42 protein-coding genes and 1 other annotated feature (1 of these 43 cut by a window edge) are annotated in these 57671 nt (G+C 41.9%); of the genes, 4 read left to right on the top strand and 38 right to left on the bottom strand.

From position 1 onward, the window contains the following. The 6 genes from BM210_RS17950 to BM210_RS17925 form a co-directional block, all read right to left on the bottom strand. On the bottom strand, window positions 1–163 hold the 5' end (the start) of the coding sequence (locus tag BM210_RS17950; RefSeq protein WP_091171073.1) for an ABC transporter permease. It extends 773 nt beyond the left edge of the window; only the first 163 of its 936 coding nucleotides appear in the window; the start codon lies at window positions 161–163; its stop codon lies beyond the left edge, outside the window. A 74-nt stretch (window positions 164–237) separates the two neighbouring features. Continuing rightward, window positions 238–1869 (bottom strand): type 2 periplasmic-binding domain-containing protein, encoded by a 1632-nt coding sequence (locus tag BM210_RS17945; RefSeq protein ID WP_091170884.1) that lies wholly within the window; start codon window positions 1867–1869, stop codon window positions 238–240. A 240-nt stretch (window positions 1870–2109) separates the two neighbouring features. Continuing rightward, window positions 2110–4422, bottom strand: coding sequence for an AraC family transcriptional regulator (locus BM210_RS17940; RefSeq protein WP_091170882.1), 2313 nt, complete (start codon window positions 4420–4422; stop codon window positions 2110–2112). Window positions 4423–4909: 487 nt separating this feature from the next. Beyond that, complete coding sequence (locus tag BM210_RS17935; RefSeq protein ID WP_091170880.1) at window positions 4910–5296, bottom strand: MerR family transcriptional regulator; 387 nt, start codon at window positions 5294–5296, stop codon at window positions 4910–4912. A 71-nt stretch (window positions 5297–5367) separates the two neighbouring features. After that, window positions 5368–6348, bottom strand: a complete 981-nt coding sequence (locus BM210_RS17930; protein WP_091170877.1) for an aldo/keto reductase — start codon at window positions 6346–6348, stop codon at window positions 5368–5370. Between the two features lie 103 nt (window positions 6349–6451). After that, on the bottom strand, window positions 6452–7057 hold the full coding sequence (locus BM210_RS17925; RefSeq protein WP_091170875.1) for a pentapeptide repeat-containing protein: 606 nt from the start codon (window positions 7055–7057) through the stop codon (window positions 6452–6454). 249 nt (window positions 7058–7306) lie between these two features. On the opposite strand from BM210_RS17925, the gene BM210_RS17920 reads away from it, so the two are divergent. After that, window positions 7307–8224, top strand: coding sequence for an aldo/keto reductase (locus tag BM210_RS17920; protein WP_091170872.1), 918 nt, complete (start codon window positions 7307–7309; stop codon window positions 8222–8224). A gap of 171 nt (window positions 8225–8395) precedes the next feature. Here the strand turns inward: BM210_RS17920 and BM210_RS17915 are convergent, their stop codons facing one another. The 5 genes from BM210_RS17915 to BM210_RS17895 all read right to left on the bottom strand — a co-directional run bounded on the left by BM210_RS17915 (window position 8396) and on the right by BM210_RS17895 (window position 13449). Then, window positions 8396–9544: an amidohydrolase family protein gene (locus tag BM210_RS17915; protein WP_177237879.1), complete on the bottom strand. Its 1149-nt coding sequence runs from the start codon at window positions 9542–9544 to the stop codon at window positions 8396–8398. 67 nt (window positions 9545–9611) lie between these two features. Next, on the bottom strand, window positions 9612–10730 hold the full coding sequence (locus BM210_RS17910; RefSeq protein ID WP_177237878.1) for a hypothetical protein: 1119 nt from the start codon (window positions 10728–10730) through the stop codon (window positions 9612–9614). A gap of 121 nt (window positions 10731–10851) precedes the next feature. Further along, window positions 10852–11115 carry a hypothetical protein gene (locus tag BM210_RS17905; RefSeq protein WP_091170868.1) on the bottom strand — a complete coding sequence of 88 codons (264 nt, stop codon included), beginning with the start codon at window positions 11113–11115 and terminating at the stop codon, window positions 10852–10854. Window positions 11116–11270: 155 nt separating this feature from the next. Beyond that, on the bottom strand, window positions 11271–11642 hold the full coding sequence (locus BM210_RS17900) for a Na-translocating system protein MpsC family protein (protein WP_091170865.1): 372 nt from the start codon (window positions 11640–11642) through the stop codon (window positions 11271–11273). Window positions 11643–12084: 442 nt separating this feature from the next. Continuing rightward, complete coding sequence (locus BM210_RS17895; RefSeq protein WP_091170863.1) at window positions 12085–13449, bottom strand: TrkH family potassium uptake protein; 1365 nt, start codon at window positions 13447–13449, stop codon at window positions 12085–12087. A gap of 314 nt (window positions 13450–13763) precedes the next feature. On the opposite strand from BM210_RS17895, the gene BM210_RS17890 reads away from it, so the two are divergent. Continuing rightward, complete coding sequence (locus BM210_RS17890; protein ID WP_091170861.1) at window positions 13764–14240, top strand: heme-degrading domain-containing protein; 477 nt, start codon at window positions 13764–13766, stop codon at window positions 14238–14240. Between the two features lie 125 nt (window positions 14241–14365). Here the strand turns inward: BM210_RS17890 and BM210_RS17885 are convergent, their stop codons facing one another. Further along, window positions 14366–14734: a DUF4180 domain-containing protein gene (locus tag BM210_RS17885; protein WP_091170859.1), complete on the bottom strand. Its 369-nt coding sequence runs from the start codon at window positions 14732–14734 to the stop codon at window positions 14366–14368. 54 nt (window positions 14735–14788) lie between these two features. Further along, the gene (locus BM210_RS17880) at window positions 14789–15334 is read right to left on the bottom strand and encodes a QcrA and Rieske domain-containing protein (protein ID WP_091170857.1); all 546 of its coding nucleotides are present in this window, start codon (window positions 15332–15334) and stop codon (window positions 14789–14791) included. Window positions 15335–15613: 279 nt separating this feature from the next. Between BM210_RS17880 and BM210_RS17875 the strand changes: the two genes are divergently transcribed. Together BM210_RS17875 and BM210_RS17870 are read left to right on the top strand one after the other, a co-directional pair. Continuing rightward, window positions 15614–16207 (top strand): YdeI/OmpD-associated family protein, encoded by a 594-nt coding sequence (locus tag BM210_RS17875; protein WP_091170855.1) that lies wholly within the window; start codon window positions 15614–15616, stop codon window positions 16205–16207. Window positions 16208–16414: 207 nt separating this feature from the next. Next, window positions 16415–17023, top strand: a complete 609-nt coding sequence (locus tag BM210_RS17870) for a DedA family protein (RefSeq protein WP_091170852.1) — start codon at window positions 16415–16417, stop codon at window positions 17021–17023. A 68-nt stretch (window positions 17024–17091) separates the two neighbouring features. Here the strand turns inward: BM210_RS17870 and BM210_RS17865 are convergent, their stop codons facing one another. From BM210_RS17865 to BM210_RS35380, 25 genes are all read right to left on the bottom strand, one after another. Beyond that, window positions 17092–18570 carry an Lsa family ABC-F type ribosomal protection protein gene (locus BM210_RS17865; RefSeq protein WP_091170851.1) on the bottom strand — a complete coding sequence of 493 codons (1479 nt, stop codon included), beginning with the start codon at window positions 18568–18570 and terminating at the stop codon, window positions 17092–17094. Between the two features lie 139 nt (window positions 18571–18709). After that, window positions 18710–20185 (bottom strand): protein adenylyltransferase SelO, encoded by a 1476-nt coding sequence (locus tag BM210_RS17860; protein ID WP_091170848.1) that lies wholly within the window; start codon window positions 20183–20185, stop codon window positions 18710–18712. A 196-nt stretch (window positions 20186–20381) separates the two neighbouring features. Then, complete coding sequence (locus BM210_RS17855) at window positions 20382–22124, bottom strand: ABC transporter ATP-binding protein (RefSeq protein ID WP_091170847.1); 1743 nt, start codon at window positions 22122–22124, stop codon at window positions 20382–20384. Between the two features lie 451 nt (window positions 22125–22575). Beyond that, on the bottom strand, window positions 22576–25110 hold the full coding sequence (locus BM210_RS17850) for a bifunctional diguanylate cyclase/phosphodiesterase (protein WP_177237877.1): 2535 nt from the start codon (window positions 25108–25110) through the stop codon (window positions 22576–22578). Between the two features lie 25 nt (window positions 25111–25135). Further along, complete coding sequence (locus tag BM210_RS17845; RefSeq protein ID WP_091170841.1) at window positions 25136–25945, bottom strand: 6-carboxytetrahydropterin synthase; 810 nt, start codon at window positions 25943–25945, stop codon at window positions 25136–25138. A gap of 19 nt (window positions 25946–25964) precedes the next feature. Further along, a complete protein-coding gene (locus BM210_RS17840; protein WP_256223719.1) occupies window positions 25965–26648 on the bottom strand; it encodes an SDR family oxidoreductase in 684 nt (227 codons plus the stop codon). A gap of 369 nt (window positions 26649–27017) precedes the next feature. Next, a complete protein-coding gene (locus tag BM210_RS17835; protein ID WP_091170837.1) occupies window positions 27018–27896 on the bottom strand; it encodes an arylamine N-acetyltransferase family protein in 879 nt (292 codons plus the stop codon). Window positions 27897–28033: 137 nt separating this feature from the next. After that, on the bottom strand, window positions 28034–28627 hold the full coding sequence (locus tag BM210_RS17830; protein WP_371263496.1) for a DinB family protein: 594 nt from the start codon (window positions 28625–28627) through the stop codon (window positions 28034–28036). After that, window positions 28609–30201, bottom strand: a complete 1593-nt coding sequence (locus tag BM210_RS17825) for a WD40/YVTN/BNR-like repeat-containing protein (RefSeq protein WP_091170834.1) — start codon at window positions 30199–30201, stop codon at window positions 28609–28611. Before BM210_RS17825 ends, BM210_RS17830 begins: the two co-directional genes overlap by 19 nt. 264 nt (window positions 30202–30465) lie before the next feature. Then, on the bottom strand, window positions 30466–30900 hold the full coding sequence (locus BM210_RS17820) for a GNAT family N-acetyltransferase (RefSeq protein ID WP_091170832.1): 435 nt from the start codon (window positions 30898–30900) through the stop codon (window positions 30466–30468). 157 nt (window positions 30901–31057) lie between these two features. Continuing rightward, window positions 31058–32788 carry a biosynthetic-type acetolactate synthase large subunit gene (gene ilvB / locus BM210_RS17815; RefSeq protein ID WP_091170829.1) on the bottom strand — a complete coding sequence of 577 codons (1731 nt, stop codon included), beginning with the start codon at window positions 32786–32788 and terminating at the stop codon, window positions 31058–31060. Between the two features lie 65 nt (window positions 32789–32853). Further along, window positions 32854–33124, bottom strand: a binding site (T-box leader). Window positions 33125–33601: 477 nt separating this feature from the next. After that, window positions 33602–34777 (bottom strand): FAD-dependent oxidoreductase, encoded by a 1176-nt coding sequence (locus BM210_RS17810; RefSeq protein WP_091170826.1) that lies wholly within the window; start codon window positions 34775–34777, stop codon window positions 33602–33604. Between the two features lie 196 nt (window positions 34778–34973). Further along, on the bottom strand, window positions 34974–36689 hold the full coding sequence (locus BM210_RS17805) for an ABC transporter ATP-binding protein (protein WP_091170823.1): 1716 nt from the start codon (window positions 36687–36689) through the stop codon (window positions 34974–34976). Continuing rightward, the gene (locus BM210_RS17800) at window positions 36686–38455 is read right to left on the bottom strand and encodes an ABC transporter ATP-binding protein (RefSeq protein WP_177237876.1); all 1770 of its coding nucleotides are present in this window, start codon (window positions 38453–38455) and stop codon (window positions 36686–36688) included. The genes BM210_RS17805 and BM210_RS17800 overlap by 4 nt, the downstream gene beginning before the upstream one ends. Window positions 38456–38794: 339 nt before the next feature. Then, window positions 38795–39304 carry a cupin domain-containing protein gene (locus BM210_RS17795; RefSeq protein ID WP_091170818.1) on the bottom strand — a complete coding sequence of 170 codons (510 nt, stop codon included), beginning with the start codon at window positions 39302–39304 and terminating at the stop codon, window positions 38795–38797. A gap of 277 nt (window positions 39305–39581) precedes the next feature. After that, entirely contained in the window at window positions 39582–41036 is a 1455-nt protein-coding gene (locus tag BM210_RS17790; RefSeq protein ID WP_091170815.1) for a serine hydrolase domain-containing protein, read from the bottom strand. 293 nt (window positions 41037–41329) lie between these two features. Further along, window positions 41330–42700 carry a dipeptidase gene (locus BM210_RS17785; RefSeq protein ID WP_091170814.1) on the bottom strand — a complete coding sequence of 457 codons (1371 nt, stop codon included), beginning with the start codon at window positions 42698–42700 and terminating at the stop codon, window positions 41330–41332. Window positions 42701–42760: 60 nt separating this feature from the next. Continuing rightward, entirely contained in the window at window positions 42761–46180 is a 3420-nt protein-coding gene (locus tag BM210_RS17780; protein ID WP_371263499.1) for a BACON domain-containing protein, read from the bottom strand. Between the two features lie 846 nt (window positions 46181–47026). Beyond that, window positions 47027–49573: a hypothetical protein gene (locus BM210_RS17775; protein ID WP_091170809.1), complete on the bottom strand. Its 2547-nt coding sequence runs from the start codon at window positions 49571–49573 to the stop codon at window positions 47027–47029. A gap of 57 nt (window positions 49574–49630) precedes the next feature. After that, window positions 49631–50788: an oligogalacturonate lyase family protein gene (locus tag BM210_RS17770; RefSeq protein WP_091170806.1), complete on the bottom strand. Its 1158-nt coding sequence runs from the start codon at window positions 50786–50788 to the stop codon at window positions 49631–49633. A 78-nt stretch (window positions 50789–50866) separates the two neighbouring features. Beyond that, complete coding sequence (locus BM210_RS17765; RefSeq protein ID WP_091170805.1) at window positions 50867–53164, bottom strand: helix-turn-helix domain-containing protein; 2298 nt, start codon at window positions 53162–53164, stop codon at window positions 50867–50869. 120 nt (window positions 53165–53284) lie between these two features. Continuing rightward, window positions 53285–54805, bottom strand: coding sequence for an extracellular solute-binding protein (locus BM210_RS17760; RefSeq protein WP_091170802.1), 1521 nt, complete (start codon window positions 54803–54805; stop codon window positions 53285–53287). Between the two features lie 69 nt (window positions 54806–54874). Beyond that, window positions 54875–55753 (bottom strand): carbohydrate ABC transporter permease, encoded by an 879-nt coding sequence (locus BM210_RS17755; RefSeq protein WP_091170801.1) that lies wholly within the window; start codon window positions 55751–55753, stop codon window positions 54875–54877. Between the two features lie 17 nt (window positions 55754–55770). Then, the gene (locus BM210_RS17750) at window positions 55771–56745 is read right to left on the bottom strand and encodes an ABC transporter permease (protein ID WP_091170797.1); all 975 of its coding nucleotides are present in this window, start codon (window positions 56743–56745) and stop codon (window positions 55771–55773) included. A 251-nt stretch (window positions 56746–56996) separates the two neighbouring features. Beyond that, on the bottom strand, window positions 56997–57671 hold a 675-nt coding region (locus tag BM210_RS35380; protein WP_218184939.1), incomplete at its 5' end, for a hypothetical protein.

The raw sequence follows: 57671 nt of genomic DNA, 5'->3' as shown, positions 1-57671 counted from the left end.
AGTAATCCTTAAAGGCAATCAATGCCCCATACATCGGTAAGTAATGAAATAATACATAGTAAAGTAAGACCGGAGTAAGCATCATATATAAATATTTATTTTTACGGATATCCCATAAGAGATTTATTCTTCGGTTGGAAGCAAGCGTTAGAGGGGTCTCCATCTTCGCTGTTTGCACTATAGTATCCCCTTTCAGTTAGGGACATTCCTTGGAATGTCCCTCTAGTCTATCTTAGTTTAACGTTTATTATATCGATCCAGCGCCGCTTGATAAATTTCTATGACCCTTGGCAAACCGAGCTGATTCATCTGATCTACGAATTTATCGTAGTTTTCAATCGGCTCCTTGCCCATAATAAACTTGAGCTGCATCTCTTCCTTGTAGCTCTTGATGGCGGTAGTAAGCTTGGCTAGCTCTTTGCTCTCACTATCGGTTGGTGTTATAAACGGAGGCAGGGTATGCTTCTTCGCATCCGTTGCTGACCACAGCTTCACTGCTTCTTCCTGCTGCGGATATTTCAAGATCATCTTGCTATACCTCTCATCAATCATGAACGGTCCATTCTGTCTTGTATATTGCGACAGTATTTGTACCGTGGTATATTTCGGGTCCTTATTCACCTTATCCGTGAATGTAATATTACCATTGTTCGAATCATAGCTTTCATTCAGAATACCAAAGTTGAACAATTCGTTGCCTTCTTTGCCATATGCATAATCCAGCCACTGAGCGGCAAGCTCCGGTTTTTTCATGTTAGCAGTGATGGCCACCCCCCGGTTCGGCTCTACCTTGAAGTCATATTGTCCTATAAATGGCGTCTCTCCTTTGGTTAATGTCGGATAAGGAGTGCCTACCATATTAAATTTAGGTTCCTTTGCTTTCATAGCGTCTGTGTAAGACTGAAGTCCACCGCTCAGCAGGTATACCGTAGACCCAGACTGTCCACTTAAAATCTTATTATTGTTTGCTTTCACATCAGTAACGGCAAAATCTTTATCTAGCAGTCCCTCATTGTACCACTTGCGGAATAATAGGGTAGCATCCTTATATTGCTTGTCGGAAGGTCCATATTTGACTTTACCTTCATCATTCACATAGAAACCTGCTGATGTCTTAAACGCTCCAATGAAAGCGTCCTTAATATCCATACCGCCTGTATTCGTATAAATGATGCTTAGAGGAGTTGCTGCCCCTTTCTTCTCTTTAAATGCCCGTAATGCGATTTCCCATTCATCGATTGTTGTCGGAACCGGCAGTCCGAGCTCGTCAAGCCAATCCTTGCGAATCATGGGTCCATTATAAACTTGACTGAAGCTGTTGCGGATCATTGGAAACACGAAATATTTACCGTCATCGGTTTGAAGCATTTTGGCTAAATCTTTATCTTCATTCAGTAATTTGTTTAAATTCGGTGCATTATTTTTGATCAAATCATTCAAAGGTGTAATCACTTTATCATTCAGTGCTTTCTGGGCGCCTCCCGGGTAAACGCCATTATTAAACCAGTTCGTTTCAATCATATCGGGAAGCTCGTTGGAAGCGACCATCAAATTGAATTGCTCTCGATCCTGACCTTGAGGAGGATGCTTAAAATTGACTTGAACCCCGGTTCTTTTGGCAAGCTCCTTACCAAATGGAGCCTCCCCGATGCTTGGGAAGAAGTTAGCCATATTGGAGTTGCCCATTAATCCCCAATACGATAGAGTTTGATCGGTGTTTAACGGATACGTCACAGCAGTTGGCTGACTGTTATTCGTTGCAGCTTTGTCCACGGTCGGACTCGACTGCTTACTGCATGCGATGGTCATTGTGGATATCAGCGTAACTGCTGAGATACATTGAAGCATCCTTTTACTTTTTTTGTTCATGGATAATCCCCCTTGTAGTGATTACACTCTCTTCATGTGCTCAGACCGATCATAACTCAATTTAAGTTGTGACTATAGAGGTAAAACGGTGAAATGAATAGTAAAACGGTTAATTAAACTGCAGCAAATGTGTAATTACCATGCAAAAAATAGAAAACTGAGGGGAAACATCCTGAGCTTCGGCTAAAATTGTTAGAATCGGAACTCGTAACAAAAAAAGAAAGCTGAGACAAAACATCCTCAGCTTTTCGATAAATCCCTGAATTTCCCTGCTGTAATTCCTTCAAACTTTTTAAAAATACGATTGAATGTAGATATTTCATTGAAACCTACCTGGTTTCCGATCTCCAGAACGCTTGAGGAGGTTTCCTTTAACAAGCGCTTGGCATGAGCAATCCGAATTTTTTGAAGATATTCCAATAACGATTCACCATTATAATTTTTGAAGAGCCGGGCTAGATAAGGAGGAGTCAAGTCAAATGCAGCTCCGATTACCGATACGTTTAGATTAGGGTCGCAATAGTACTGATTGACATAAGCTTGTACCTTCTCCATTAGTTCATTATTCACACCTGACTGCTTCTCTGAATGACATAGCAGCTTAATTATCTTGGCTAATTCCTCTTCCAATTCCTTAATGCTGCGACATTGAAGCAGTTGATTATGAACTTGCTCAAAGGAAAGGCTGTCCTGCTCGTTTCTTCCCGGCAGTTCAATCATGGCCTTCATGAAGGTACTGGCAAATTCGACCACAATGCAGCGAATGAACGGTATAGAAACCTGACTGCGAGTAATGTTCGTAGATATAATATCCTTGGTTACTGCCATAGCTTTCTCAGCATCACCTGTTTTAATGAAATTGATTAATTGTTGTTCTGCGGCTAACGGATAATAATAAGTCGGACGATGATCCTCTGAAACTCCTTGAACCATTTCGTCATAAACCAGAATCTCCCCTCCGCCCATGAGGAACTTGTATTCCATCGCCTCCATAGCTTCCTCGTAAGCTTCCTGCAGCCCGAACAGGCTCTGTTGAATCGAACTGATAGAGACGGTTACTGCGACTTGAACGTGAGTTAACAAAAACTCTTGTGTTTGCTTCGCTATAGATTTCCATTCGTCGAGCGTCGCAGAATGGTCGGAACCATTCAGAATACAGCATAAATATTCATCCATTTCAACCATATAGGCTACATTGTTCTTATTGGCCAATTCCTCTACTACATTCATTATCATAAAATGCAACAGTTTAACTCTTTCGTAATGTGACTCATCATCCGCAGGTGAATCTAGTTTCCCATAGTTATCAATATATATCATTAATACGCCGAAGCGCTCATGTGGAAAAGAAACATCATAGGCAGCAAACACATCACTTAGGGGAAGAGTCCGCTTCATTCTGCCTTTAAGTAACTGACCGAATAAATGATTGCGCATTGCAGGATGCTGCTCTTTAAGCTTATGCTTGAAATGATCCTTCTCTTGAATTAGGCTTTCGAGCGCGTTTTGAATATAGTGGTACTCATTGTAGGTGATGTTATGCGGATCAGCCTTCTGGTGATTCACTTTATTCAAAAGCAGTTGAATCGGACTGTAGTTCCGACGTAAAAAGAAATAAGCTGCCACACCACCTAATAGTAAACAAAAGGCCACACACAAATAGGTAATCCGCTTAATATAAATCAGTTTTTTTAAGAAAACATCTTGGGGAGTTATGAAAATATACTGCCAACCTGATTGACCGGAGGTAACGTAGGAAATCGCCAGTTCACGTCCCTCATCTGACTCTTGAATAACACCGCTAACACCCGTAAACTTAGGAAGCCATGATGCGTAATTCGGGATAACGGAGCTTGTTGATGTGATGACCTCATGTTTAGCATTGAGAATCAGAATGTGACCGTCTTTCATGAGGGGTACGTGCTTTATCGTATTCAATAGCTTAGATGTGTTAAACATAAACATAACGCTGGCACCGGGTCGATCAGGATAATTAGGTACTAACGTTCTTACATACATGACGGACTTTCCTTTATTATCCATTTCCTGTTCTAAGGCGAAATAGGTGTTGATATATCGTTCCTTCAGTAACGAAGCCCAGTCCATATGATTATCGGGTTTGAGAAGATCGAATAAAAAATGGCTTTGCTGCGCATTGGATTCTGAAACGATCATATCGATGCTATGGAAATAAACAAATACATAGTCGATAAAATCATTTCCAAACTTCGTCGTCTGTAAATCCCTCATCAGTTCAAACATCTTGTATCTTTCATCATTCGTAAGGGGATTTTGGGTTGTATACAGGTTCTCCAGCTTTTTATTTATTGCCAAGTCTACACTGAACTTGTCCATCTCGGCTAAACGACTATCCACTCCGCTCTGAATTTGGGTCAGTAAAGATTGGTTGGACCGATTAATCTCATTAGATAGGACCTTGGTTGATTCTAAGTAAATTAATAAACCAACAATAATAGGGATCAATAATATGGTTACGTATGAGAGCAGCCAGCCCTTCATAATTGTATTCTTTTTCAAGGCACTAAGGATCATCGCATCTCTCTCCCGAGTCTAATTATTACTTATTCCTGAGGTATCTCCTGGGATATCGTAGTGTATCTTCCCTGGTCGTGATCCATACTTACAATCAATAAAAGCGCCTTCATAATAATGATATCTAATTCATATGAAGCATTAAGTTGAACATGAATCCAATTATCGACAGTTCGGTGTACACAAATATGTTTGTTTATTATAGCGTTAGGTTGCTTCCTTTATCAAGCAATACCGACTCTTTCACAATGAGTTTGGAAAATATCTTATTTTCACCTAAAGTCCAAGTAAATTCAAGCTTTTTCACATTCATCATATCCATTCCTATGGCAGGACATCAAGTCTAAGTGCTCGGTTTTCACCAAAATGCATTTCGATTCACCAAAATAAACCTTCCATTGTTCATTAGGAAGGTTCTTTCGCGTGCTCATATTCAGTATATTGCCTTGACTAGTTGTGGATGGTTTCCCCGTTGTTATTTACAAAACTAATCTTGAGGTTTATTTAGTGTTTTTTCTTTTTTAACTATTGTCTGTTCATAGCTGGTAATTTTATAATCTAGGCGTTCCAACACCTTCTTCATATCTTCCATTCTTGTAAAGAGCTGCTTACGCTGCTCGATAAGGAGTTCTTTTCTAGCTTCCTTGGTTTCATCGCCCTGTTGAAATAAACCAACATATTCAATCAAAATTTCAACTGGAAGGCCTACGGCTCGCATGCACTTTATAAATTCAACCCACCTGCAGTCTTCTTCCGTATAATCCCTGATTCCGTTATTATTACGGTTCACCCGCGGAATAAGCCCGATTCGTTCATAATAACGAAGTGTATCGGGTGACAAATCAAATTTTTCACTTACTCCTGCTATCAACATGCAGATTTCACCTCCCAAATTGAGATCAAGAACGCCCACGAAAAGGTTGGGCGTTCTTGTCGTTTCTTATATCAAACTGCACCAATTACTGAATGGGGAACATACGGCTCTTCGAGCGACATAATTTCTTCTGGTGTTAACGCAATCGATAGAGCAGCTACTGGATCTTCGAGATGAGACATTTTCGTAGCACCGATAATGGGAGCTGTTACCGGTTCTTTCTGCAACAACCAGGCAAGAGCGATTTGAGCGCGGGGAACACCACGTTTTTCTGCGATTGCCGCAACGCGCTCCACAATCAATCGATCAGTACTTGCAGTCGCATCGTATTTAGATTTTTGAACTTGATCGGTTTCGGAACGATGTGTTGTTTCCGACCAATCACGCGTCAATCTTCCTGATGCAAGCGGGCTATATGGAATCACACCGATTTTTTCTTCCTTACAAAGCGGCAGCATCTCCCTCTCCTCTTCGCGATATATGAGGTTCAAATGATTCTGCATCGATACAAATCGGGTCCATCCATTTTTCTCGGCTATATGTAGTGCCTTTAGGAACTGCCATGCGTACATGGCAGAAGCACCAATGTATCTTGCCTTCCCAGCCTTCACAACATCATGCAATGCTTCCATCGTTTCTTCAATAGGAGTATTGTAATCCCAGCGGTGGATTTGATAAAGGTCTACATAGTCTGTTCCCAGTCTCTTAAGGCTTTTATCCACTTCACTCATGATTGCCTTTCGGGAAAGACCAGCACCATTAGGTCCTTGATGCATACGGAAATGCACCTTTGTCGCGAGCACAATTTCATCACGATTGGCAAACTCCTTTAGAGCTCTTCCAACGATTTCCTCACTTGTTCCGTCTGAATATACATTCGCTGTATCAAAAAAATTGATACCCAGTTCCAGAGCTTTTTTTATTATAAGACGACTGTTCTCTTCATCAAGTACCCATGGATGAACCCACCGCTCTGCTACACCAAAGCTCATACAACCAAGACAAAGCTGAGATACATCCAAGCCTGTATTTCCAAGTTTCACATATTCCATCTGATTGTTCCTCACTCTCCATTAGATATTATTTCTTTCATATTTAGTTTACTCCTTGGAGTTAACTCCAAGTCAAGCGATTAAATAGGGAATTTGATTATCATTAATCTATCTTGGCTCCATGAGAAAGCGAAAACAATACAGATTGCTCTCTATCCATTTTCATGCCTGATATGATGAATGTTTTAAAATCCACACCTTCCATTTTAGCCCCTCTTACATCAGCACCCGATAGCTTTGCTTTTGCCAGTAACGCCATAGTCAGATCACAATCTCTTAAATCGGCTTTTTCTAAATTTGCTCCTGACAAATCTGCCTCATAAAATTTGATTCCACGTAAATCTTGTCTAACTAATCTGGTATCACTTAAATTTGTATAGGACCAATCGCCTTGAGTAATGGTGATTCCATCCATTTTTGAGCCAGTAAAATCCGAACCCGTCATTTTGCATTTTTCAAATTTCGAAACAAAAAGATTAGCTTCGTTAAAGTTACAATTTTCAAACGCGGATTCTGTATGCATCGAACCATTTAACAAGGCACCGCTAAAATCACACTCAATAAAACGGCAGTTGCTCGATGTAATCTCCTCTAGTGACACCTTAGAAAACGAGCACCGGTTAAATGTACAACTTTTTAGCCCGCCGAACCTTAAATCTTGATTGCCAAAGTTTACTTCTGTATAATCTTGATTGCTATATTGAAACATTTAGATGCCTCCTATGTAGGGTTACTAGTTATTTGAGCTTCCCGCCCTTTTTTAATATATCACACGGCAGTCAAGTATCTGCAAGATCACGAATAAAAGTCTAGAAATTTACCATTCGATAAGTATAGTTACTTTTCGTTTACTTACTTTATAATATTTCAGCTCTTACATAAGACTATGTATTCAGCTATACTAGTTCAGGAAAGAATTGAAATGGTTTTTACCCCATCCACTAGGAGGACTTTGAACATGAGGACAATGAAGCTTGGAAATAGCACTTTAGAGGTGCCGGTTGTTGCAGTCGGCTGCATGCGTATTAAATCGTTGGATAAAGCAGAAGCTGAGCAATTTATCCAATCAGCGCTAGACGAAGGTGCAAATTTCTTCGACCACGCAGATATATACGGTAGCGGTACCTGTGAAGAAATATTCGCCGATGCCATCCATATGAATGCGAATATTCGTGAAAATATCATCCTGCAATCCAAATGCGGTATTCGAAAAGGAATGTTCGACTTTTCCAAAGAACATATATTAGAGTCGGTAGACGGCATCTTGAAGCGGTTAAAAACCGAATATCTGGACATTCTACTTCTGCATCGCCCGGATACGTTGGTTGAACCAGATGAAGTTGCAGAGGCTTTTAATATCCTTGAAACATCAGGAAAAGTGCGGCATTTCGGCGTTTCCAATCAAACTCCAATGCAGATCCAATTGCTTAAGAAATCGGTGAAGCAGCCGTTTGTTGCAAACCAGCTGCAATTAAGCATCACCAACTCCACCATGATAACTCATGGGTTTAATGTAAATATGGAAAATGACGCAGCAGTGAGCCGGGACGAAGGTGTGCTTGATTATTGCAGACTGAACGATATCACTATCCAGCCTTGGTCGCCTTTCCAATACGGATTCTTCGAAGGTGTATTTCTTGGAAATGACAAGTTTCCGGCATTGAATCAAAAAATCGATGAAATTGCAAACAAATATGAAGTTAGCAACACGACGATCGCTATCGCATGGCTTTTGCGCCATCCTGCGCACATGCAGCCGGTCATCGGCACGATGAATATTGCTCGCTTAAAGGATTGCATCAAAGCAGGTGATATTCATCTGACACGTGAAGAATGGTATGCTATCTATCGTTCGGCAGGCAATGTGCTTCCGTAAACGCTCGCAATCATAGGATATGTGTGCTTGTGCAAATCATAAAAAAGCAACCTCAAGTCTTCATTGACAGGAGGTTGCTTTTTTTTGAGATAATAATATCCCAATTAAATCTTTGTTCTGTAGAACATCTTGTACAACACCAGGGGAAAATGCGCCTAAGCTTCTTAAATTTTAGCCTCTATCCATTACTTTTACTCCCTTATAGTAGACTTGAAGCAGCTCATTAGAATTCGTTATTTCAAGTCCGGGTAAGCCCGGGGATACTAAAAAATTGGCTTCCATTCCCTCGGATAACTGCCCATAGCGTCCATCCCTTCCCATAATTTGCGCGGCGTTCCGAGTGATCAACGATAGCACTGCATTCTCGTCCCATCCTTTTTCATAAAGGAGCTTCATGGCAGGATGAGCCGCCAATAATAGTGATTCTGGACCGAGCAGCTTTCCATCGTTGCCATTCGGTATCCAATCTGCATTCGGATGGATTGGAAGATACGCATCAGTAGAGATGGCAATATTAATTCCTTTCATGGCTATACAGGAGATTTCTTCAGGAGAATTCGGGACAAGATGGGTACCGCCAATCGGTGTAGCCACAATAGAGACCTGCTGCTGCCGTGCTTGCTCTATCAACTGATCAGAGATGCCATGAGCGTGATGCAGGACATCAAAGTCAGCATCCAGCGCCATACGAATTGCTGTCTCTCCTCCCACATGTGCTCCTATTTTTTTGCCTGCTTGGTGAAAGAGGTTTGCAATATGCACCAACTCCTGCTGCTTATAGATCACCGCACCGGCATTAGGCACCACGTCTTCTGTAAAATTTGCCGGTGTAGCATTAATAAACAAATTTTCACCCGGGTATTCACTATGTTCAACAAGATAATTCAGAATCTCTTCTTCCATAAGCCGCTCCTGGCTAATGGACTGCGACCTTGTCGAAGCGGAAAAGTGAAGAAGATTATTGAATCCAATCGATATACTGGAGAGCGAAAAGCATATATCCATGGGAATGCTCTGAGACCACTTGCGAATATCCGACAGTGTCAAATCAATGGTGGGGAACCCGCAAATTTGTTCACCAAGCGCTGTAATTCCATTCGACAATGCTTGCAGCAAGAGCGCCTGTCCGCCCAAACCATAAGTCTCTTTCGTTACCCCGTATATGGAGGCAGGAGCAAATTCAAGCAAATGTGTATGGCAATCGATCAGTGATGGGGTAACGACATATTTCGAGCAATCGACCACATCTATTGCTGCTGAAACTCTCTGCGCTTCCTGCTGAGTGAGTATCTGCTTAATCAACCCATTTTCAATCAACATAGCTCCGTTATGGATAGTTCCTCTATCCGAAACCGTAACCAATTTATTTGATTTAAGCAAGTAAGAGTTATACATACATCACCAATGGAGTAATGAAATAGCCGACAATAAATGCAGTAGCTACTCTCATAATAATTCCAAGAACCGCTGCCCCCATCGCTTCACGCTCGTTTAAATCGGAAATACTAACCCAGGTTGCCGGGATTTGCCCGAAGATGACCGATAGAGGAAGCCCCGAGGAAGCAAGAACGAATGATCCGACTGCCAGTCGAGGATCTACAGAAGATGCAAGCTTGCCCAGCTCCGCCATAGCCAGAGTTGGACTAACCAGAACCGACAGGATACCGGTATCCGGGTGAATGCTAAGAGCTGATAAGACCGATCCCATGCCAGATTCGACTGATTTCCAAATGCCAATATATTCGAATACACCGATGAAAGCAAAAATAACAGCAACAGCGGGAATCACTACCAACAGCAGTAATTCAATACCTTCGCGGGAGGAATCGAACATCACCTTCAGAAATGGTGTCTTTGGAGTAAAGCGCGGCAGATCCTCCAGCTTAACTGATTTTGTATCTCGATAAATCGTTTTGGACAAAATAAACGGAACTACGAATAAGGGAACAAAAATAGTAAGAACAATGATCGGGAACACATTAATACCCATCGCTGTAAGCGCTACCAAACCTATCATAAATGTAGCAAAGGATTGCTGGGACTGAACCATCGTAGCGACGGCGATTTTCTGCTCATCTTTAGTCGCTTTGGCACGTTTTAGAATAGGGCCGGCAATTTTTCCCGCTGCGTTAATATCCCCAAGTATATGATACACGCTCGGTATAACGACAGATGGATTGATCTTGCTCCATTTCATTAAAGGTAGAAAGATGCGGATTAGCGCATCCGTGAACCCCAATCTCTCCAATATTCTACCGACAATGACACTGACAATAATGGCTATACCCACTTCACCCGTTAAAAATACAGTTACAACAGTTGGAAATACTTTAGCGACGATGGCATTGAATAAACCGGCAATGGTTTCAGGAGAAATAAATAACGTAACCATAGATGTAATGAATAGAACTAAACCAACCATTTCGATGGGCGCCCACTTCTTCCGTGCTGCTGATAAGACGACAGCTTCAGAAGAGTTAGTACTTGTTTTCTGCAAATCATTCATAGATCATCGCTCCTTGTGTGATTTTGTTCTTTTAATTAAAGCACTTGCCATTAAATCCTTACTTTGTTAGCCAAATAATGCGCTGCCATCGACTGCCCATACTCTTTTTGTCTCGTGCCGCCTACTGCTCTAACTGGCTGGTAACTGGCTGAGAAGAGACCCTATCCCGATACACCATCACCTCCACATCGGGTAATAGGACTTCGAGCGCAAAGGCAAGAGGCAAGCCGTTCTTATAGATCTCCAGAGTGCGGCGGTTTCCAATCATTAATTGCGGCTCAAGCTCATGGGCCTCCCCTGTCAATTTGCTGTCCTGGCGCACGCGGCAGATCGAAGCAGGTAATGTGTCTGCCTTCAGGAACTGCAATTTGGTGCTTTTTTTCATGTTTCTACGACCTCCTTATCTTTTTTGTAAATTCATCATATAAAAAAGCCATCAGTATGTACGGTACGTCAAAAGCGATTGCTTTTAACTTCCGTTTCATACTGATGGCTTTCCTGCTCTTCCTTGCGGAAGTTCAATGGACCAGTCAGTGGTATTCAATTTTGCAAATAATTCGCAACGTCTTGGTCAAGGACAATCACCGTTGCCGTGAGCTCGGAGGCAGGGTCATAATCCTTCAGGATAGTTACGATTTGAAACCCATACTTCTCGATGAGCTTCATCTTGAACCGTTCTTTGAACTGATCAATCAGCATCACATCCATAATACGGGAAAATTCGCGATTTTGTCGATCAAGGGTTTTAAGAGCAAACACTCTCCGATGGGAATCGAGGAATAAGAGCTTGTTTCCAATTATATCCAATCGTTGATTCTTTGTACCGAATTCAAAAAGCTCCAAATATACTTCTTGATAGTCCTTAGCCAGCTCTTGCTTTAACTGACCGTTTCCCATTGAAAACGGTTTCATAAAAATCACTCCAAATATCGAATCTTTCGATATAGTTAATATAAGTGATTGCTAGAAGCTTGTAAAGGTTTATTTTCAAAACCTATGGCAGGAGACTTCCATTAGTATCGTGTTTTCTGCCTGTTTCGTGCCGAGCTCTCTGTATTCTATACACGATTCCACAAATCGCCTCTAGGCAACGGTTTTGAGATCTACCGTACTCGTTGGTGTTCGGAACGGATCCCGTAAAAGCAACCGAGAAAAATCAACTCAAACAAGAAATAAACTCGTATGATAGTTGTTTTTCTCGGTTGGAACTGAACATTGAGACCCTGCTAAAAACATTGAAGAGTATCATTTAATCCAGTCGATTTATGAGATTTGTATTTGGTCATCCATTTGTATATGGTTCTTGTATGCTTGAATCCAGTGTATCGAACTAAGGATCTCTTCTTCTGATCGATTAACCCGTAATCACTCTCTCTTCTGGATAATGAAAATTTGCTTTCTTTTTCTCTCCGCCAATGATAAACAAGAAAGAAGTTAAACCGATTCTTCCTATAAACATCAAAACCATGAGAATGCATTTTCCATAAATGCTAAGATCAGGGGTAATCCCCATAGACAAGCCTACTGTACCAAAGGCAGAACAAACTTCCAAAAATATAGAAATAAGTGAATGCTGTTGATCAGTCATACTTAAAACGACAACTGATATGGAGCACATCAGAATAGCTAAAAATGTAATGGCCAGTGATTTCATAATATCATCTTGATGAAGCTCTCGTTTAAAGACCTTGATTTCACGATTTCCTTTTGCAAAGTGATAAACAAATAACATATTTAAGGCAAATGTCGTTGTACGGATTCCCCCACCCACAGAATTAGGAGAACCTCCAATAAACATGAAGATACTCATAACCAGGAGTGTCGGCATCGAAAATTCAGTTATATCCATCGTCGTAAGCCCGGCACTTCTCGTCGTTGCTGCTTGAAAAAAGGCATAGAAAAAGCTTTCGTGCCATGTCAAATTCTTAAAATAATGTTGAGCTTCAAATATTAAAATAAGGATTGTCCCAATGACAAGAAGAATTCCATACGTAGATGTTGTCAACTTGGTAAATAATGTAAATCGGAAAGGATGCTCGAGCTTCATCTTTTTCCTGGTTAAAAAAGCCTTCACTTCAATGATTACAGGGAACCCGATTGCACCAAAAATGATAAGTAAAATCGTTATTATTTGTACAAAATAATCATCCTTATAAGTAGCAAAGGACACTCCGGTAATATCCATTCCAGCGTTTGTTGTCGCACTGACTGATGCAAACAAGCCATGAAGAAAGGCTTCCTTCCAGGTCGGATAATATCTCAAAAAATGAAATCCAAAAATGATTCCCCCGATGAGCTCTGTTAGAAGAACAATCTTTAAGATTTCTCTAACTAATTGAACGAGCCCTGATAATGCGAACTGATTATTATCAACCATTATAAGACGACGTTCACGCAATCCAATTTTTCGGCCTAAGAGCATCCAGAAAAATGTGCTCATAGCCATAATGCCAATACCACCGAATTGCAAAACGAACATAATAATAAAATACCCAAATACGCTATAGGTTTCCGAAATATTAAATACAGTCAAACCTGTATCACTCACCACACTTACAGCAGTGAAGACGGTATCAATAAAAGGAACTTCAACCCCAGGTTTATGCACAGCTGGGATACTAAATAATAAAACAGATAATGTTACTGCCAGTAAATAATAACCGGTTATAACCTGGGCAGGTGACCGTTTTTCCAGCCAGCCTCGTAATTTTCTCAACATGGATTACTTATCCTTTCAATTGTGTTCATATCGTAATAAAACCAGTAGCTATTCAGATCTCAAATAATCATAGAGAAAAGACAGCAAAATAGAAGCCTGCTTAAGAGCTAACTCATCCGTAGGCTTCTCACGATACAACTACGAGATTCATTGATTAGAATCGTATTTATCATACTCCTTGCTATTTCGCTTGTAAAGGAGGGGAAATCAAAAGTTTCAATGGATTGACTTACACCCTCACATTAGCTTGTTTAATTGGTAAAACCGTATATAATTGGATGTAAAATAGATTATTTGAAGGAGAGATTCCGCACATGGACGATTATATCCTATTACAAGAAAGTCTGCTAGCTGAAGAAGATGAGCTTCAATTTTCACAGTTTACCAATGAAATGGCACTGCAAATTGGTTGCAGGATTATAGAAAAAATGAAGCTGGAGAATAAGCATGTCACCATCGATATTACAAGGAATGGACAGCAGCTATTCCATTACGCCTTCCCCAAAACCTCAGCAGACAACGACCAATGGGTAAAAAGAAAAAGTAATGTTGCCTGCCGTTTTGGTCATAGCTCCCATTATATATGGGCTCAGCTCAAAGCTGCAAAGAAAACAATTCAGGAGAGATACCTTGTGGATCCGACCGAATATGCCGCAAGTGGAGGCGCTTTCCCCATTATTATAAAAAATGTCGGTGTAGTTGGCGCTATCGCTGTTTCAGGCTTACCACAAGAAGAGGATCATCTGGTAGTAACTACAGTAATACGCGAATTCATTAATAAAACCGATTGAGGACTCATTGATCCTTTTATACTTTTTGATCACCACAAATTCGCACGCAAAAACAGGCTGTTGGAGCAACAGCCTGTTTTCACTTTTATTTTCATTTTATGAGACGGTTCTCTGTGATAATATGGTTAAGAAATACTGTGAAGAGCGACAAGTCCCTCTTGTGTATTTCTTAAAAAGAAAACCTGCTTGCCGTGATTACATTCATACATAAAATCCTTCAAACTCTTGCTGTCATATTCTTCAAAATTTCCAACGATAGCGAGCTTAACATTATAGTTCACATATTTCTGTAAGATTTCACCTGCAAGTCTGGTTTTTAGTTCGAAGAAATCTTCCGTTAAGTTCGATTTATTCATCAATATTTTATAGCATTCATGGTTGTACTGAACAGAAGCCATCAAATCCAATGCTCCTTGAACATCGCTTATTAGGATGTCAGAGCTTTGTATAATGGCAACCTTAGAATTACCTTGTTGGTCGATATGTATATTCATTTTGCATTCGCCTTTCGCTAATAAATTACTTTAATCTAAGTATTATAACATGTTTTACACTCGACTTACCGGTGACAAAATATCGATGTACACACTGCTATTGACGATAACAGGCTTATAGGTGTCCAATCCCCTTAGTACCACTCCTATAGCGTTTCCTTTTACGTCGAATTCGGCACCATGGCACGGACATAGAAAGAACAGATTCTTTTTTGCGCTCTGTTGTGCTTCTGAAGCCTGTTCTACATAACAGCCTAGATGAGTACATACAGGCGATATAACGAGCAATTTCCCATCAGCATCCTTTGTAACAAAAACAAAACCTTTGTTGGATTTCGTCACCCATCCGTCTCGGATCGTTGCTTCATAGTCCACCTTTTCGACACTTGAAATCGCATTTAACTGGTTGAACTCACCTAGCTTTATTATGTTACCAGGCAGTTCAAGGGCAGATTCCCCTCTTCGTTTAGACTGCTGGACGGCCCCGTAATAAAACAAACCAGTACTCCCAGCTAGAACCCCAGCCGCCCCGAGTGCCAATTTACAAGATGTGCTCAAGAACATTCTCCTAGTGATCTTTTTGGGTAACCAACTATCCACACCAGACACCTCCTGGAGAATGAGTTAGTATTAGGATAAAGGTTTGTTTCTCGGTAAAGTTCAATGTTGGCTCAATCGTTGATACATCCATATTATAACATTTATTTGAAGAATGGAGAATTGTTGCGAACCTATCACTCGATAATACCTAATTGGAGCCAGATCATGATCGACACGACCATAGTCTGTATCAGCATGGATCGGATGCCAAAGAGGGCAAGCTAAGCAAGCAACCGAGTAGAATTTGAAAATGAATAAGAGAAAAAGGAGTTTTCTTTGATGACAAAAAGTAGAATAAATCCTAAGGTTGATGAATTTTTAAGCAAGGCTAAAAACTGGAAGGAAGAATATGAGAAGTTGAGACATATTGTTCTTGACTGTGAGCTGACCGAAGAATTCAAGTGGATGCATCCTTGTTACACGTTTCAGAATAAAAACATAGTTTTAATACATGGATTCAAAGAATACTGTGCTCTTCTGTTTCACAAAGGTGCCTTGTTAAAAGATGACCATGGTATCCTAATCCAACAAACGGAGAATGTACAGGCGGCGCGCCAGATCCGGTTCACCAATGTTCGAGAAATAGTTGAAATGGAAACCATCTTAAAAGCCTATATTTATGAAGCCATTGAAGTTGAAAAATCCGGTTTGGAAGTGAATTTTAAAAAGAATACCGAATACATAATTCCTGAAGAATTTCAAAATAAATTAGATGAAATTCCTGCCTTGAAAACTGCTTTTGAAGCATTGACACCCGGACGGCAAAGAGCATACCTTCTTCATTTTTCCGAACCCAAACAATCCAAAACTCGAGAATCCAGGGTTGAAAAATGGATGCAGCAAATTCTTGGTGGAAAGGGATTAAATGATTAGGGCGTGTATAAAACCTAAGAGCAACAGAATAAAAGTTGGATAAATAAAAATCTTACAACTATTTAGACAGGACATAGTTGTAAGATTTTTATTGTATATCTTTCCGATCGCATAGCAGCAAATATAAGTATATTTTATGGGATCGTATTGTTACAAAGCAATGGATAGGGTAATAATAGTATATTATCGTTTCTAAGGAGGATTCCTATGGAGAGGCATTTAGATTTACTACTGAGTCAATATGGCTATATCGGTATATTTTTAGCATTAGCGTTAGGCGTTATCGGAATACCTATACCTGACGAATTATTGCTTACATTCATTGGAAACAAAGTATCTCAGGGAAAGCTAATTTTGTTGTTTGCATTCGGTAGTGCCTTCTTAGGATCAATTACAGGAATTACATTAAGCTATATTATTGGACGAAAACTAGGACTTCCTTTACTTATAAAATATGGACGAAGAATACATATTACTGCTGAACGTATTGAACGAACTCAACAGAAGATTAATAAGTACGGAAGCATTCTTTTAATATTTGGTTATTTCATACCAGGCCTTCGTCATGTAATAGCTATTACAGCAGGTACTTCGAATATGAATTTTCGGAAATTTGCAATTTTCTCCTACTTTGGTGCTGTAATATGGTGTGCATTTTTTATTATGATTGGACGTGGACTCAGTGATAAATGGCACGTAGTCAAGAATTATATTTTTCTATATCGCGCCTATCTTCCATCCATCATATTCATTATCATAGTGATTACTTTAATTTATTTTCTTTATATTAGAAAGCCACGGCAGAAATCCGATTAATGGCTTGGTAATATTTAATCGATCCCCTCCGTTCAGAGTCAACATACAATACGAAGGAGATTTTATCCTTAGAGTTCAATGATCTTTGTAGCAATATTTTTGCAAAATTCACTGTCATGCTCCACAAAAAGAATCGTTGGTGAGTATTCAAGCAGTAACTCTTCAATTTGCATGCGAGAAATAATATCGATAAAATTAAGCGGTTCATCCCAAATGTGCAAATGAACGTTCTCACAAAGACTTTTTGCAATCAGTACCTTCTTCTTTTGGCCGCCGCTAAAAGCGGAAATATCCTTTTCGAATTGAACTCTTGAAAAATCAAGCTTTCTTAAAATAGATTTAAAAAGGCTTTCATCGATCCCATTGTTCCTAGCATAATCCGTTAAATTGCCCTGTAAATGTGAGGTATCCTGTGAAACATACGATATTTTAAGCTGACTCCCCTTTCGGAAAGTACCCGTATAGTCTAGGTTCTCACCACAAATAAGTTTGATAATACTTGATTTACCGGAACCGTTTTTACCTGAAAGCGCAATTCGCTCACCTTGCTCAATAGTAAAACTTATCTCGCTGCAAACCCTCTTCTCACCGTAATAAATCGAAACATTTTCAAGTTCAGCGAGTTGGCTTTTATAAAAAGCAAGTTGTGAAATTTTTAAGCTGTCCGAGTTTTCAATATTTTTAAGAAGCTTAGACCTTTCATCAATAGCAGCTTGCTGTCTTTGCTCAATTGCTTTAGAGCGTTTCATCATTTTAGCAGCCTTGTGACCAATATACCCTTTATCTACCTTGGAACCGGAATTTCTTGTACCATTTTTCGTTTTTTCCACTTCGTTTGACCAGTTGCCCGTTCGTTGAGCAGATTCCGACAAGCGTTTAATGTCTCTTCGTAGCTTTTCGTTCTCTGCAAGCTCAAAGTTATCCTGTCTCTTTTTATTTTCCCACCAATCGGAGAAATTACCTTTTTGAATTTCTATATTCGTCATATTGATTGAAAGTATGTGATCAACACAGTTATCAAGAAAGGATCTGTCGTGAGACACCAGAATAAATCCGCTTTTGGTATGGAGATAATCACTGACGAGTTTTCTTGCATTCATATCAAGATGATTGGTCGGTTCATCAATTAATAGAAAACTATTTTCCTTAAGAAATAATGTAGCCAACAACACTTTCGTTTGCTCTCCGTTGGACAAAGATTCAAAGGGCCGATATAAAACATCCTCAGAAACCTTTAGCAATGAAAGTTCACGTAATAATTTCCATTGAACATAATCTGGGAAAATGTCGTTGATTACATCAAGGGTATTATTTTCCTTGTTTTCGACATGAAAAGGGAAATATTCAAAACTAACATTAGCAGATATATGTCCGCTGTATTCATATTTACCAAGCAGCAAGTTGAAAAATGTTGTCTTACCTCTACCGTTTCTTCCCGTAAATCCTAATTTCCAATCGGTGTCGATTTGAAAGCTTACGTTTTCAAATATGTTATCGTAACTGCCATCATAGGCAAATGTCAGATTTGTAACATTTATTAATGACATAAAATGATCCTCCTGTATGATAAATATTAAAGCTACAAGAAAGTTACTTTCTTGTAGCTCAAATAAATACAACAAATCCAATCCACTTCTGGAGTTAGATAAGGATATATGATTTGAGTGAAAAGATTGAGTAACTATATCAAGTACCGCAAAAGGTTTGGTAAGGACGGGTTGATTGCGAAGGCAATGTGGAGTAATCAGCCTGCTCGGGAGCATGCGCGTAAGGACTTGATAGAACATCAAGCAGCCTTTCCATTACGGTGTAGTCTCCATCTTCCACTGCGGCTTCAAGTGCATCTTCTACCCGGTGATTGCGCGGGATTAGCGCCGGATTGCTGTTTTGCATCAACAGATGCGAGGAAGTTTTTGATTCCTGCTGCCTGCTTAATCTCGCCTGCCACTGCTCATGCCACTGTGCAAATCCTGTTGTACCAAACAGGACTGTATCCTCTGGCTTATCAAAAGTTAATGCGCGGAACGTATTGGTATAGTCCGCATGATTCCTTTGCATCAAACTGAGTAAGTCATCAATAAGGGACGCATCCTCAAGTTCTTCGTCTAAGATTCCCAGCTTTGCCCTCATTCCGGTGAGCCAATGATGTTGATACAACTTCATAAAATCTGAAATCGCATTCTCGGCCAGTTTGATGGCTTGCTCCTCGTTGACATGCAGCAGAGGTAATAAGGTTTCAGCAAATCTCGCAAGATTCCACGCGGCGATATGCGGCTGGTTGCCATAAGCATAGCGGCCATGCATGTCAATGGAACTGAAAACTGTTGCTGGATCATAGGCATCCATGAAGGCACAAGGACCGTAATCAATAGTTTCTCCGCTAAGGGCCATGTTGTCGGTGTTCATCACTCCGTGAATAAAGCCAACAAGCTGCCATTTGGCAATCAGCACAGCCTGACGCTTGATCACTTCCTTAAGTAAAGTAAGATATCGGTTCTCATCCGTGTCAACTTCTGAAAAATGTCTTTGCAATGTGTAATCAGCCAGTACCCGGAGATCCTCGATAGTGCCCCAATTTGCAACGTATTGAAAGGTTCCTACACGTAGATGACTGGCAGCCACGCGAGTCAGAATCGCACCTGGTTGCTCAGTTTCGCGGAATATTGATTCACCGGTTGTCACCACTGCTAGGCTGCGGGTAGTTGCAATACCAAGCGCGTGCATAGCTTCACTGATCATGTATTCGCGCAGCATCGGTCCAAGCGACGCTCGACCATCACCTCGGCGGGAGTATGCTGTTTTACCTGAACCCTTAAGCTGAATATCAACCCGATCCCCTTGGGGGGTGATCTGTTCGCCAAGCAGTACAGCCCGGCCATCTCCTAATAAGTTAAAATACCCGAATTGATGCCCTGCGTAAGCTTGAGCAAGAGGCATAGCGTCTTCAGGGAACTGGTTGCCGGCAAGTACAGCTATTCCATCATTGCTTTGCAGTGCTTGAACGTTCAAGCCCAGAGACGTTGCCAACGACTCATTAAATATGATCAACTTCGGTGAGCTTACAGGGTTTGGACCCTGTGTGGTAAAAACTGATTTAGGCAAACGAGCATAACTATTGTCAAAGTTCCATCCTGCTTCATTTATTACGTTTGTGTGTATCATTGCATCTCCTTTGAAAATGATTCATTTTCGTTCCTTTCTTTAAAGCATACCATAAGTCGTGTAGAAGCATACGTTATTTTGCCCGTTCGTTCAGTCTAATACTTAATGATTTGCGTTCCGTGGATTAAGCCAAAATGAATAATATGGGGCCACCTCTTCATTTTCATTAAGGAAGCCCGATTAGTAATGTAAGAGCTTATGCTTGTAATTCAAACTGCTTGGCATACAAGCGTGCATACACTCCATCGAGCGAAAGCAACACATCGTGCGTACCTTGCTCCACAATCCCATCCTCCGTTAATACAATAATTCGTTGAGCATTGCGAATCGTGGACAGGCGATGGGCAATCACAATGGTTGTACGCCCTTGTACTAACGATTCTAGCGATTCCTTGACAATACTTTCGCTCTCGTTATCCAATGCACTCGTTGCCTCATCTAAAATCAGTACGGGGGGATTTTTCAAGAATACACGAGCAATACTAAGCCGCTGCTTTTGACCACCAGACAGTTTGACGCCTCGTTGTCCGATCTCGGAGTGATAGCCATTAGGCAAGCTCATGATAAAGTCATGGGCGTTGGCGTGCTTGGCGGCTGTAAAAATATCAGCATCTTTCGCAGTTGGATTCCCATAACGGATATTTTCCATAACCGTTCCCGCAAAAAGGTAGACATCCTGCTGCACAACACCGATATGATTTCTTAAAGATCGCAGATCGATATCCCGGACGTTGATTCCGTCTAGCAGAACCTCTCCATGGGTCGCGTCATAAAAGCGAGGAATGAGCGAGCATAATGTCGTTTTACCGGCTCCGGACGGACCCACTAACGCAACGTATTCTCCCGGTTGTACACGAAGTGAGAGGTTTGCCAATACCCGATTCAAATGATCCTCGTAACGGAAGGATACTTGCTTGAACTCAATCTCGCCATATACGTCCTTCAGAATCGAGGCATTCGGTTTGTTTTTGATCGTTGGTTTCAAGTTCATCATTTCCATAAATCGCTGGAAGCCTGTGATTCCTTCTTGCAGCTGTGTGCTCATATGCGTCAGTCGTTGAATAGGTTCAACCATAAAGCCGATATATAGTAAAAAAGTGATCAAATCTGCTAAATCCAACGTATTTCCGACAATACTGGCACTTCCAAAGATGACCACCGTAATCGTAATCAGTTGGATTATGGTTTCAACACCGTTAAAAAAATACGCTTCAGCCTTATACGTCTTCTTGCGGCTATCGAGGAAACGATTATTTTCACAGATAAACTTGTCAATCTCTACGTGCTCGTTGGCGAACGATTTGACTACGCGGATTCCTGATAAACTATCCTCTACCTGTGCGTTAATGTCCCCAATTCGCTCTTTGTTTCTTCTTAATGCTTTGTTCAGTATTTTATTGAAATACAAAGATAAAGCACCTAAGATTGGAAAGAAACAGAATACCGCAATGGTTAAAGGAGCATTGATAGAGAATAAAATAACAAATGCCCCAATAAAGCGGACGAGATATTTGACGTAGTCTTCCGGACCGTGATGGTACAATTCGGAAAGCAGTAGCAGATCGTTCGTTATGCGGGACATGAGATTTCCTGTTTTTTCCTTATCATAAAAATCAAAAGAAAAGGATTGCATATGGGCGAACAGCTCGCTGCGCATATCACTTTCCATACGAGCGCCGACTTCATGACCTTTATAGTCTACAAAATAGTTCCCGATATTCTGGATAGCGACCAAAATAACCATCAATCCGCCAATCCCATACACTTTACTCAGTGCAGTAGACAAGTCTCCTGCCAGTATATTTTTCGTAATATGCTGAACAAGCAGCGGAAACACCAGGCTCACAGCAGAAACGATAAAAGTACAAGCTAATACGAGCATAAACAACTTTCCATACGGTTTATAATAGGAAAGAAATTTTTTCACTGGAAAACGCATGGTTTTCCCCCTTCTTCGTGTTTTTTGAATAACACATAAGGGGTATAAACTTTAACCATTTATATAATGGATCCACCCTTATATGTTGGCATGGTGTGGTTCATCATTTTTTTCATGTTTATTGCCTCCTTATTCGTAGGTTCCTTTAGTATAAACACTTTCTTACAAAAGCGTACAATATATTTTAGTTTTAGTTGTTCTTTCCTGTGTTGAACACCCGGCGAAATCTATCTAATTGCAACTGGTCCCACAAATGGTGATGCACATCCGATTCATTATACGATCCGCCGTGATAGCAGATGACTTGTTCGATATCGTAACTCAATATAAACGCATCCTCGGAAATAAAAGAAGGTTCTTGACATCAAATGATGACAAGAACCTTCTTTCAATATTTTTAAAAAAACGCTGATATTTTACCCACTTCAGTATTTATTGATGTTTCCGATATTTAATAAAAGACTTGCCGCTGCTTCTGATTATCTAATAAGTCGCCAAGATCCTCCTCTGTCAACGGTTTACTAAATAAATATCCTTGCGCTTCATCACATTTGCGTTGTTGGAGGAAGTTAAGCTGTGCTCTTGTCTCTACCCCCTCCGCAATAACGTTAAGTTTCATGCTTCGTGCCATTGCAATAATAGTTGATGTAATCTCCTCATCATCCGAATCATTTTTAATATCAGCTAAAAATGATTTATCAATCTTCAAGGTATTAAGAGGGAGTTTCTTAATATAGCTTAAGGAAGAATAACCCGTTCCGAAATCATCAATCGCAATTTTGATACCTAAGCTGCTTAAGGAATTAAGCTTTGTAATTACATATTCCTCATTATGCATCGCTATGCTTTCTGTGATTTCCAGCTCAAGCAGATGGGGCTCAAGACCCGTGTCTATTAATATTTGTTTAACATTTTCTATCAAACTTTTTTGCAAAAATTGTCGAGCTGAAAGATTAACAGATACCCTCATAGGGGGATATCCTGCATTTCGCCAAATTACGTTCTGTTCACAGGCCCTGCGCAAGACCCATTCGCCGATCGGAACAATTAACCCTATCTCCTCGGCTAAAGGAATAAAATCTAATGGGGGAATTAAGCCAAGTTCGGGTTGGTTCCATCGAATCAAGGCTTCGATTCCATTAATATTTCCTGTTTCTAAATGTATTTGAGGCTGATAATAAAGGACAAATTCATTATTATCTAAAGCAGTCCGTAGTCGTTTTTCTAACTGAACACGCTTGGATATTACTTCATTCATCTCATATGCATAAAATTGATAATTATTTCTCCCCTGTTCTTTAGCACGATACATGGCAATATCCGAATTATGAACTAATGTTTCTGCGTCACATCCATTATCAGGGTATAAACTAATCCCAAGACTTGGAGTAATAATAAGTTCATTTCCCTCACAAATATAAGGTTTTGACAATTCCTTAAGAATCCTTTGGGCTAATTGGGATATGTCTTCTCGTGAATGATGTAGAATTTCTAATATAAACTCGTCTCCACCTATTCGTGATGCTGTTCCGTGATCTCGGATTTCTTCAGAAATCCGTATGGCTACAGCCTTAAGTAATAAGTCTCCCACTGAATGTCCAAACGTATCATTAACAAATTTAAACCTATCCAGATCTACAAAGATAATAGCGAGACTGCTGGAACCATCATAGTTTTCCAATCGATTTTGTAATCTATTAATAAAAGACCTTCTATTAGGTAAACCGGTTAAGTAATCTTGATAAGCGTAATATTCAATCTCAGCATTTTTTGTCTTAAGCTCATTGGTATAGGTTTCTAAGTTATGTGACATGATGTTAACTTGATTAGATAGCAAACCGAATTCATCGCTTCGGTTTACGTTGATCTTCACACCAAAATTACCATTAGCGATCTCATTTACTTTGTTTAATATCGAGTTAAGCGGTTTGACAATGTAGGTTGCGAGAACGAAACTAAATAGTAAAACGACAACTATCACAATTAAAGAAATAATTAAATTATTACTAAGCTGCATATTTAATACACTTTGAATAATATTATAATCCGTTACAATTCCAATAACATAAGAGGAATCTTTAGCAATTGGAATAAAGCTTTTCAAAACCTTTTTCTCATTTAATGTAGTAATGTAACTGACTAATTTCCCTGTGCTGATAGCTTCATTAATGACCAATAAGTCCTTAGACTTATTCGCAAAAGTATATTTACCGAATTGTATTTCCTGATTTACATAATCAATATACTTCGAACCTTCTATTTCAGTATAAATGGGTGGCTTACCAAACGTCTTAGGGTTAAACCCAGTAATTTCCAAAATCGTATCATTATTTTTAAGAGTTTGTCCTAAGATATATTCAACACCCACTTGATTTTTAAAACTTATTATTTGCTCGTCTCTATCATAGGGGTTAATAATATAGTTTGTTGTGCCATCGTAATAATACCCCCATTTGTCAACATGATCGGGATCCGTATAGGACGTATTCATAGGTCCAGACCAATAATTTTTTAATTTTTGTCCTTCAGGAATGGATACGTTTGTATAATTGAATAATTGATTAAACGCTGTAAACCAGTATTTCCAATCCTTTGTGCTCATATTTATTTCTTTAGGTTCTGTGGATTTTATTCCTTTGATGTCGTCATTTGTTTTTGTTAGTAAAGTAATATGTGAAATTCCAATCTTATCCGCGACATCTTTAAGTTCTTCGTTGGTAACTTTGTCTGCATCAGGATCTAGAGCATATTGTGCAGCGATTCCGGCAATACGCAATTTTTCGCCAATCAAGTCTTCGACATACTGAGCACTGTATTGGGAACGTTCTATGGATATTCCGATCACATTAGCAAGGATCTCCGTTTGTTTTTCCTGATCCGTTCTAAGAAGATTCTCAGCAAAGAAATAATTGATTACATTGTTTAAAATAAGAATAAGTGTCACAATTAATGAAAACATAATAGATAGTTTCTTCTTTAGTGACAAGTTAATCATCCTTTAGGTGTAATTTCTAAGCAAAGTATTCGAAATAATTTTTCTTCGTTTCCCATAATCCAATTCGGTGTAATTTTGGAATATTAGACTTGAGCAGGTTACAGATTACCATCGCCATAACTTCTCCAGTTGGATTCATTTCTTTGTAATCCTCTGTATCCAGATTTAGATGTTTATGATCATATTTATTTATGATGACTGTATTTACAATTTGATCTAACTCGGCCAAATTCATTATCATTCCCGTAATAGGATCTGGTTCTCCACCCACACTAACATCAAGGTAATAATTGTGTCCATGGCCATGTGGATTGTTGCATTTTCCAAAAAGTTCCTTGTTCTCTTCTTCAGATAGATGATCACTATGTAAACGATGAGCTGAACAAAAATGGTACTGTCTTGTTAAGTAAACCAAAGGACCTCTCCCCTTTTCTGATTGTAAGTAATGATTTTCCAACACTCGAATTCGAAATAACTCGACATTCGTAAAACTACCATCAATCCTATTCCATAGGTAAGTGGTTAAATTCTCTGTGGTTGGTATATGTTCGATGAAATAGGGATGTTCTTTATTCAGAAATTTACCGTCAATTTCATCTATTACTTGTTTAATAACTTTATCGATCTCCACTACATTAATAACAATCCCTGATTTTTCATCAATTTCTCCACGTATCGTTAATTCCAACTCGTAATCGTGACCGTGACCATTAGAATTACTGCACAATCCAAAAACCTGAATATTTTCATCCTCGCTCCAATTCGAGACCCGATAAGAATGAGCGGCGGAAAAATGTATTTTTCTTGTAATATAAGCTAATGACATTTTCTCACTGTCCTTTGATTTAGAGTATACCCTTCGGGGGCAACACTTTGATTTCGTCTATTCGCATATGTAGTGGTTTCTTGGCCAAATCTAAAAATACTTCTGCAACATCCTTTACATTTAACAAATCTGCAGCCTCAAAGTCTCCGATACTATTAATGATCTCAGTACCTGTTGCTCCCAGGAAAATAGTCGTGACTCTAATATTATCGTTTTTCCCTTCCTCGTTTAATATTTGTGAAAAACCATGTACCGCATATTTAGATGTTCCGTACACTCCGTTATTGGCTAGTGGAATATAACCTGCAACTGAGGATATATTAATAATTCTTCCTCCACTATTTAGTTTCATGAGCTTAAATGCTTCTTTTGAACAAAGAAAAGTACCCGTTAAATTAATATCAATAACCTTTTTCCACTCACTTAAACTTATTTCAGTAATGGGTTTAAACAAGCCAACCCCTGCGCAATTAATAAGCAAATCTATTCGACCGCTATGATTCTGAATGTTAGAAAAAAAAGAAACTACGGATTCCTCATCTGTTACGTCTAAATAGGAATATCTTATTTTTCCTGATAAGGCAGAAGGATTCGTTTGTAAATCCCCAGACCACACAGTGGCTCCCACTGAAGCAAGCAACTCACCCACTTCTTTTCCTATACCACCAGCTCCACCCGTAATAGCCACTACCTTATCCTGCACAATTCATTATCCCCCTCTAAATAAAACGATTTCATTTGTGTCCGTAATCAATATATTTATTTGAGAAAATATCTAAACTCTATTGCTTTCTTTATTCTAACATGTTGCTTGTAGATTCGACAGTAACTTTAGAATAAAATTCCACATTTTTCATCATACAATTTATATTTTTAAAGACATTTTGGTATTAAATTACATTTAAATGCGTTACGCATTAACAACATCAAAGAATGACTCATTTTTTATTCGAAAATACGCCGTAATGATGTCACTTCTCAATTTTAAACACGTTGACACGTACATAATCTTGTCATGAGTATACAACGTATCAAACAAAAAAAACGACATCTCTGCCGTTTTCTCACCTAACTATTTTCCCGCTCCAAGCTTGGAGGCTTTCCACTCTGTATGCGCGGACTCTACCCTTTTCCATAGTTCGTCGCGTTCCAAGCTGCTGTAATTCACCAGATGTTCTTTGAAGACATCCCCCAAAAGGTCTAGCCATTGTGTTTTACTTCCCACTTCGATCTTCGTCAGGCCGTCCTTATGGCGCCTGCTCCATATGCATCCTCGGAGCTCGTTGCTTTCACCGGCATCTCTTTGTCTAACCAGAAAAATATTAATCCAAGGTGATTCCGGTGAGCGGCTGTAATAATCATGCTTCGGTTTAAACGACTCCAAACTCCCAATCACCGCAGCATCAATATCTACCCCAACAAAAGAGGCCAGTGGATCATGCTCCAAGCGCCATCCGTTGGTCACCACGCTGGATTCCATCACCTTGTAGCTCAAATGCCCCTGCTTATAGAGGCCGTGCTGAAGCGGAACTGGCTCATAAGGCATATCTCCCAACCCCACATCGACAATCCACCGATCCTCTCCCTCCTTGTCATTCACAAGATTAACACTTAGACCCAGATGGAACGAATTCACACGCGGTTCGGCTCCCAATGGCTGAACTCCAGCTCGGTGCAAATTTACCTGATAGCCCAAGGAATGGAGTAGGGCACTGAATGCCCCATTCAGGTGAAAGCAGTAACCGCTTCTGCTATTGAGAATAAGTTGAATGGATTCTTTGAAACCGATTGCTGCCGGTTTGCCCGCAAAAATGTCTATCGTTTGCCACGTAAGAGTCCTCACATGAGCTTGATGCAGCGCAAATAAATATTCCTTGGTAGGTGCCTGTTGTTCCACAATACCGATTCTGCGCAGGTATGCTTTTATTTCCTCTTTCGTCATATGATACAATGGGAGTCACCTCTGATTTCTGAATCACTCACCGTGATAATCCTTCGGCTGCGTAGCCCCATTGTAAAGGGAGAGACTTCATCTGGCAATTCATATATAACTGAACTGTACCGGTACAGTTCTATCCATATCCATGCTTATATCCCAAGCTTCTGTTCCAGTTCGCTCTTCTGAAGCAGATGATGACGGAAATGCATACCAATAAGATCGAACCACTCTCGCGCATTCAACCAGCCGAAGCCATCATGTTTAAACTTATAGTTTGGGTTCACGGTGTCCACTTTTCCTTCCCATTCCATCATCTTCTGCCGCAGTTGGTCGAGCCCGATGGTAAGATCCTCTTTACTTTCCGAATTGTTGGGATTGTCCAGGTGATCTGGCAGCTTGATTTTGATGGGTGGAAATCTGCCAAGCCTGTACACCTGCTCCCCGGCCTCTGTCTTACCGCACTTTTGTTCCTCTCCTTCTGACATACAAGTTTCCACATGGTTAAGGTACTCATAAGCCACAAGGATCAAGTGGTTGTACATTTGGCCGAGAGACCAAACTCCTTGCTCGGTTACACGCCTAAGTTGCTCCGGTGAATAACTTTGCAACTTATTTTTATATACCTCAATCAACTCATATTGATTCAATTGTATCGTTCCCTTCACTTTAGTTCTTAATCCTTGTTGGTCATGATCTCGAACGTATTCATTCAAACCCTGATCTGCTATTGTGGTTCCATCCAAGTTGTTCCTCCATCCTTCGTATGGAGGCTAATAAAACGGGAATAAGCGATACCTTCAGCTGGACTTGAAAATATCAGCCTCTGAACATTTTGAAAAGATGGAGATGAACCCAGATACTGCCATTTCTCACCGCCATCTGTAGTACGATACAATTCACCTAAAGCATTATCAAGAATCCATATGTTATTGAGATCATAGGCGAAAATCGAAAAATCCACCCTATTTGGCCCCACTAAAGGCTGCCGGGCTGCTATACTTTCATAAGTCGAAACCTGACTTGTCCAGCTAATGCCTCCATCTGTGGTTTTGTACCAAATAATCCCTTCCAAGCTACTATCTTTGCTTAATGAAAAGGCAATGAGCCCATTTGAATGATGGGGTCCCCAGAAAAATGGACTTGTTAACGGATAAGTAATTTTGTCTAATGCCTGAACTGGTAATTCCAATTTCACTCGCTCCCAAGAAAGACCGTCGGTGGTGGATTTCATTATTAAGGGGTTTCCGTTATCCGTATTGTTGTATGTGATCCACGGTTCTTTAAGATCTCGTAGCACCATACCGTAAGGCGTAGCATTACCAAGATCCTCTTGATTCGTAATATCTTCGCTGCGTACAGTCCAATCTTGTCCGCCATCTGTGGTCATCAAAAATAAACTTTTACGTTCCTTCACCATACCAGGTTCGGCATAAGCATAAAGATACCCAACATGTTTATCTGCAAATTGTGCCTCGTACAATGTAACCGCAGGGTGAATGCCCCAGCGACCTTTTAAAGGATGCTCTAACTGCTCCCAGCTATCCCCACCATCCGTAGTGAGATATACGTTTTTTTGGCTAAGTTCGAATTCAGTGTTATCATTTGTGATCTCTCCCCCAGCCTCTTTCGGATTAAATAGAACCAGTAATGTGTTTTGATCCACAATATTAAGAAAGCCGAAGGTTCCCCCTTCCTTAGGAAGTGAACGATCGATCCATGACATCCCTCCATCTATCGTTCTCCATATCTTTCTACCAACTGCCCAGCCAAAGCTGGTGTCCATCATATAGCTATTACCAAAGACATCCTTATCGAATGATGCGGGTGGTTCTTTTGGAGCCTGAGCCCATAACGATCCCCATAACTCCCCAGTGACTTCCTCAAATTTGATTCTTTTATCAGCCCCTAAGTAAGCTAACCAGAAACTTTCGGCTTTACCATTTTCCCATCGGATTAAAAACTGAGCGTAAATACTGCCATCTTGTATGCCTATTTCATCAGCCCATGTTTGATCATTCCGAGTTGCAATCGGATTAAATCCCTCTTTAACGCCAATATCATATCTCCATAAGGTCACAATATTCGTTGTAGAATGAGTTTGAACTTCTTGATGCTTATTGCCAAGATATCTCGTAACAGCTTCCGGAAGCATTCCGGGTCTCATCACTGAACGGATATAGCTGACAGCAAATGGCGGGTCCATCGATTCAAACTCTAATTTCACAATTGAAGGATTTATTGTTGTAGGTGAAGTCTCTGTAATATTCGACTCTGCTGAAACACTGCCTGTCATACTGAGGATAAACATGCAGCTCATCAGGAGGGAAGTCACCTTTTTTGAACAAGAGACAAAGTGGTTTGTACATGAATGAATATCTTTTATTATCAATGGGCTCACAGCGATTACCAACCTTTCAATAAATGAAGCTAAAAGCAAAAAATACCCTCTCAAATTATACCATTTAATTAAAAGACATACATTTGTCTTTTTGTAGTAATAAACTCCCTTGAACGTAGTAAAGGCTGCCGGACTAATCAGCCGACAGCCTAATTCTGATGTTATTAAACTGACATTAAGATATCATAATTTCTTTACGAACCGATAACCAGTAATTTCATATCCTAAATCCAAATAAAATGAATGGGCTTCGTCTTTTCGACCAAAACCACTAATAAGATATGTTCCTATACATCCTAAGTCTGTGGCACGTTGTTCTGCAAAAGACATTAAACGTTTTCCAATACCTTGTCGCTTTGCCGATGAATGAACGACAACTATACAAATTTCGCCATATCGGCTTACCTCACGAAAGTTCTCGCGGATACGAAATATAAGAGTTGCCTTAATATCTCCTTCTTCTTCGTAAACAAAAATTGTATCTGTTGAACTTTTCTCCGCCAGCTCGAGCCTGTTCATCATATCAATGTGTGAAATAGGCATACCGCTTAACTCTTGCATAAGTAAAGAAAGAACAGGAATATCATCTTCTTTTGCTTTTCGAATGGAATAGGACATATCTTTCCACCTCACCTCAAAGTTTCATTGAATGAAATCAAGTCTTGTATAATGGAACAGCAATATTATACTATATTTTGTATATATTCACCATTTATTTGATGGAAATAAAGTGTTAGATTGATCAAGGGCTGCCATGTCAGCAGCCCAAGATTAGTCATTCGAAGTCCCCCATTATCAATTGATCTAACGTCGTTCCAGGAAGAACCATAGGATATACTTTCTCTTCTTTCGGCACTACAAACTCAATAAGTACAGGTCCAGGTGTCTGCAGAGCCTCCTGCCAAATATGGGAGGCTTCTACTTTATTGCTTGCGCTCAAACCTTTAATTCCATATGCTTCAGCCAGCTTTACGAAATTGGGGCTACCTGCAAGATCAATATGGCTAAAGCGACTATCGTACATCATTTCTTGCTGTTGTTTGACCATACCCAACACTTGATTGTTAATTACGACAATTTTGACAGGAATATTATTAATGGCACAGATGGCCATTTCTTGTGCACACATCTGCATGCCCCCGTCACCGTTTATAGAAATCACAAGACGGTTTGGATTTCCTATCTGAGCACCTATTGCAGATGGGAACCCGAATCCCATGGTACCAAGACCTCCTGATGTTATGAGTGAGCGAGGATGTTTAAATTTATAAAATTGGGCTACCCACATTTGGTGCTGACCTACGTCAGTAGTAATAATCGCATTGCCTTGGGTTGTCTCATTGATCATTTCAAGAACAAATTGGGGTTTAAGCTCCGTATCGGAATCTCGGTACTGCAATGGATAATTGAATTTGTCTTCCTGGATTTTCGTGATCCAACTGCTCGATTGGGAGGACTTAGCTTTCGTATTTGCATATTCCAGTACAGCTTTTATATCACCGATGCATGCAATATCCACATGGATGTTCTTGCCAATTTCAGCCGGATCAATATCGATGTGTGCAATCCGTTTGGCTTGTGGAGCAAAGCCATCCAGCTTCATTGTAACCCTGTCATCAAATCGTGAACCAATAGAAATAATCATGTCGGCGTTTTGGATTGCCATATTGGCCGTATACGTACCATGATGGCCCGGCATTCCCATCCACAAAGCGTGATCACTGGGGAAACCACCCAAACCAAGCAATGTGGTTGCCACAGGAATTTTCGTTTTATTCACGAACTCGAGCAGCTCATTTGATGCATTTGAATAAACCACCCCACCTCCAGCTATAATGATCGGTTTTTGGGATTCTGTAATAGCCAGTATTAATTTATCTATCTCTGTTTGATCAGGCTTTGGATATGGATGATAACCACGTAAATTCATATGGTTGGATGGCTGGAACAGTATTTTATGATTGGATACGTCTTTAGGGATGTCGATCAATACTGGGCCTTTCCTCCCTGTATTTGCAATATGAAATGCTTCATGGATGATGCGGGGAAGGTCTTGTAGGTTACGAACTAAGTAACTGTGTTTGGTTATTGACATTGTAATACTAAGGATATCTGCTTCCTGAAATGCATCCGTGCCCATAACTGCAGTCGGAACATTACCAGTGATGACAACGAGGGGTACAGAATCAAAATAGGCAGTAGCAATTCCGGTCACTAAGTTTGTCGCTCCTGGACCCGAAGTAGCGATGCAAACTCCTACTTTTCCTGTCGATCGGGCATAACCGTCCGCCGCATGGATAGCCCCTTGTTCGTGTCGAGTCAAAATGTGTTTGAAATCTGAATTACTTGCCATTGCATCGTAGATGTAAAGGACATTTCCCCCTGGATACCCAAATACACATTCGACACCTTCCAATAGCAAGCCGCGTAAAAGGGCCTCCGAGCCAGTTATCAAACCCTGAGAATGTTGATGCGCGTGGTCCGTGGACGTAGATTCTTTTTCCATTTGACTGCCTCCTTAAATATAAATAACCCCTCTCATCCTAAGGCGGCAAAAACAACTGCCGATCCTTAAGGGACGAAAGGGGAACATTTCGTGGTACCACCCTGATTTGCCAAAAATCTTACGATTTCAGCCTCATGAGGTAAGGTTTCCCTCACCTACAGCACGATAACGTGTGCCATTCCGTTCGAGACTACTCATCGAACCAACGATTGACTCGACTTTCGATCAAAAGCTCCGAGACGACATCATACAAAGGGATTATGGCAAAGGTTTCAGCGTTCCCTCTGCTCTCTGGACATAAGAGCCTTCGTATTTTTTTCTCTTCATCGCTTTTATATTTAAAAAATAAATCCTAAGGCGACAGAAAACTACTGTCGATCCTAAAGGGACGAAAGGGGAACATTTCGTGGTACCACCCTGATTTGCCAAGAATCTTACGATTTCAGCCTCATGAGGTAAGGTTTCCCTTACCTGCAGCACGATAACGTGTGCCATTCCGTTCGAGACTACTCATCGAACCAACGATTGACTCGACTTTCGATCAAAAGCTCCGAGACGACATCATACAAAGGGATTATGGCAAAGGTTTCAGCGTTTCCTCTGCTCTCTGGACATAAGAGCCTTCGTATTTTTTCTCTTCATCGCATTTTATGATGGCTATTATGATAGCACAATGCTTACAGTTACACAAATATACATATTGTATTCTTAGTCCTATAGGGTTAAGAATCCGTCGGCCAAGATGAACACTTCGTGCCTACAGAATTATATACACTTAATATTTGATTACACCATGATGATTAAGTTTATTCGTTAGACGGGTAACTGGTCACGATATTGGTTCATCAAACTACTCAACTTGGTTGCAGCATCTTCAGAGAAGCAAAGCTTGAGATTCTCATCCGATTCCTCGGCTGCTTTGGACGTATAGGCATACATTTTCTCCTCGTAGGCTTCGACTGCCTTGTTTACATCGCCGTGTTGAACGATAGACAATGCCAGTTCTGCGGCATCCAGCATCGCCAAGTTGACACCTTCTCCCGCAAAAGGAGACATCAAATGCGCGGCATCACCTATTAGTGTGACGCCCGGTTTACGGGTCCACTTAAGACCTACAGGAAGCATATAGATGCGTCTAGGTAGGATGGCACCGTCTGCGGATCGAATATAATTTTTCAGTGAGTCGTCCCAATCGCTAAATTGCTGAAGCAGCATCTGTTTCGCCGCATCAGGCTGATCAAACGGAATATCGCAAGTATCGAGCCATTCCTGCTCAATTTTAAAACTCAAGTATACACGGATGCTCCCGTCTCCATTCAACTGAGCAATAATTGCCTTATGATCCGCAAGTGCAAACATTTTCCCACGACCGTTGAAAGCAGCGATATCAGGATGAGCAGTGGCGACATTTTGCAGGTTGAGTTCAACCATACTGAGTCCACTATATTCAGAAACCGAATCCGTAAGTAGTGGCCGAATACGGGAGAAGGCACCGTCGGCAGCCACGACAAGATGAGCAGTGTCCATTTGCCCGTTCTCAAAGTGAAGTTCGTGCCTGCCATCTTGCAGAGGAATCGCTTCGACCAATTTATGCCCCCAACGAATGCAATCAGGATCGAGCGCGTTCAATAATAGCTTACGCAGCGTACCGCGATCGATTTCGGGTCGCTCTCCTCCACTGTCTTCAGCCGCTTCGTCCAAATAGATTTTGCCAGATTTATCGAAAATGCGAAAATCTTCTCCTTCATATCGAGCGATCGCTTCGATTTTTTCATACAAACCCGCCTCTCTCAGCGCTCTCTGACCGGACTCGATATGCAGATCCAGTGAACCACCCTGCTGGTTGCTGGTTGGGGACGGTTCACGTTCATAGACAGTGGTTTGTATTCCATGCCTTTGGAGAATAAGAGCCAACGTCAGCCCGCCCGGTCCTCCCCCAACAATTACGATACGTTGCTGTTCCTTTACTGTTTCTGTTGCTTTTGTCATGAGTATCAACACCTTATAGTTAGATTTTTGAATGGCTTAATATATTTATACCACAACGAACAATGTTCGTAAAGATCATTGTTCGTTAAAAAATAAATTTTCCCTCGGGGTAAGAATCCGTCCGCAAAGGCGAACACTTCATTTCTCCAGAAGGGTCCGCTTTCTACGCTCGGGCTGTGTGTTTCTTTGGTTCATCTTATCTAGCTGACATATGCTGCCGCAGCACTAGTCCTGAATACTCTCCTTGCAAATCCATTAATGACGAATGATTTCCCTGCTCGACTATACGACCATCTGCCACATAAAATATAACATCTGAATTCTCAACTGTTGATAATCGATGAGCGATTATTATCATTATTTTATTTTTCCTCGCACATTTAATATTTTGCATAATATTGCGTTCTGTTTCCATGTCCAATTGTGATGTAGCCTCATCTAAAATTAAGACCTCTGGATTCCGTAATAAAGCCCGGGCTAACGAAATACGCTGCCGTTGCCCCCCAGAGAGAGTAATCCCACGTTCACCGATTTTAGTCTCATAACCATCAGAAAGACTCATTATATAATCATGAATATCAGTCAATCGGCATATTTCTTCAATAACCTTATTGGAATATTCTTCCCCCATTTTCAAATTAAAAATGATCGATTCGGGAAATAAATACGGTTCTTGAGATACAACTGCTATTCGTTTCATCCATTCCGAGTTGTTTAGATCATATAAGGAAATGTTATTGATCCGAATTTCACCACTATCAGGCTCAACAAATCGAAGCAGCAGCTGTACAAGTGTAGACTTTCCAGCTCCGCTTGATCCGACAAAAGCAACATGATTACCAGCAGAAACCGTACACTTTAAATCACTTAGTATTTCCTGACCATCTTCTTCATATTTAAAACGAATGCAATCAAAAACAATAGAATCGATTGGATCTTCTAAGGTATTACCTTTTTCTGAGTTTGAATCTAAACTGGTAAACGAGCGTAAACGTTCAACATGAGCCATCTTTTGAGAAATTTCAATTACAAAAAAATAAACGGCATGAACTGCATAAATCAACTGGGTCGAGAAATGGAAAGTAATAATGAACATTCCGATAGACATGGAGCCGTGCATGACCTGGTATCCCCCAAATCCGAGAACAAGCAATACGACTCCCCACTTAATGGGCTCGCTTGTGAAAAGTTGTTTATTCATTAATTTGCCTTCATTCAAAATTTTAGAGAAATATAACAAAAATAATTTATTAAGCTTGTCCGTTTGCCAACCTATTCGATTATAAGCAACTGTTTCACGGACGGATGAAATGCCTTCTTCCATGCCTACTTGATATTTTGCCCTAGATTCTTGTACTTCTTTTGCTGCATGTTTGAGACGGATTCCATAATATTTGCTTATACATATATAGAGAATACCTAACCCAATTGCGCTTATGACGATGACCCAACTCTCACTCCCAACGATATAAAGAAGGATGATCATAGTTGCGATTTTTTGCAAACCGGAAGGAATATAATGAGAAATCGTCTTTGCCGTTTCAACTGCATCTTGATTAAAATAATGCATGAGATCAGCGACTCTGCTGTTCCGATAATTTTGAGCAGATATACGATGAAGCGAATTCATCAGACACTTGGTTAGCTGCCTTTGAAAAAACAATTGGTTGCTCAGCATCAAGATGTTAGATAAAGTTTGTGAAACGTAATACAGCACCATACTTAAAGCTAGCCATCCAAGAACCGTAAACATCCGATCATATTGGCGTTGAACAAGTAGATCATCCAAAATCATTTTCTGAACCCCTACCATTCCAATGCCAGACACAGCCATGATGACTAGAACAACCAAAGCTATAAGGTATAAACCTTTTCTTTGTGCAACATAAGTCCACAGCCAGACATAATTCATTGCTTATCCTCCTTTTCACCCTCAATCAATTGAAAAAAGTATCCCTTCTTTTTTATTAACGATTCATATGGACCATCCTCTATGACACGGCCTGCCTCAAGTACAACGATACGATCATAGCTGCGAATAGTAGATAAGCGGTGAGCCACGGTAATCGTAGTGCGCCCTTCCATCAATGTGTGTAATGCATCATTAACCTCTTTTTCACTGGAATTGTCTAAAGCAGAAGTAGCTTCATCAAGGAGCAGGATTGCGGGGTCTTTTATGAACATTCTTGCTATTGCAATTCGCTGTTTTTGTCCACCAGAAAGCTTTATCCCTCGTTCGCCAATGAAGGTATCGTATCCTAGTGGAAGCTTCTCTATAAATTCATGAGCATACGCAGCCTTTGCCGCCTTCAGAATGTCTTCATCTGTTGCTTCTATTTTTCCGAAACGGATGTTATCCCGAATGGTTGTCCCGAAAAGATACGTTTCTTGAAAAACATATCCGATTGCATCTCTTAATTGATGAATTGAAATTTGATCCAGCTGTACCCCATCCAGCCCTATATAACCATGAGACGGATCATAAAATCGACCCAATAATTTCAATAATGTCGATTTCCCATTACCACTCCGACCTACAATAACAACTTTTTCACCTGCACATACTTTCAAATCCAGGCCTTGCAGCACCGTGTCTTCTGAATGATAGTGAAAGTGAACATTTTTATACTGTAAATCCCCACGTATTTTTGGCAATACAACAGCCTTATGATTTTCTTTCACTTCTGGCTCTTCATGCATGAATTGATACAATCGTTCCACTTGGTGAAGAAGAAGGCTTTGTTCCATGAATGACGTTACCAGTTCGATCAACCCATCCATCATAATAAAATAAATTGTGAATACTGCGGTAAATTCCCCAACAGTCATTCGTTCAGCGTATACCATCGATATTCCATAAATACAGGTGATGATAAGCCCTATATTGATGGTCACCTTACGCCATAACCACCGCATAAGCCAATATAGCTGCCGCTTTAATTCCGATCTGTGGAGTGCTTCCTCTTTGGCCCTAAATAGTCTCTGATCCCATTCTTGGGCTGAATAAGACCGGACTTCCAGTAAGGATGATACGCTATCATACAGCTTTTTTTGTAAAGTGGTACGGTTAGCAGCAGCTTCTTTACTGTATGTATTTGTTTTTCTCAAAAAATAGGGACCGAGTACATAGAAGGTAAGAAAACATCCCCCAATGATAAGTACAAATATAGGCTGTATTTTGTATAAAACGAGCACAGAAAAGAGAAATGTGATAAAGCTTTGGATCATTGCGGGTAGATGTTGTTTAAATATCGTTTGGGCAGCAGCTATTTCCGTATGAAACAAAGAGAATGTTTCACCCGTCGGATGCCTGTCGGAATATGCGACTCCCAAAAGATTTAAGTGAATTAGCATCGATTCCAGCAAATCACGGGATGCTTTCTCTTGTAGATTTCTTTGAAGTGTATTTTTCCAGGCGGTTGCACAGACCAAGATGAATAATAGTGCTGACAGTCCCAAGAACATAGTGCCAAACAGTTCATTGTCTTTACTTGGTATGACCCAATCGATAAAGGCTTCCACATATTTAGGAATGGCCAGTTCTGCTGAAGCAATAAGTACACCACTTCCGACAAGCATAATCAATAAAGCATAATAAGAAGTTAAGTAAGTTAGAATCCAAAAATATACACGTTGTGGATGTATAACATATTGTTTGATGAGTGCTTGAATTTCCATTTTTTTCATACCTCCTTCCTACACAAATTATATTAAATATTCAGAAAAGTATAGACTTATATTCGTAAATGATTTATAATATGATTATGGAAAACGAGAGAATAATCCTTTATTAAATACAACCTAAATCAGAAAAACGATACCTATAGGTGTCGTTTTTGGCGTTATAAGACAAAATGAAAACACTAGTTTAGGTTTAAGAATGGGTCCGCCAACAAAATCAGATAACGTACGCAGATATAGTTCTATCGGTTACAAATACTCATACGCGTAAAAACAGGCTGTCTCGTGGCAGCCTGTTTGGTATAAACCTGCCGAACTCAGAGGACTCCACGATCACTACTTTTTCCAATGCGTAATCAACGGCCCCTGGGCGCCGTATATAGGATCTTGTTTAGGTAGGGGGACCTGTTCCTGTTTAATTTCATTCAGATCAGAGAGTCTTTCTTCTTTTCTACCCGTTTTCAGATTGCAGCTCATCCCGTTTGGATAAGCTCCTGCAACTCTAAAGTCCGGGCTTGCCTCAAGTCTTTTATGTCCTGTTCCTGCAGGCAGAACTATAATGTCGCCTGCATACACCTCAACTTTTTCTCCGGATTCGCCGCCGATTTGCAGCCTTGCATTTCCACGAAGCACACCCAGAACCTCATGCGCATTGCTATGGTAATGATGATAACCATACACACCGTTCGTCCAACTATTCAACCAGTTATTCTGATTAAAGATGGCTTCGGCTTGATCAGCCTTATCCTTTAACGCGCCTTGGTAAACAAGTACAGGCAGATCCGGATTGTTCGGAATCGTCCCGTCATCCTCAAAATTAAAAGACAATACGTTTGAACTATTCATAAAATTCCTCTCCCTTTATGAATGCATCAGCAATTTTCCTGCTTTAATTAGCAGGGCCACTAGATGGTGGAGCAATTCTGGCATCGAATGGCATCTTATCGAACTTCACATTTGATCATGACTCCATTCTATCATCTCATATATGCTTGCTCATTTTTTGTGACGATGGAACATGACATTAGAACTCTTTCTGAACCGTTTGTGTCTTTAGAGTATAAAAAAGACAACCTTCTAGCCTTTACAGGGACAGGAGGATTGTCAAAAATGGAACCGCTAATCAGATTTCCAATGTACTGTCCATTTTATTGCTTTCAAGAACGATAGGCTCCTTCATCTTGTTGAACTTGACGTAGGGGTCGATCAGCACCTTCAACTTGTCGTCCTCAAACTTACAAGTCATCGTTTCGGAGTACGGGGTTTCCACATATCTCCAGTTCATTACGAATGTATCATCGCTTTGCCATTTGCCGCTTGCCACTATCCGAGACGGTTGACGAGTCGGATTCGTATCCATTTCTACCCAATAGCCAAGCCCGCATCGCACCTGCGTCTGACCCTGTTCGTGCCACAGTGTGACGACGCATTCATCCGCGTTAAAATCAAATGCTACCCCCTGAATGTTCAGCTCGTTCTCAGGAAATCCGTAGCGGCTGCCCGAAACCTGCTCGGACAAAGGCGACCGGATATCAGAGCTCAGTGGAGAATATGCAACAACGCCAGCTTTATCAGCCAAATCAGCCTGTGCCCGCTCATCTGCAGGTAGTGAACCATTCGACATTGCCGGTAGCAGATGCTCCCAGACGAGATTGAGGACATTTTGCATGTTTCTCGTACCTGAGGTCATAGCAACTACCGCATTGTGTTCAGGCAGCAATATGCAAAACTGTCCGAATGCACCGTCACCTCGGTATGCGTTATGCTGGCATCGCCAAAATTGATAACCATAGCCCTGCTGCCAATCGATATTCTCGCTGGTCCCTGCGTTGGACACATGGAAACACGTGGCTTCGTCAACCCAAGACTCTGGTAATATCTGCTGGCCGTTCCACTGCCCTTTTTGCAAATACAGCTGCCCGAATCGGATAATATCCTCGGTTTTTAGGGTCAAGCCCCAGCCGCCAACGCTCATACCGCGAGGGCAGGTTTCCCAAGTGGTGCCGGTGATGCCGAGAGGCTCGAACAGACGCGGTTGTAAATACTCGTGTGTTGTTTGACCTGTAACCTTCTGCACAATGGCGGATAACATAAAGCTTGCGCCACTGTTATAGACGAAATGCGTGCCCGGATTTTGCTCGACCGGCAATTCGAGAAACGCCTGAATCCAATCCCCGTCCTTTCGTTCGCGCAGTGAATTGGTCGTATCCTTTTCATGTCCGGTCGACATGGATAGCAAGTGCCTTACACGCATTTTGCTCAGGTTGGCATCGTCAATTGGATTTTTCTCCGAAAAAAAAGAGACGACATCATCATCGACCGAAAGCAGCCCTTCAGATACGGCAAGCCCTACAGCCGTCGAGGTGAAGCTTTTGCTTAAGGAAAACATCATATGCGGCCTGTCAGGTCCGTAAGGTGACCACCAGGCTTCCGCAGCAACCTTGCCGTGGCGCATCAGCATAAAGCTGTGCAGACCATGATCGCCGCTATCCGCCGCCTCCAAAAAGGCGGATACTGCCGATGAAGAAATGCCGACCGATTCAGGAAGGCAGCGCGGTAAAAGATTCGATTGAGTCATAATAAATAATCACTCCTTTGGGTTGGGATTAGTATTGTAATTCGCAATTGGATAGGGAATTCCTTCCTGTTTTCATATCTTATTTGGGTTAATATAAGCCAAGGAATGTTTGCAGAGCAATTCCTTATATATCAAAGAAAACGGTTACAATTTCAGATCATCAACTTTTCAAGGGTGCGCCAAGTCCTAAATACTACAAACCGGAGCGTCTAATGGCACACTCCGGCTGTTAATTTACTATTTGGTTTCGCGCAAAAAAGCTGGCTTCATACTCAGACTCATATCATTTCAACTCAGTTTTTGCTCTCAGATAACAACTGCAAAAACGTTGTTATCGTAAGCAGTCCCAAATCGAAATTTTCCAGGTTAAAATGTTCGTTCGGGGCATGCAGGTTTTCGTCCGGCAGACCAAATCCCATCAGTACAACCGGAACATCCAGCAGGCGGGAGAACGCCTCAACAATCGGAATCGAACCGCCGTCTTTGGTAAATACAGGGCGTACACCATAGACACGTTCATAGGCATCTGCTGCTTTTTGCAAGACTGGAGTGGCGGGATTCATCGTAAACGGGTTGCCTCTTTCCAATTGGGTAACGGTCACGGTCGCGCCACTCTGTATATGTGCTTTTAAATGGCGTTCGACCTTGTCTAGAATATCCTGCGGATTTTGCGTTCCCACTAGCCTGCTGGTGATCTTCGCAGTTGCCACGCGTGGAATGACCGTCTTCGTACCTTCACCCTGGAAACCACCATAAAGTCCATTCACCTCCAGCGTTGGCCGCGCTCCCACGCGCTCCACGAACGAATAACCTTCTTCACCGTAGAGTTCATCAAGGCCTAGTTCCTGCTTCAGCTTCTCTTCGTCAAAAGCCAGCTTTGCAAATTCTTCGCGATCCAAATCGGATAGCTCCGGCACATCGTCGTAGAATCCAGCTACAGTGACTCGGCCCTGTTCATCGTGCAGCGAGGTCAACAGAGCGGCAATCGCATGAAGCGCATTGGGAACGCCACCACCATAGGAACCCGAATGAAGATCAGTCCGCGCAGACGTAACTGCAACCTCCAAAGAGCATAATCCGCGAAGTCCCGTACTAATGGCCGGACGTCCCTTCTCTAGCAACGATGTGTCTGAGATCAACACATAATCGGCCGCAAATAATTCTCGATTCTGCTCAAGAAAGGATGGGAGGTGGGGGCTGCCGATCTCTTCTTCACCTTCGACACAAAACTTGATATTAACTGGAAGCGGCAGTCCCTGCTCCAAGAAAGCTTCGACAGCCTTAATATGAAGAAAAAGCTGCCCTTTATCATCGGTAGCACCTCTAGCATACAGCTTTCCGTCACGTACAGTTGGCTCAAAGGGCGGCGTTTCCCACAGGCCTAGAGGATCAACGGGCTGAACGTCGTAATGACCGTAAACAAGCACTGTCGGTTTATCCTCTCCACGCACATAATCAGCATAAACAACTGGATGCCCTTTTGTTTCGTGGATCGAAACATTTTCCAAACCTGCCCGTTTCAACGCTTCAGACAGCCATTCGGCTGCTCGGCAAACATCAGGCTTATTGACAGATAAAGCTGAGATACTCGGAATGGACAACCATTCCTTTAATTCCTGCATGTGTTGTTCTTTGCGGTTTTCGAAATATGATTGAAACGTCATGTTTGGCCTCCCAATGAAATGAATAGAATTAGCTACTCCCCCTTATTATCATACTACAGCCTAAAAATCAAACTCTACGTTGGCAGAAAGTACAGGTAATACTTCAAAATGACCTTTGACCCCCCCATTGACGCGGTTAACACGTCTGGTCCATTCAAAGACCGTCTGAGGTGTTACGCTTACTTCATTAGAAAACGGGCTGAGATCTGCTGCATTGACTGCCTTAATTGTATAGAAATAAACATGATTATTCATTAGGCCCGATAACGTATAGGTTGTGCTCGTTACTGTTGCTGCAGGGGTAGAGTCGTATACACCTGCTGTTACCCCTTGATATATATGGTAGTAAGTAGCTCCCGTCACACTGCTCCAACCTAACGTTATATGTCCGTCGTCTGATAAGGCCGTTAAGTTTGCAGGAGCTGCCAACATATTGTGCTGCTGCCCCATATGTTCGACGATAAAGCTGAATGTTCGGGCTGCCTCGACATTCCCTGAGGCATCAATGGCACGGTACATCAAGGTGTAGTTCTTGTCTTCAGTAAAAGTGAGTTGCCCGTTGTACGCACCCCAATGAGCTCCGCCGTCCAAGCTGTACTCATATTTTATATAGCTTAGGCTTTCGTTGTTGGCAAACATACTCAGGACCAGATCTGAGTTGTAAATGGCAATGGGATCAGTAGAAGCATTGATTCGATTGCCAGTAATCTCAAGATCGGTAATAGGCGGAGTCTGGTCTGCATATACCGTAATCGGCAATGAGTAGCCATTGTCCAAACGGACGAGCACGACTGATTTCTCCAAATGACGCCGGAATTTCGTCCTATCCGCTTGAAGAGTTAATGTCAGCGTAGTATCTGAAGTCAACGTCCCGCTGTCTGGGGTAACGATAGTCAGCCAATCGTTGGCCTCATTCTTTCGAATACGATAATTCATGCTGTTTTCCTTCAGAGTACCGACGGTTACAGTAACGCTTTGCGCTTCAGTACCATTTAAATTAACTTGATATTTGTCAGCTTTAAGCGGAATGGGGCGAGCCGGCAATGGGGCTGAATCACCTTGCTCCCACGCACCCGCATCCGGTGTCGTACCGGTATAGGAATCGGCGAAATTATCCAGAACCGAACCGGAGTTAATCCCTAAACTGCCTGCCGAAAGACGAAAATCCGCATTCGCGATATTCATAAATAAAGGAAGCCCGAACTGGCCGTGTGCTTCTTGTCCTTCCGAATAAATCACTTTGGGAAGTCCGTTCGTATAGGCACGATTGCCGAGGACATCATAATCAAAATCGTTCGTATTCAGCATCTGATTATCTTTGATAGCGGAGTCTTTGCTGTATCTTGTATTCACAATCACATTATTGCGCGATGTTGCATAAAACAGCGTACGGTCCGCATCACTTCCGTAGCCAATTCCATTGATACCTTGACCACGGGTAAATACGGTATTATTGAAATAATACTGCCGCCCTTTGGAATAGGTGCTTCCACCACCTGCTTTAACCATTGAACTGACCTTGTTGTAGGAGTCACCCAAATTGGTAACCAAATTACGGAACAGGTAGGTCGGCCCTTGCATGTTAGGAGCCGTGCTGATGGCCGAATAGAAGCCTTCGATTTTGTTATTGTAGTAACGAACATTCATCGCACCGCCGTCAAGCTCCGTACCGTCGTCCTGACCGAAGGCAAGCATATTGCCATAGATGTCTCCATCGCGGGAGAGACCTGCATATGTATACCCATTAAAAGCCCCACCTGTTATCGCATCATTCCAACGATGATCATCGCTGCCGATCAAATCGTTGTACCGGACGACGATCCCCCCCTTCCCCGTGCCACCCTTCACATTTATGGCAGTAGGACCATGAGGGTGTGTATTGGCCCATGTATCACCAGACCATGCATTGGTTTGGCCGCGAGGATCATGTACATAGTTGCGTTCGACAACAATTTTACTGGAGTCGAATACTTTGATACCTGAATCAAAGTCAATTGGCGCTCCCGTTTCGTCATAATAATCACCCTTCTCAAGATTTATCACACCTGCTCTCCCCCAACCGTATACTTCATTATTGATGATTCGGATTGATTCTGCTTGGTTGATCTCGAAGCCGTTGAGCTTACCGCCTTTTACCTTTAGATTTTCCAAAATAATGTACTTGGTGTTTTTCACGCTGACAGCTGATTCCGAAGCATTACCGGCATCGATGACCGTTGTACCGTCTCCGATAATTTTGATCCAACCAGTTGCCGTTCCCGACAGCTGCTTGTCAATAATTAACGGACCGCTGCCTGAGTTATGCAACTGCGATACCGGGATGACTTGAGCAATCGGAACCTCAGAGGTCCAAGTCTTGAATGTGGCTTGCTGCGAGTCTGTCTGTATTCCATTCTCTATAATGTCGGCTTTCATATCGTAGTCCGTATTCTCACTCAAATAAACGATACTTCCGCGGAATTGATGGTCATCGTTGCTGTAATAGGGGGTAAATGCCTTCTTCCACTCTACCGTATCCTTCTTTTTGTAATAAACATTCACCTGCGCCTCCGAATTTCCGTACGGGAGATAGTAACTAGCTGCCTCGAAGGTCGGAACGGCGGACAAGCCTGAAGGAGGAATCGCTTGGAATATGATAAGATCATCCAAATTAATCGCACTGCCTAGTGTGGATTTTGCTTGAAAATACGTAATCTCCGTTGCACTTGATGAATTACGCGCGATGACCGATCCTGCCAATTCATCGTCCACATAGACACTGTATTTACCGGAGCTTACGGTAACATCCACTCGGATTGCATACCATCGATCGGAAACTAAGCTGCCGCTGTCGAGTAAAACCCTGTCCGTGCCATCGCTGTTTCCCTTCTTGGCGACCAGACTTCCATCCGTTTGGAGCACAAGATAGACATAGTCCTTTCTATTCGTTCCGTTCGCATCATCGGCTTTAGACAAATATATGGATTTATCCCCGTTCATGTTATCCATCATCACTTTCATTTGAGCAGTCACAGCCGTTTTACGGTCTTGGAACAAGGCATTCGTGAACCATCTGCTCAAACTAGAGGTACCGCCTGGCACCTGTACTTTGTATACCTTGCCAGCAACTCCCTGCACACCACTAACGATTCCCGAGGTCCCCGAGGTAGCGATCCAGTTAGCACCGGCCAATATACCTGACTCAAAATTTTCATTGATCGCCACAATATCAGCGGACGTTGCCACCGCTTGGCCGAACCTAACGATTCCACCTCCGCCATCTACTTCGATCACGGCAATCTTATCGTCTCGAGACGCCATGATTAGGCCGTCTGCAGGTAAAACCACATAGTCTGTGGCATTGTCGCCTACATTGGGGATCGTGACTGCGACACTGCCGAAGTTTTTATACTTATACGTATTCCCAGTGCTTGCTGCTTCGGCAACATTCACAATGGTCTTGCCTTCCAAGCCAGACTCCTGAGGAGCACTCGTAGTCACACTCAAACCTCCGGCTGGTGCTGATGGCGCTTCTCTATATATTTTAAGATCATCGATATACAGGGAACTTCCTGAAAGAGCTTTAGCTTGAAAAAACGATATCCCAGTGGCGTTTGCCGAATAACGAGCAAGATTGGAGCCCTTTAGCTGATCATTTACATATACCTTATACTTGTTCGTAACAAAAGACATGTCTATCTTGAGCGAATACCAGGTGCCAGCTACGATACCTCCACTTCCAAGCAATACGATATCACCTGACGCTCCGCTCGACGGTCTTGCGACAAGGCTGCCATCCGTCTTGATGACAAGATAGGCAAACACCTTCATATTCGTTTCTGAGGTTAAGCTATCATTCTTGGAAAGTGTAATGACTCGCTCTGCAGAGAAATTATCCGTCATCCCTCTCAGTTCGGCAGTCACCGTATCCGTATTGAATACAGGGGATGCCCACCACGTATTTAATTTGGAATCGGCTGCGCTTTTGTACACCTTGTAAACATTGCCGTGCGCTCCCGAAACCCCACTGGTAATACCTGCGGAGCCAGATGTTGCGAGCCAGCTTGCAGATAATGGATTATCAAAGCTCTCATCAACCGCTACAATATCAGCATAAGTGGGATTGATGGCAAACATCAGGCACGCTAATAAGGCGACCAATGCAAGCAGACTCTTTCTCGCAACATTAAACACCCTTTCTCTAACAAGGAATTCTGAATGCTTCCAGTTAAAGTTTTTCAGCAAAGCTGCATTCTGTACTAAAGAGGGAGAACCATAGTTACTTATCATCCATAACATTCCCTTCTATAATTAGCTATATAAAAGAACAGACCTATAATCGCCATGTTACATATTAAAATTCAATACACCTTGTTTGTCCTCCAATTTCATTTCAATGATGCCAGAGCCATATTCCCCATAAGCATAATCATTGAGTATCAGCGGATAATCTTTCACTAACATAGCTTTACCGCCACGCAAGCAGGTTTGATTCCAGCTTAGCTCAAATCTCCCGTTCGTTGGCGAGTGAAACAGTAAAACCTCATCGTCCTGCTTCAGCTCCGCTGATGATATGGCCTCGACAAATTTGGAGAAGCTCCCCCACTCCTCCCTGCTTCCTGCTTCGAAGAGCCAAGTATTGCTTTTATTCAGACATAGAAGCTCTTTGTCCTTCCATTTTCCGCTTTGCGTACGGATCATTGTATTCGTAGAATGAAGCCCAATATAAGCATTGTTTTTTCTTCCAAATAACCATTTACCTTGTTGGACGATTTCATCGAACATCGAGAAAGGGAAATAACAATGCGTAAATCCGGCAACAGTCGGAATCTCATATATATAGGCCATAGTATTTTTATAAGTTATCATTTTTGGAATAACGTACTGGCCTCCCCAATAAGAGGGGCGAGTTGTTTCCGAATTATTATCGAAGCAGGTAACGAAAATAGGCAATTGCCCATCCAATAATATTTGACCTGCCTGCACCAAGTCGCCCTTGGTTCCCTTCTTGGACTCAACCATTCCCGACACCATATAATCCTTTGTACGGTATGTGGCGCAATTCACACCTCCAAGTCCGTGATGAGGGAACATCCCCATGCGGGATAACGTATAAATCGGCTTTACGGACTGTGCAAGTTTTTCATGATCAGGGAGTATCTTGTAACCGCTTCCACATAAGATCACAGCTCCCATAGACAATCGACTTACGATACGTTCAGGCTGACCGAACAATAGCCAATTCAGATGACTCATGCCTTCTAGCTCGGGATGGAGCATCATATTTTCATAAGAACGGCCGTGCGTAGTTCCCATCACACCTCGAGACTGATGAGTCGCTATCAAAAAGCACGTAAAATCAAGGAGCTGCTTGGTCAAGTGTCGTAAATATCCGCCCGTTTCGGAAAAATCGTGCAGATTCAGCAGTGCAATCAAATCCTCCTCGTAATAAATGTTAGAGTGCCATTCCGTAAACCCGTAAGTGCCCTTTTCTTTAATCCAACGCTCCGTTTTCAGCCGTCCACGAAACGCATGGAATACCCCATTTTGCCCGCTTGCCATGAAGATTTCATTCGGAAATAGCCGACCTGCCAAATATTCAGCACTGAAAAATAATATTTGATGATTTTCGCTGCGGCAAAACATCATCGATTTACCCGGTTCGTCCTCCCCGTATTTAAACCCAAGGATAATTGTCTTCACACGCTCCCATAAGCCTTCCGGCAATGAAAGATGGGACCGATATTTGTAAAATAAGCGCAGCACTCCGTGCAGGGCAAAATCGGCGCAATCATAGCGTGACTCTATATAATCCAACGTATTCTCGATGATTTCGTAACGAAGGGTATCCGCAGAATGACCTGCTTCAAGCTTCGCAAGCTCATAGTAAATGCCGCTTACGCCAATACCGCGTTGAGTCAAAGTTGGGGCGGGCAAAGATACGTAACGGTTCAGAAGAGCACTTGTTCTCAACTTGAAGCTTGCTTTGATTTCTTCAGTAAAATCCCAATGGCTAATTTTTTGAAAGGGAAGCGACGGCCCTTCTACAGCCTGCCCTAATCGGGACACATACCGCAAACGGACGGTATAATCATCTGCTTCATTCAGTGAGGAGCCTGGTAAAAGCAGAATCGTTACTGGACCGCTGCCCTCTACTTTTATACGAGTCAGCCTCTGATCGCCTTTATAGACATCGGCTTCGTAGCCTCCCTCCAATTGGATGAAGCGGTCGAAGCATAACTCAACACCTTTATGGTTGTCGTCCAGTAATGTATGAAGTAAATAAAAGTCGTCAAATTGAGCTTCAACCGCAGCCCTTTCCTCCGTTGTCATCTCTACAAGAGGCAGCCTTACCACCAAATCAGGGACATCATAACTTAACGCAAAAGAATTGATACTGTGTACGTGCACATTAGTCAATACAAGGATGCAGCTATTCCAGCCTGCTTCCAGCCGAATCGTGAAATCATGTTCCGCAGACGCTGTTCCAAATTTATTCAAATGAAACTCGACCTTGCCATTGATTATGAGAGCCGCGCTTCCAGTTATTTGAAGATGACAGCGAACATCACTGGCATTTTCGATATAGAGCTCTTGATAAGCAAAAGTCTGCAACAAGCGGGCATGCGTACCAAACCTTGCCCAGGTGACTTTTTTATCCGCGGGATTCGTTCTTAGATACGTCCAAGGCTTAGTTTGATTGAACCATTGAAAAGATTCTCCCTCCTTAGCCTTCCTTATTTGGACTGCCTCTGAGATTCCGGACGCTAAAAAATGCTCATACGGCTCGATCGGAACTTGATAATTGCTCTCGTATAAGTCCGAAACGTCGATTTCAAACGGTCCAGCATACAACCATTCCATGATCGGTTCTTGTGGTTCACGTTTACTCATGACGTACATTCCTCCTATTTAAAGACCCACAAACAAGTCTATCGGGTATCGCCATTCTTAATCGCTCTTCACGCATGCATCCCAGTCCACCCTGGCCATATAAACATTTGCTTTCCCTCCCCTATCGGATGAAAAAATGACATACTGATCGTCACGCGTGAATATTGGGTGTGGATGGCTTACTTGTGTTCGCCAGGACGTTTCGTGCTTGCACAGCAAGCCAACTTGAACACTTTCTCCCTCATATTTCAACAAAGCAATATAGTTGCCGTGATCCTTCATCTCCTTACGAATCGGCGCGCGATCCCCAACGCCAAGGGTTTCCTCGTAATTGAGTTGAATATGGGAAGGACGGGTGTACGGGTAATAATACCTTCTCTCGCCAGTTCCATCCGCATTGACGAATATGTCCCCATGCTTATAAAACTCATCGCCGATTCGGTCCCTATATGAATATTGAGCTCCGATTCTGCCGCTTGCGGTAAAAAATTCATGTCCGATTTTCTCCAAACCTGGTCGCTGATCGATTAAAGGCAATACCTCATCACGGTCCACCCGGGCGGTCCACATTCGGTGAACCAAATGCCAAGGGCCTTCATGACAAAATAAAATCAAATTTGGATCAAGAGGACTGATGTTGACATGGGAAATCCAGCGGTGTTCACCCCACACCGCAAAAGGCATTTTTTTCGCAACATCAAAGCGGATGATAACACTTGTGGGTTTACGGAAAAACGTCTCTCTCATAGCCGAATATATTTTGGTCGTCTCCGTGGATAAATCAATTTTCTCAACGTAGGAGAACGAAAGAAAGTCCCCTTCGTTCGTTATGGACATATCACTCGGTTTAAAGCCTTCGGGAATTTCCATAAGCTCATCTTCTTCCAAATTATCTAACCTTACGCATTTCAAAGTCCGATTCGCAAAATAATATACCTTATGATGCTTCGCATCAAGAACCGAATTGAACGGTTGAATACCAATAGATTCCGTAATCTGCACCATCTGTCCATCCCGTAAACGCAGCGTATATAGCTGCCATGCCCCTGTTCTGTTGGAGCCAAGCAGCATATACTCGTTATTAAGATCAATTAATGTTTTCGTAAAGTACGGATGATACGTGTCCCCGCTATTATCGGTGAGCTGAATGAGCTCCGTACCGGTTAGTTCGTCCGTCTTCTTGGTAATGGAAGATACATACACATCGCCTTTCATCTACATACAGCTCCTCTACATTAATTTGCTCAGCATGAAGCTTGCTGCATGCTCTTGAATGAAAGAAGGGTCTCTTATTTATTTGACCTCCTCCTCCTCATACTCTCCATTCCAGGATGCTAGCATTTGTTCCCTGTATTGTCCCGGAGTCATTCCTTCAATTTTGCGGAAGTAGCGAATAAAATTCCCCGCGCTCGCGTACTTCAGCTTATCTGCGATATCGGATATTTTCATATCCGTATGCACCAGCCATTTCTTGGCCATGACCAACCGATGCTGCAGCAAATAATCACTAAAATTAACGCCGGTTTCTTGTCGGAACACTTTGGATACATAATGAGGATGGTAATCGATCCGAGAGGCGCAAGCCTCCAAGGTTAAATCCATATCGAAGCCTTCATGAATCATCCGGATCACCTCATCCGAAATATTTTGGAACTGTGAATTCCGCTTTTCCTCGAGCATGATAAGAACTGGATTTATGACCGCTTGCTTCAACCAAACTTCAATTTCATCCACAGTTCGAAGCTTAAGCAAATGATCAAAGAGCGCTTCATCTGCCGTAGCGAGAGTGCGAAGCGGTATCCCTTGGTCCTGCAGCAAGCTTCCAAGTTCAGACAAGAATCGGATTAGTGAGAATTGGTATTCTTGAAAATGAAACGGTTCCTTAACAAGCTCTTGCATAAATTGCGGGAGCAATACATTTGCCATTTCCAAATCAGAGCTTTTGACGGCTTTCATCAGTTCTTCAGCCAACTTGCCAGGATAAGAGGCTTCAGCTACCGTTTGATTAATCACCTCATCAATGAAGATGATGGCTGCATTTCCTAATCTTACTCTGTATTTTAAGGCTTCTAGCGATTCTTGATATGCTTTTGGCACATCGCTCAACTCATGATAATCTCTGCTTATCCCAACACTAACAGTTAAGCCAAGGTAAGAGCTTGCCGCCTGCTGAATATGTTCCGCAAATCGGTACGCTAACTGCTTCACCTGCTCACGATCTCCCCCACTTGCGCCAATCACGGTGGATTGACCCTGGTGCAGCACGATTGGATCTAATCGGATATCGGGTGAAGCCAATTCCCCCGCCATATTGCTGATAGCAAACAGAAGCAGGTCCCGATCCCTTTGCTGATAATGCGTTTGATCGAGTGAATCGATTTCCACGGTAACCACTGTGAATTGCTTCCATGAATCGTTAAAACCGAATCTTTGGATTTGCTCCCTGATTTCCCGAGACTGTACCTCACCTAAAAACAACCTGCGAACAAAAAACTCCTTAAGCTGGCCTTGCTGTCCCTGCAGCTGCGTCGTCATCGTCTGCTGTGTATCAAGTAGAGATAAAAATCTTTGTCGGATCTGCAGCAGCTCGTCATCGATACCGTGTCCGATTTTCCCTGCTTTGTCCGCTTGACCAACGACAGCCGCATGAAGCCTGCGAATGGGACCGTACATTTGACGTGAGCCAAACAATGTGCCCACCACAATAAACAAGACAATGATTAAACAGATCCATAACGTAAATTGACCAATCGCCTTAGATTCCCTCGTAATATCATCAATAGACACAGCAGCGACATAAACCCAACCGTTGAGTGGAGATCGGATAAAGGTCACTCCCAATGTTTGATTATTGTATTCCATCTCAAAATGGCCGCTCTTTTGCTTCTTGTCCGAAATGGCGGTTATCGCCTCTTGAGACTGCAGCAAATCGTTGGTAAACGGTTCGTTCTGGGACGCTAGAGGCAGCAAGTCCTCATTCAGCAAAAACGTACTGCCCAGCTTACTGTCCGACAGAAGCAAGCTGCGCAAGTGAGACAATGGAATCCCGGCTATCGCAATGATAGACGGTGAAGGAACGAAAACGGGGTTTTTCTTGACCAGCTTCACGCCGTTCGAATCATATATCCAGGAAGAATCCTTTTTTATGTTCAAATAAAGAGCGACATCTTCATTGGCTGTCTTCTCATCGAAGGCGCTAATACCATGATTGGTAATCAACCATTTTTGCTCCAAATTATAAAAACCAACTTCTGTGACTCCCAGTTCAAATACTTGCAGCTGTCGAAAGCTTCCTGCCAATTGAGTAAACTCATCATAGTATTTATTCTCAAGTGGAAGTAAAAGGGAATTAGACACAAAAGATGAGCTTAAAAAAGAGGTGATCGTCGTCTCCACTATTTTCAGGTTTTGTTCAACCCTGAACTCGTTTTGCTTCAATATTTGCAAATGGCTTTCTTCTACATACTTCTGAATCGTATTCGACGCGCGAATATATGAAAATATGCCGAGTGTCAAAAGGGGGACAATACCAAGAACGCAGCCGTAGAGCACCAATTTATTTAAGTATGTAAGCTTTCTTCGTGCCCTCATGAGCCACCTCCGTAAAACCTAATCATCGAAATACTAACATTGTGTTCAATATGGGCAAATCATGTTCGTGATGTTACAGCTGTGAGAAAGAAGATGGCAAGAGCCATCTTCCTTCTTAGATCATTTTTTCAATGATTTCTGGTACTCCTCATTTAACTCTTTCATAACTTGATTACCTCCTGATGTGTTCCATAGCTCTACAGCTTTCAGATATCCGGACTCATCGATTTCGCCCATGATGTATTTGATTCGCGCATCATTAATGGTTTTATCCAGTTGAGCGCCTTTCTCTGCTTTTGTTTGAGAATTAAAGGCTCGGGCCATATCGAAAATAGCAATCTTATTGTTTGCTTCAACTAAACTGAACACCTTGTCCTCGACTGGAGTCCGTTTCAACGGTAAGGCTACATTTTGGTGCAGCACCGCCAAATTGTTAAAGGCACCATCTGCAATCCTGCCATCGGAACGCTCTGGAATAGGGGTTACAAAGCCGTCCACCAGCTTATAATCCACATCTTTAATGCCCCTTGACAACAAGGTCATGCCTTCTTGAGTAGATATTTTATCAAAAAATCCTAGTATTTTCTTCAGCTCCGCTTCTGTTTTAATACTGTTTTTAGCGAAAAGGAATCCACCAAGGTAACCGCCGGTTCCGGAAACCTTCAACCCTTTTGGCCCCGTGAAGCCTTGAAGAAAAGCAAACTCCGCTTTCGGGTCAAGCTTTACCGCATCCTTTTGAATCGTGATTAAGTCGGAATCCGGTGCAATAATAATTCCCGCTTTTCCTTTAGTCATCATTTCCATCCGCTGTTTGCTGTTAATGAGCACAAAATCTGGATTCATTATTTTCTCTGCAAACAGTTTACGGTAAAACTTAAGCCCCTCTAAATATTCCGGCGTCGAGAAGGACGGTACGAGCGCATTGTTTGTAATCCCAAAGCTTAAGGGTGCGCCATGATATACAGCAATATTCCGGTTAAATGTATCCAGTGTGTTGATTTCCGTAAAGCCGTACGTATCGTTCTTGCCGTTTTTATCGGGATCGTTCTCTGTGAACGCTTTGGCTACCTTATATAAATCGTCCAACGTCTTCGGCTCTTGAAGTTCCAATGTGGTAAGCCAATCTTTACGGTATGCCACTACGTGACGAGCGGAATCGCGAGTCCGAATAAGCAAATATTGTTTATTGTCAATAGCCAAGCTGCTCATCGTGTCTGGATCCAATTTGTTCAAGTTCGGAAACTCCTTCAAATAGGGTCCGATTTCCCAAAAAGCTCCCGCGTTGATCGCATTCATAATATTGGGAGACTTTATTGCATTGGTGTACATGACTTGTGGCAGCTCTCCGGATGCTAACGTAGCATTCGCTTTGTCCACATAGGCCGAATCCGGAACCCAAGTAATGGTAAGCTTTGTATTCGTCATTTTCTCGATTTCTTTTAATACTTCACTGTTCTCCTTTGGCGTTTCGGCGCCACCGATGCTCATGATTTGGATTGGAGTCGGTACCCCGGTATCCGCGGCGACAGACGTATTCTTCTGTTCCAATGTACTAGTGGAGCAGCCTGCGAGCATGGTTCCTCCAATCGTCATTACCATTGCGGCATTCAGCCATCTTTTGTTTGTGAACTGTTTCATCATATTTTGTGACCTCCATATTTTTATATGTATGAATACTAAAACCGTTAGTTGCTGAGTCAGCCACAGGGCTCACCCTTTTACGGACCCAAGCAGGACGCCTTTCGCGAAATGCTTTTGCAAAAAAGGATACACACATAGAATCGGCAGCGTAGCGACGGTAATAACTGCCATCTTCACCGTTTCTGGCGGTATGTGCAAATAGTCTGGTACACTCTCTGCATCCTGCAAACCGCCTTGCGACAATAGCACGATGGAACGCAGGAGAACCTGGATTGGCCATTTTTTGCTGTCGTTCATATATAAAATCGCGGACATAAACGTGTTCCAATGTCCAACCGCGTAGAACAAAGCGAAGGTCGCCATCGCTGGCAATGAAAGCGGCAGCACAATTCGGATGAGAATGCTTAAATCGTTAGCGCCGTCTATTTTTGCTGATTCTTCAATGCCGTCCGGCATCTGCTGAAAGAAATTTTTTAAAATAATTAAGTTGAACGTACTGATCGCACCAGGCAGCAGAAGTGACCAATACGAATTTAACAGCCCTAAGCTTTTAACAATTAAAAATGTAGGAATCATTCCACCGCTAAAAAGTAATGTAAACAGGATAAGCATCATAATCGGTTTCCGTCCGATTAATTCCCTTCGTGAAAGCGGATACGCCATCATGGAGGTGAAGAACAAATTGATCGCTGTTCCAGCCACCGTAATCAGTACCGTCACCGCTAAGCTGTTCGTTATTCGATCTGACGCGAATATGAAGCGGTACGCATCCCAAGTAAATACAGTCGGAAATAACATGAAATCCCTGGTCAATATTTCCTGCTCTGTTGCAAAAGAAGTCCCTACGATATGAACAAATGGCAGTGTTGCGGCAAGCGCAAACAAGATCAATAGCGTCATATTCAAGTAATCAAACAATCGACTGCTCCAAGAACGATCGCGCAGCATGGGTGTAGCCCCTTTCTTTATAGTATACCTTCTTCTCCCCATTTTTTGGACAATGTGTTAGCCATGAGCACGAGTACGAGTCCTATGCCCGATTTAAACAGACCGATTGCCGTTGAGTAGCTGTAAGACCCTTGAATAATACCCATCGTATATACATACGTATCGAATATTTCGGCTACTTCCCGGTTCAGCGGGTTCAAAAGTAAGTAGGCATGTTCAAAACCAAGATCCAGGATGTCCCCAAGGCGCAAAATAAACAGGATCACTATGGTACTTCGGATCGAAGGCAGGGTTACCGACCACATTTGACGTAACCTTCCCGCACCGTCGATCTTAGCAGCTTCATACAATTGCGGATCGATGCCGGCCAGTGCCGCCAAATAAATGATCGTGCCCCAGCCTGTATCCCGCCAAATGATTTGAATGACGTAAAGCGGCCGGAATTTTTGCGGGTCCATCATAAAGGTAAAAGGCTCCAAACCGAGCGTTACGATCCATTTTTGAAACAATCCATCCCGCGATTCGAATAATACAAAAAACATGCCGACAATGATCACCCACGACATGAAATGTGGAATATAGATCATGGTTTGAATCCATTTTTTGAACAGCTCCTTACGCAGCTCGTTTAGCATGAGTGCCACGATAATAGGCATCGGAAAAGCGAATACAAGGTTAGCAAGGGAGAGCAGCAGTGTATTTTTTAGCAGCATATAAAAGGCTGGATCCTGAAACAGCCTGATAAAATGCTTCATTCCTGTCCACTTGCTGCCGCTTATGCCCAAGAAAGGTGAGTAATCTTGGAAGGCAATCGATATCCCCCACATCGGTCCGTACTTGAATATCAAATAATAAACAAGTCCCGGAAAAATCATAAAGTACAGCCATCGATCCCGAACCATTTTCTTGAACGAGCGTGCAACCCTCTCTTTTCTTGATATCTCGGTTGGCTTGTAAGGCTTTTCGTTTGCTGTAAAGTCAACAGCCTTCATGTTGATCTCTCCTTAATGAGTTGACCTGTATTTCTTGGTAGTAAACTTGTGCTTACGTGACTCATCTTAATGTGGTATCTACATTTCCGTCTATGTTCATTTATAGAGAAATATTAATTTGGCGCCTTTTTTGTTACTTTTAGACCTGTAACGCTGCCAGATTAATGAAAAAGACTGCCGTATTGTGGCAGTCTAATTGTTATGGATATTGGGTTGGTTATATTTATAATTAAATGGTGTTGAAAGTAATTCTAGGCTAACCCAGCATTCCAAGGTGATAAAAGTAAACTTGTATCACTTGTGTTAATTAATTCACCCGTAGTAAATCCCGTGAGATTTTGAACTCTAAAATTGATTGCAAAAGCATTTCCTATTGTACCTGAACCCGTACTTCGTCCACCTATCGTTGAGCCGTTAATCTGGTTGTATACAGCAATATAATAAATATTATTACCATTAAGGGTAACAGGTGCTGTTAACGGTAAAATGAACAGACCTGCTGTTAAAGAGGACACTACGGTAGTTACAGCAATAACTGTAGATATTGTTGAAGTGAGTGGTTGTAGAACTGCCATCTGAAAGTCACCTGTGTTACTACCTAGTTGAGTGACATAAGCTGCAAGTCTACTGATAGTTGATTGCTGTCCATTAAATGCAAGAGATCCAATCGCTTCATTGTTTCCTCCACCAGTGTTAAAAGCAATCAATGCATTTATGTCCCCCATTTTCAATGTTTCAATGAAAGCCGCACCGGACCCTGTCGCGCCTGTGATACCAGTTGTACCTGTTGCTCCGGTAGTCCCTGTGACACCTGTCACTCCTGTGGCACCCGTTGCGCCTGTGATACCTGTCGCTCCTATTGCGCCTGTCGCACCTGTGACACCCGTCACTCCCGTTACGCCTGTCGCACCTAAACCACCTGTCAC

The organism is Paenibacillus sp. 1_12, from assembly GCF_900114475.1.
Classification (GTDB): domain Bacteria; phylum Bacillota; class Bacilli; order Paenibacillales; family NBRC-103111; genus Paenibacillus_S.
Note: the sequence above shows the minus strand (reverse complement) of the source record. Positions and strands in the feature narration are given on the sequence as shown.

What these genes read in the sequence shown, in the direction of transcription:
- BM210_RS17865 (WP_091170851.1), bottom strand. Translation starts at nt 18,570, where the DNA reads ATGTCATTAATAAATGTTACAAATCTGACATTTGCCTATGATGGCAGT.
- BM210_RS17910 (WP_177237878.1), bottom strand. Translation starts at nt 10,730, where the DNA reads ATGAATGATTTGCAGAAAACAAGTACTAACTCTTCTGAAGCTGTCGTC.
- BM210_RS17945 (WP_091170884.1), bottom strand. Translation starts at nt 1,869, where the DNA reads ATGAACAAAAAAAGTAAAAGGATGCTTCAATGTATCTCAGCAGTTACG.
- BM210_RS17770 (WP_091170806.1), bottom strand. Translation starts at nt 50,788, where the DNA reads ATGAAAGGCGATGTGTATGTATCTTCCATTACCAAGAAGACGGACGAA.
- BM210_RS17795 (WP_091170818.1), bottom strand. Translation starts at nt 39,304, where the DNA reads ATGAATAGTTCAAACGTATTGTCTTTTAATTTTGAGGATGACGGGACG.
- BM210_RS17825 (WP_091170834.1), bottom strand. Translation starts at nt 30,201, where the DNA reads ATGAGCTGCATGTTTATCCTCAGTATGACAGGCAGTGTTTCAGCAGAG.
- BM210_RS17810 (WP_091170826.1), bottom strand. Translation starts at nt 34,777, where the DNA reads ATGACAAAAGCAACAGAAACAGTAAAGGAACAGCAACGTATCGTAATT.
- BM210_RS17765 (WP_091170805.1), bottom strand. Translation starts at nt 53,164, where the DNA reads ATGAGGGCACGAAGAAAGCTTACATACTTAAATAAATTGGTGCTCTAC.
- ilvB (WP_091170829.1), bottom strand. Translation starts at nt 32,788, where the DNA reads ATGGAAAAAGAATCTACGTCCACGGACCACGCGCATCAACATTCTCAG.
- BM210_RS17870 (WP_091170852.1), top strand. Translation starts at nt 16,415, where the DNA reads ATGGAGAGGCATTTAGATTTACTACTGAGTCAATATGGCTATATCGGT.
- BM210_RS17940 (WP_091170882.1), bottom strand. Translation starts at nt 4,422, where the DNA reads ATGATCCTTAGTGCCTTGAAAAAGAATACAATTATGAAGGGCTGGCTG.
- BM210_RS17925 (WP_091170875.1), bottom strand. Translation starts at nt 7,057, where the DNA reads ATGTTTCAATATAGCAATCAAGATTATACAGAAGTAAACTTTGGCAAT.
- BM210_RS17800 (WP_177237876.1), bottom strand. Translation starts at nt 38,455, where the DNA reads ATGGAAATTCAAGCACTCATCAAACAATATGTTATACATCCACAACGT.
- BM210_RS17895 (WP_091170863.1), bottom strand. Translation starts at nt 13,449, where the DNA reads ATGTTGAGAAAATTACGAGGCTGGCTGGAAAAACGGTCACCTGCCCAG.
- BM210_RS17750 (WP_091170797.1), bottom strand. Translation starts at nt 56,745, where the DNA reads ATGAAGGCTGTTGACTTTACAGCAAACGAAAAGCCTTACAAGCCAACC.
- BM210_RS17930 (WP_091170877.1), bottom strand. Translation starts at nt 6,348, where the DNA reads ATGGAATATGTGAAACTTGGAAATACAGGCTTGGATGTATCTCAGCTT.
- BM210_RS17845 (WP_091170841.1), bottom strand. Translation starts at nt 25,945, where the DNA reads ATGTCATTAGCTTATATTACAAGAAAAATACATTTTTCCGCCGCTCAT.
- BM210_RS17900 (WP_091170865.1), bottom strand. Translation starts at nt 11,642, where the DNA reads ATGAAACCGTTTTCAATGGGAAACGGTCAGTTAAAGCAAGAGCTGGCT.
- BM210_RS17790 (WP_091170815.1), bottom strand. Translation starts at nt 41,036, where the DNA reads ATGACTCAATCGAATCTTTTACCGCGCTGCCTTCCTGAATCGGTCGGC.
- BM210_RS17915 (WP_177237879.1), bottom strand. Translation starts at nt 9,544, where the DNA reads ATGTTGATTGAAAATGGGTTGATTAAGCAGATACTCACTCAGCAGGAA.
- BM210_RS17920 (WP_091170872.1), top strand. Translation starts at nt 7,307, where the DNA reads ATGAGGACAATGAAGCTTGGAAATAGCACTTTAGAGGTGCCGGTTGTT.
- BM210_RS17805 (WP_091170823.1), bottom strand. Translation starts at nt 36,689, where the DNA reads ATGAATTATGTCTGGCTGTGGACTTATGTTGCACAAAGAAAAGGTTTA.
- BM210_RS17905 (WP_091170868.1), bottom strand. Translation starts at nt 11,115, where the DNA reads ATGAAAAAAAGCACCAAATTGCAGTTCCTGAAGGCAGACACATTACCT.
- BM210_RS17860 (WP_091170848.1), bottom strand. Translation starts at nt 20,185, where the DNA reads ATGATACACACAAACGTAATAAATGAAGCAGGATGGAACTTTGACAAT.
- BM210_RS17755 (WP_091170801.1), bottom strand. Translation starts at nt 55,753, where the DNA reads ATGCTGCGCGATCGTTCTTGGAGCAGTCGATTGTTTGATTACTTGAAT.
- BM210_RS17855 (WP_091170847.1), bottom strand. Translation starts at nt 22,124, where the DNA reads ATGCGTTTTCCAGTGAAAAAATTTCTTTCCTATTATAAACCGTATGGA.
- BM210_RS17775 (WP_091170809.1), bottom strand. Translation starts at nt 49,573, where the DNA reads ATGAGTAAACGTGAACCACAAGAACCGATCATGGAATGGTTGTATGCT.
- BM210_RS17875 (WP_091170855.1), top strand. Translation starts at nt 15,614, where the DNA reads ATGACAAAAAGTAGAATAAATCCTAAGGTTGATGAATTTTTAAGCAAG.
- BM210_RS17820 (WP_091170832.1), bottom strand. Translation starts at nt 30,900, where the DNA reads ATGTCCTATTCCATTCGAAAAGCAAAAGAAGATGATATTCCTGTTCTT.
- BM210_RS17885 (WP_091170859.1), bottom strand. Translation starts at nt 14,734, where the DNA reads ATGAATATACATATCGACCAACAAGGTAATTCTAAGGTTGCCATTATA.
- BM210_RS17785 (WP_091170814.1), bottom strand. Translation starts at nt 42,700, where the DNA reads ATGACGTTTCAATCATATTTCGAAAACCGCAAAGAACAACACATGCAG.
- BM210_RS17935 (WP_091170880.1), bottom strand. Translation starts at nt 5,296, where the DNA reads ATGTTGATAGCAGGAGTAAGTGAAAAATTTGATTTGTCACCCGATACA.
- BM210_RS17890 (WP_091170861.1), top strand. Translation starts at nt 13,764, where the DNA reads ATGGACGATTATATCCTATTACAAGAAAGTCTGCTAGCTGAAGAAGAT.
- BM210_RS17760 (WP_091170802.1), bottom strand. Translation starts at nt 54,805, where the DNA reads ATGATGAAACAGTTCACAAACAAAAGATGGCTGAATGCCGCAATGGTA.